The following is a 55,079-nucleotide window of genomic DNA, read 5'->3' on the forward strand; positions in this document are numbered from 1 at the left end:
GGACACCGCGGGCGCCGCGGCGGGCGCGACGCCGCCCGCGGACACGGCCCGCGCGGGCGGGCCCGTCGTGGAGCCCCCCGTCACCGAAGCGTCCCCCTCGGATCCCGCGGAAGCGCCGCTGGGCTCAGGGCCGCGGTCGCCCGGCGAGAAAGGCCGGGTGGTGCTCATCAGCGCTTCACCTCACCGATTCACCAGTTCAACGTTCACATGATTCACAGGTCAGTACGCGGAGTCAGTACGTCGTACATGATCCTTGCCCGAAATGCCGGTCTCAGTCCCCCACCCCCGGTGGCCGACGTCACGAACGACACGCTCAGGATGTCTCCTGCCCGACCGCGCCGGGGGAACACCCCTCACTTCGGGCCTCTTCGGGCCGGAGGGCGTGCCGTCCGACGCGCCGGGGCCCGAGGGCTCAGCCCGGCCCCGCGGACCCGTCCGCCAGGGCGTCGGCGAGCGAGTCGTGGACCGTGAAGACGGCCTCGGCCCCGGTGATCTCGAACACGCGCGCGACGACGGGCAGCATCCCCGCGAGATGCACCCCGCCCCCGGCGGCCTCCGCCTTGAGCCGCGCGCCGAGCAGCACGTTCAGGCCCGTGGAGTCGCAGAACTCCAGCCGTGAACAGTCGACGACAAGTCGGCTGAAGCCCTTCTCGAGGCAGTCCTCAAGCGGCTCACGCAACAGGTCGGCGGTGTGGTGATCCAGCTCACCGGCCGGGGTCACGACGGCACTGGAGCCCTCTTCCCGCACCTCGACAAGAAGTCGGCCAGACTGTGCGCTGCCGACCGTCCCGCGGTCCATGCCGTCTCTCACTCCCGACGTCGTGGCTGCTGACTGACGCTCCCGAACATTACGCCCTCCACCCGCCCTCTCCCACCCGAACATCCACCCATAAACGGACATTTCACAACAGAGCGCACTTGCGGTGGGCTCATGAAAGCGGGTAGGGCTAGTACAGACACGTAACCGACTCGGCCGGCTTCGGAGGCGCCGCACACCGTAGTGCACGTAAAGGCTTCGGCAGCCATATGCCGAGAACGATGGAGGACATCATGTCACCCCGGCTCGACGCATCGCATACCCAGAGCGCGACGTCGGCATCCCGACCGGCCGATCCGGCCCCCCTCGGGCGCGCGGGCGCCGCGATCCCCGAGCAGGACCCCGGTCAGGACGACGTACTCGCCGGGCTTCCGGACATCCCCCCGTTCGACGAGGTGGGACCGGTGGACGCGCGGGCCCTGTCCAAGACCCTCTTCGAGCGGCTGGAGTCGCTGGAGGAAGGCACCCACGAGTACTCCTACGTCCGCAACACACTCGTCGAACTGAATCTCGCCCTGGTCAAGTTCGCCGCCTCCCGCTTCCGCTCGCGCAGCGAGCCGATGGAGGACATCATCCAGGTCGGCACGATCGGCCTGATCAAGGCGATCGACCGCTTCGAGCTCAGCCGCGGGGTGGAGTTCCCCACCTTCGCGATGCCGACCATCATCGGCGAGATCAAGCGCTTCTTCCGCGACACCTCGTGGTCCGTGCGCGTGCCGCGCCGGCTCCAGGAGCTCCGGCTCGACCTCGCCAAGGCCGGGGACGAACTGGCCCAGAAGCTGGACCGCGCGCCGACGGTCGCGGAGCTGGCCGAGCGCCTGGGCCTGACCCGGGACGAGGTCGTCGAGGGCATGGCGGCGTCGAACGCGTACACCGCCTCGTCGCTGGACGCCCAGCCCGAGGAGGACGACTCCGAGGGCGCGCTGGCCGACCGGATCGGCTACGAGGACCACGGCATCGAGGGCATCGAGTACGTCGCCTCGCTCAAGCCGCTCATCGCCGAACTGCCGCCGCGGGACCGCAGGATCCTGTCCCTGCGCTTCGTCGCTGGCCTGACCCAGTCCGAGATCGGCGAGGAGCTCGGCATCTCGCAGATGCATGTCTCACGCCTGCTGTCGCGGACCCTGGTCCGGCTCAGAAAGGGCCTCACGGTCGAGGAGTGACCGCGCGGGAGCCCGCGCCGCTCCCGCCCCGCCCCGCAGTCGCGCGCTGTGCCCGGTGCCCCGCCGAAGCCGATCGGCCGGGCACCGGGCACAGTGCGTCGCGGCCCGTGCCCGCGTCCGCCGCTCAGACCGCGCGGACGCCGTCGCGCCAGACCGCGTGGACCAGGGGCACGCCCGGCCGGTAGGCCAGGTGGACATGGCTCGGGGCGTCGAGCAGGACCAGGTCCGCGCGGGCGCCCGGGGTGAGCCGGCCGACGTCGTCGCGGCGCAGGGCCGCGGCACCGCCCGCCGTGGCCGACCACAGCGCCTCGTCCGGGGTCATCCCCATGTCCCGCACCGCGAGGGCGACGCAGAACGGGACGGAGGAGGTGAACGACGACCCCGGGTTGCAGTCGGTGGACAGGGCGACGGTGACGCCCGCGTCGAGGAGGCGCCGGGCGTCGGGCCAGGCGGCGCGGGTGGAGAACTCGGCGCCCGGCAGCAGGGTGGCGACGGTGCGCCCGCTCGCCAGCGCGTCGACGTCGGCGTCCGTGAGGTGGGTGCAGTGGTCGGCGCTGGCGGCGTCGAGTTCGACGGCCAGCCGCACGCCGGGGCCGTAGGAGAGCTGGTTGGCGTGGATGCGCGGGTGCAGGCCCTTCGCCCTGCCCGCGGTGAGGATCGCGCGCGCCTGGTCGCCGTCGAAGGCGCCCTTCTCGCAGAACACGTCGATCCAGCGGGCGTGCGGGGCGCAGGCGTCGAGCATCTCGCCGGTGACGAGGGCGACATAGCCGGCCGGGTCGTCGGCGTGGTCCGGGGGGACGATGTGGGCGCCGAGGTAGGTGACCTCGTCGGTGTGGGCGGCGGCGATGCGCAGGGCGCGGGCCTCGTCCCCGACGGTGAGGCCGTAGCCGGACTTGGTCTCGAAGGTGGTGGTGCCCTGGCGCAGCGCCTCCGAGAGGTAGCGGGTGAGGTTGGCTTCGAGCGCCGCGTCGCTCGCGGCCCGGGTCGCGGCGACCGTGGTGCGGATGCCGCCCGCGCTGTAGGGCCGCCCGGACATCCGGGCGTTGAACTCCTCGGTGCGGTCGCCCGCGAAGACGAGGTGCGAGTGGGAGTCGACGAAGCCCGGGACCACCGCCCGGCCGCCGGCGTCGACCCGGTTGTCAGTGGCGGGTGCTTTGCTTTGGTCACCGGTCCACGCGACGCGGCCGCCCTCGATGACGAGGGCCGCGTCCCGGATCAGTCCGAGGGGTGAGTTGTCACCGAGGGAGGGGTCGTTGGTGACCAGGACGGCGATGTCGGTGATGAGCGTGCTGGCGGTGCTCGCGGAGTGGGCGGGGCTGACGGTCGTCGCGTTGCTCATGGCGTCCTCGGTTGCCTGGTCTGCGGTGGGGGCGGGCGCGGGGTCCGGGTCCGGGTCCGGCGTCATCCGCGCAGGGCTTCGACGGCGTCCGCGAGGGCCCGCGGCACCTCCGGCACGCGGGTGTGGACCCCGTCCCGCACGACGTGCCGGCCTGCCACGACCGTATGGGTCACGTCCGCTGCCGACGCGGCGAATACGGCCGTCTCGGCCCCGAGCCGTGGAAGCGGCCCTGCCGTCCTGACCGAGTCGAGGGCGATCGTCGTGAAGTCGGCGAGCGCCCCGGGCTCCAGGGTGCCCGCGTCGTCCCAGCCGAGCGCGGCGTGGCCGTCTGCCGAGGCCGCCCGCAGCAGGGCCGCCGCCGTCCAGTGGCCGCGGGTGCGGGTGCGCAGGCGCTCGTCGAGCTCCATCGCGCGCGCCTCCTCCAGCAGGTCGATCACGGCGTGGCTGTCGGAGCCGAGGCTGAGCGGGGAGCCCTCGTTCTGGAGGGCGGCGGCGGGGCCGATGCCGTCCGCGAGGTCCCGTTCGGTGGTGGGGCACATGCAGGTGCCGGTGCCGCTGCCGCCGATGAGGGAGATGTCCTCGGCGGTGAGGTGGGTGTTGTGCACGCCGGTGGTGCGCGGTCCGAGGACGCCGTGCCGGGCGAGCAGCTGGGTCGGGGTGCAGCCGTGGGCCTCCCGGCAGGCGTCGTTCTCGGCGGTCTGCTCGGAGAGGTGCACGTGCAGCGGGGCCCGCCGCTCCCCGGCCCAGCGCGCCACGGTCTCCAACTGCCCGGCGGGCACCGCCCGTACGGAGTGCACGGCGGCCCCGATCCGTGCGTGGTCCCGTTCCTTGAGAAGTGAAGAGCGTACGGCCCAGGCGTCCGCGTCGCCGTCGGAGAAGCGGAGCTGCTGGGCGGTGGGGGGCCGGCCGAAGCCGGCGGAGAGGTAGGCGGTGTCGAGGAGGGTGATGCGGATGCCGGCCTCGGCGGCGGCCGCGATCAGGGCCTCGCCCATCGCGTTGGGGTCCGCGTAGGGGGTGCCGCCGGGCGCGTGGTGGACGTAGTGGAACTCCCCGACGGCGGTGATGCCGGCGAGGGCCATCTCGGCGTACACCGCGCGGGCGAGGGCGTGGTAGGTGTCGGGGGTCAGCCGTTCGGCGACGGAGTACATGGTCTCGCGCCAGGTCCAGAAGGTGCCGGAGCCGACCTGGACGGTGCCGCGCAGGGCGCGGTGGAAGGCGTGGCTGTGGGCGTTGGCCAGGCCGGGCAGGGTCAGTCCGCGCAGCACCTCGGCGCCGGGGGGCGGGGCGGGCAGGCCGGTGCGGACGGCGCCGACGCGGCCCTCGCGCACGTCCAGGGCGACGCCCGGCTCGACGTGGGTGCCGAGCCAGGCGTGTTCCAGCCAGTAGGTCGTGGTGGTCACCTGCGGGCCAGCCCTTCCAGTACGTCGGCGAGCGCGAGGACCCCGGCCGCGCAGTCGTCCTCGGCGGCGTGCTCGGCCGGGGAGTGCGAGACGCCGGTGGGGTTGCGCACGAACAGCATGGCGGTCGGGATGCTCCCGGAGAGGATTCCGGCGTCGTGTCCCGCCCCCGTACCCAGCACGGGCACGGTGATGCCGGTGTCCGTGCCCAGGATGCGGCCCAGTTCGTCGCGCAGGGCGTGGTCGAACTCCACGACGGGTGTGAAGGACTCCCGTACGACGTCGAGGTCGACGCCGTGCGCCTCGGCGTGGCCGCGGGCCGCCTTCTCGATGCCGTCGACGACCGTGTCGAGGCTCGCCTGGTCCTCGGCCCGGGAGTCGAGCCAGCCGCGCACCAGGGAGGGGATGGCGTTGACGCCGTTGGGCTCGACGGAGATCTTGCCGAAGGTGGCGACGGCTCCGGCGAGCCGGGCCTCGCGCCGGGCGGCGAGGACCGTCTCGGCGTAGGTGAGCATGGGGTCGCGGCGGTCCACGAGCCGGGTGGTGCCCGCGTGGTTGGCCTCGCCCCGGAAGTCGAACCGCCAGCGGCCGTGCGGCCAGATGGCGCTGGCGATGCCGACCCGGTCGCCGGACAGGTCCAGCGCGCGGCCCTGTTCGACGTGCAGTTCCACGAAGGCGCCGATGCGGGCGAGCCGGTCAGGGTCGGCGCCGATGGCGTCCGGGTCGTGGCCGGCGGCCTCCATGGCGCGGGGCAGGCTGACGCCGTCGGCGTCGGTGAGCCGGTGGGCGTCGGCCGCGGTGAGCTGACCGGCGGTGAGCCGGGAGCCGACGCAGGCCAGTCCGAACCGGGCGCCCTCCTCGTCGCCGAAGTTGACGACGGCGAGGGGCCTGGCGAGGTCCGTGCCCCGGGCGCGCAGTTCGTCGAGCGCGGCGAAGGAGGAGACGACGCCGAGGGGCCCGTCGAAGGCACCGCCGTCCGGTACCGAGTCCAGGTGCGAGCCGGTGACGACCGCGTCCCCGGCCTCGGGGTCGCCGAGCCAGGCCCACTGGTTGCCGTTGCGGTCGACCTCGTAGGTGAGGCCCCGCGCGGCGGCCTGGTCCGCGAACCAGGCCCGGCAGTCGAGGTCGGCGCCGGTCCAGGCGTAGCGGCGGTAGCCGCGGGACGCGGCGTGCCGGCCGAGGGGCAGCAGTTCGCGCCACATCTCCAGGAAGGAGCCGCCGGCCGGTGCCGGGGCGGGCGGCTGCCCGTCGGGGGCGCGGCCGGGCCCGTCCGGTCGCCGCGTCACGCGTCGCCGCCCTCGCGCATCGGCACGCGCACGCCGCGCTCGTCGGCGACGCTCTCCGCGAGGTCGTAGCCCGCGTCCACGTGCCGGATGACGCCCATGCCGGGGTCGTTGGTGAGCACGCGGCGGATCTTCTCGCCGCCCAGCCTGGTGCCGTCGGCGACGGTGACCTGGCCGGCGTGCAGGGAGCGGCCCATGCCGACGCCGCCGCCGTGGTGCAGGGAGACCCAGGAGGCGCCGGAGGCGACGTTCACCATGGCGTTCAGCAGCGGCCAGTCGGCGATGGCGTCGGAGCCGTCGAGCATGGCCTCGGTCTCGCGGTAGGGGGAGGCCACCGAGCCGCAGTCCAGGTGGTCGCGGCCGATCGCCAGCGGCGCGGCCAGCTCGCCGCTCGCCACCATGTCGTTGAAGCGCTCGCCGGCCCTGTCGCGCTCGCCGTAGCCGAGCCAGCAGATCCGGGCGGGCAGGCCCTGGAAGTGGACGCGCTCACCGGCCAGTCTGATCCAGCGGGCCAGGGACTCGTTCTCCGGGAAGAGGTCCAGGATCGCCCGGTCCGTCTTGGCGATGTCGGCCGGGTCGCCGGACAGGGCCGCCCAGCGGAAGGGGCCCTTGCCCTCGCAGAACAGGGGGCGGATGTAGGCGGGGACGAAGCCGGGGAAGGCGAACGCCCTCTCGTATCCGGCGAGTCGGGCCTCGCCGCGGATGGAGTTGCCGTAGTCGAAGACCTCGGCTCCGGCGTCCATGAAGCCGACCATGGCCTCCACGTGGCGTGCCATGGACTCGCGGGCCCGGGTGGTGAAGCCGGCCGGGTCCTTGGCGGCGGCGTCGGCCATGTCCTCGAAGGCGGTGCCGACCGGCAGGTAGGCCAGCGGGTCGTGGGCCGAGGTCTGGTCGGTGACGATGTCGATCGGCGCGCCCATGGCGAGCAGTCGCGGCAGCAGTTCGGCGGCGTTGCCGAGGACGCCGATCGACAGCGGGCGGCGGGCGTCGCGGGCCTCGGTGGCGAGTTGGAGGGCGTGGTCGAGGGAGTCGGCCCGGACGTCGAGGTAGCGGTGCTCGATCCGGCGCTCGATGGCGCGCGGGTCGCAGTCGACGCAGATCGCGACGCCGTCGTTCATGGTGACGGCGAGCGGCTGGGCGCCGCCCATGCCGCCGAGCCCGGCGGTGAGGGTGATCGTGCCCGCGAGGGTGCCGCCGAACTTCTTCGCGGCGACGGCGGCGAAGGTCTCGTAGGTGCCCTGGAGGATGCCCTGGGTGCCGATGTAGATCCAGGAACCGGCGGTCATCTGGCCGTACATGGTGAGGCCGAGGGCCTCCAGGCGCCGGAACTCCTCCCAGTTCGCCCAGTCGCCGACCAGGTTGGAGTTGGCGATGAGGACGCGCGGGGCCCACTCGTGGGTCTGCATGACGCCGACGGGGCGGCCGGACTGGACGAGCATCGTCTCGTCCTGCTTGAGGCCCCTCAGCGTGCGCACCATGGCGTCGAAGGAGCGCCAGTCGCGGGCGGCCTTGCCGGTGCCGCCGTAGACGACGAGCTTGTCGGGGTGCTCGGCGACCTCCGGGTCGAGGTTGTTCTGGAGCATCCGCAGGGCGGCTTCCTGCTGCCATCCCAGGGCACTCAGTTCCGTACCGCGCGGTGCTCGGACGGGGCGGGGTCCTGACATGGTCTGCCTCCCAGCGGACGGTCACCACGGACTGTTGAGGTGGATATTCACATCCTGACTTCTTGAATAGAACTAGTCAATACCGGGGTGCGCCCGGCGAGGCCGCCCGCCGGATGTTTGGCTGGACGCATGGGCTCGTACGACGGCACGACGGGGGATGGCGTGGGCAGCGGAGCGGTTATCCCGGCACAGGACGCCGAGCGGGTGGCGCGGCGCGACGCGGCGGTGCGCGCCGCCGTGGAGCAGGGCCTGCTCGGCCCCGGCTCCCCCATCGTGGGCCTGCTGGACGTGGCGGGCATCAGGGAGTCGGCGGCGGCGCTGCGTGCCGCGTTCGACGCGGTGGCCGCGCCGGGCATGCCGGTGCTGCACGCCTTCGCCGTGAAGGCGACCCCCCTGGTACCGGTGCTGCGGCTGCTGCGCGACGAGGGCATCGGCGCGGAGGTGGCGAGCCCCGGCGAGCTGGCCCTCGCGCGGGCGGCGGGGCTGCGCCCGGAGCGGACGGTGCTGGACTCGCCGGCCAAGACGCCGGCCGAACTGCGCGAGGCGCTGGCCCTCGGCATCGCCGTCAACGCCGACAACCCGCAGGAGCTGGCCCGCATCGACGGCCTGATGGCGTCGGCCGCCACCCGCTCCCCGCTGGGGCTGCGGGTGAACCCCCAGCTCGGCGGCGGCTCCATCGGGGCGACCTCCACGGCGACGGCGACCTCGAAGTTCGGGGTGGCCCTGCGGGACGAGGGGGCGCGCGAGTGGATCGTGCGGGCCTGCCGGGACCGGCCGTGGCTGACCCGGCTGCACGCCCACACGGGCTCGCAGGGCATTCCGCTCTCCCTGATGGCGCAGGGCGTGGCGGAGGTGTACGCGCTCGCCGAGGAGATCAACCGGAGGCTGGGGCGGCGGCAGATCGACACGCTCGACATCGGCGGCGGGATGCCGGTGAACTTCTCCTCCGACGCCACGACGCCGGCCTTCGCGCAGTACGCCCGCCTGCTGAGCGAGGCGGTGCCCGGCCTGTTCGGCGGGGGCTACGGACTGGTGACGGAGTTCGGCCGGTCCCTGCTGGCCAAGCACGGCACGATCGTGGCCCGGGTCGAGTACGCCAAGAGCGCCGGAGGGCGGCCGGTGGCGGTGACGCACGCGGGCGTGCAGGTCGCCACCCGGACGGTGTACGCGCCGGGGAGCTGGCCGCTGCGGATCGCCGCCCACGACGCCAAGGGGCACCGCAAGGAGGGGCCGGCCGTGGTGCAGGACGTGGCGGGCCCCGCCTGCTTCTCGGGCGACCTGCTGGCCGAGGGGTGCGCCCTGCCGCTGCTGGAGGAGGGGGACCATGTGGCGGCGCTGGACACGGGCGCGTACTACTTCGCACACCACTACGCCTACAACTCCCTTGCCCGGCCGGGGGTGTACGGCTTCGGCCGGGACGAGACCGGGGGCGTCGCCTTCGCGACCGTGCGCGAGCGGCAGTCCGTCGAGGAGATCGTGGCCGAGTCCGGCGGCGCGCACGCGGACTCGCTCACCGACCCGGCCGCACCCGGGCAGCACTGAACCGCACCCCGGGCACCCGCGGTCAGGGGTGATCAACTGCGCCGCGGACGTGGTCAGTTGACCCACCCTAGCCACTTCACGCATGTTCCACCGGAAAATGCCCGAACGCTCACTCGCGGCACACACGTTGCGTAGCTTGGCGGTCACTCAGCCGGACCCCAGGCGGGAGGGGAGCGTACGGTGCCCGGAATCGACGAGTGCTTGCTGGAGACGATGCGGTTGCCCGGTGCGCGCGGCGCCGCGTTGGTCGACTGGACGAGCGGACTGGCGCTGGGCACCGTGGGCGAACCCCCGGGAGGCGACCACGAGACGGCGGCCGCGGAGGCCGCGGAGCTGGCCCGGCTGGCCGCCGAGCAGCGGGCCTTCGGACCCGAGGACGGGGCTGAGCCCGCCGATCCGCCGGTCGAGGACGTGATCCTCAGCAACCGCGACAGCTACCACGTGCTGCGGTTCGTGCCGACGTCCTTCGACAGCAGCGTGTTCCTGTACCTGTGGCTGGCGCGCTCGGACGGCAATCTCGCGCTCGCCCGCATCCGGCTGGGCGAGATGGCCGAACGGCTGGTGCTGGGATGACGGTCGTGGCGAGCACCCCGCCGCCGCGGCTGCCGGTGCGCGACCGGGCGGCGAGCCCGACCCGGGCGCCGGGCGTCTCACCGATGCTCACCCGGCTCGCCGAGGAACGGGCCACCGGTGTCCTGGAGCGCGAGCACGGCACGCTCCATCTGGCCGAGGGGCGGGTGGTGCACGCCGAGAGCCCGCTCGCGACCAGCCTCGCCACCCTGCTGACCCGCCACGGCGGCCTGGACGGCGCCGCCTGGCGGGAGGCGGAGGACCGGGCCGACGAGGGCCGGCTCCTGCGGCACGGCGTGACGCCGGGCGTGCTGGAACTGGCCCAGGCCAGCGCCCTGTACGACGCCGCCTACTTCGCGCTGGCGCCCAGCAGCACCCCCGGCCGCTTCCGGTACGGCGGCGCGCACTGGCTGGCCGGGGTGCATCCCGTACCGGTCGGCGCGCTGGAGCAGGAGACGCTGCGCCGGCGGGCGCTGCTGCCGCGGATATGGCCCGACCCGGCGACGGACGGCGCGCCGCTGGTGCGGGCCGACCCGGTCGCCGCGCCCGCGGTCCCCTCCCGGCAGGCCGCCGTGCTGGCACGGGTCGACGGCGTCCGCAGGGCCGTCGACATCGCGCGGGAGCTGGGCAGGCCCGCCTTCCACACGCTGGTGCACCTGCGGCGGCTGGCGGCGGCCGGGCTGGTCTCGCCGCGGCCGGCGCCCGCCCGGGACCGTCCGCCGGACACCGGCACCGATCCCTATGTCGCGCTGCTCAAGAGGGTCAGGGATGCGCTGGAGGCCCTTTGACCGCAAACCCTTCGAAGAAGAGGACCGCGAGCCGGCCGGGTTGCCGCGCCCGCCGCAGCGGTCCCGCGCCGAGAGGAGAAACCTGATGGCGGCAGAGGCCCCGATACTCGACGAGTTCCGCCGGCTCAGAGCCCGTGTGCCGCAGCTGACCGGGGCGCTGGCGGCCGGCGTGGACGGACTCGTCCTCGCGCACGACACCCCCGGTGTCGAACCCGACGGCCTCGCCGCCCTGACCGCCGCCGCGCTCGGCGTGGCGGTCCGGCTGACGGACGAGACCGCCCGCGGCGACTTCCGTGAACTGCTCATGCGGGGCACCTACGGCTATGTGGCGACCTATGCCGCGGGCCGTACGGCGGTGCTGACGCTGCTCGCCCAGGACGGCGTGAACGTCGGCCGGCTGCATCTGGAGGGCCGCCGCGCCGGCGCCCGGATCGGGGAGCTGGTCGACGCCGGGGCGGTACCCCTGCGGCGCACCCCCGCCCGCAGCTCCGCCAAGGAGCCCCGCACCCCCGCGCCCACCCGCAACAGAACCGCGCGCCCGGCCCGTACCGCGGCCAACACGCGCACCACCACAGAGAGTTGAGAGGAACCCAACCATGGCCAACACCGAGACCACGCTCAAGGAATGCCTCGCCTCCATCGAGGGCGCGACGGGAGTGGCCCTCGTCGACTACACGAGCGGCATGGCGCTGGGCACGCTCGGCGGCAGCAAGACCTTCGACCTCAACGTCGCCGCCGCGGGCAACACCGACGTGGTGCGCGCCAAGATGCGCACGATGGAGCACCTCGGCCTCAAGAGCGGCATCGAGGACATCCTGATCACGCTGACCGACCAGTACCACCTGATCCGGCTGCTGACCGGGCGCGGCGGGAACGGCCTCTTCCTGTACCTGGCGCTGGACGCCAAGCGCGCCAACCTGGCGATGGCCAGGCACCAGCTGAAGAGGATCGAGGAGGATCTGGAGGTCTGATCCGCCGCGCGGCGATCCGGCCTACACCGGCGCGGCGGTGCGGCGGCGGGCCCCTCCGGGGGCCGCGTCGCCCGCGGCGACACCCGTGCTGCGGTAGCCCCGTACGGCCTTGCCCGCGGGGCCGCCGCCGCGGCCGTCCAGCCAGTCGACGCGCACCCACAGCAGGGCGCCCCCGGCCCGCTCGCGCCGGCCCAGCCAGGCCGCCTTGAGCCACAGGCCGAGCCCGCACCCGGCGAGCACCAGGCCACCGGCGGCGGGTACGGCGAACGCGCTGCCGAACGCGGCGAGGAAGGCGAGGAGCAGCCACCAGCGGTGGCCCCGGCGCCAGCCGCGCACGGACACCGCCCGGTCCTGGAGCACGTCGTGCCGACCGGCACGGGAGGCCGAGCCGGTCAGGGCGGTGTAGCGCCCGCGGCGCACGCCCGCCACGACGGCCGCCGCGACGAGGAACGCCGCCGCCCCGGCCAGTACGCCGATCCGGCGCCCCGTCAGCCCCGCCGGCAGCAGGCCGGCGCCCGCCGCGCCCGCCCCGAGCCACATGAGCGGGGCGGCCCCGGCCCGGACGACGACGGCCACCCGGGCCAGTCCGTGTCCGCCGTGTCCTGCGTGTCCTTCTGGTCGTCCTGTGCGTGCCACGCCCGGCCTCCCGTCCGACGACTCCCCTTGCGCTGTCCGTGCTGTACGCGCTGCTGTGCTCCGTGCTGCACGCGCTGCTGTGCGGGGAGGTTAGCCAGCCAATGTGAGACGCGCCTTAAGAGCGCCCTCCCGCGGCACCCGGCCCGCGGCGCCGCTCTCCCGGGCGGCCGCTCACTCGGTGAACAGCCCCCGCGCCGCCGCCCGCGCGTCGAATTCCTCCAGGCGTGCCTGGGCGTCGGGAAGGTCGTCGCACATCGCCTCCAGCAGGACCCGCCCGAGCAGCATCGGCGCGCAGGCGGTGTCGAAGGCGAGGCCCGTGCCGACGGCCGCGGGCAGCAGCAGGTCGGAGACCTTGGCGACGGGCGCGAACGCGGAGTCGGCGACGGTCACGACGGTCAGCCCGGCCGCCTTGGCGAAGCCGAGGGTGTCCACGACCTCGCGCGGGTGGCGGGGCAGCGCGAAGCAGAGCAGGGCGGTGGCGCCCGCCCGGACGGCGGCGTCGATCCGGTCCTGGATCATCGTGCCGCCCTCGTGCAGCAGCCGTACGTCGGGGTGGACCTTGGCGGCGAAGTACGCGAAGCCGTACGCCTGGGAGGCGGCGGCGCGCAGGCCGAGGACGGGCAGCGGGCGCGAGGCCGCGAGCAGGCGCCCCGCGCGCTGCACGGGCCGGGGGTCGGCCAGCACCTCGGCGAGATGGCGCAGGTTCTCGATCTCGGCCTCGACGGCCTCCTGGTACTCGTTGTACGAGGCCGTGTCGGCCGCGGGTTCCGCGGGCGCGACCTCGCGCAGGTGCCTGCGCAGCGCCGGGTAGCCGTCGAAGCCGAGGGCGACGGCGAAGCGGGTCACGGAGGGCTGGCTGACCCCGGCGAGTTCGGCCAGCTCCACGCTGGACAGGAACGGCACGTCGGCGGCCCGGCGCACCATGCTGTGCGCGATGCGGCGCTGGGTCGGGGTGAGCCGGTGCCCCTCGAAGAGCGCCTGCAGCCGGGCGGCCGGGCTGTCCGTGCCGCTCGTGTTCCTGTCCGCGCTCATGCCGCGCTTCCCCTCCAGATCTCCGTGAACCGGTCCAGCAGTGCCGCCGCCGCCGTCACGTCGTCGGTGAGCGGGCGGTCGGCCGGGTCGCCGTCGAGCACCGACTCGGCCACGTCCAGCGCGCGGCCCACCGGAAGCCCGGGGTCGGGCCGCAGCCCGCGCTGGCGCAACGCCCGTACGGCGGCCACGAGTTCGCAGCCGACGACGAGACGGTACGCGCCGCACGCGCGCAGGGTCTGCCGGGCGGCGAGCGAGGCGAAGCTGGCCTGCTCCTCCACGCCCCGGGAGAGTACAGCGTGGCCGAGCGAGGCGGGGGCGGAGAACGCGCGCAGATCACCGAGGGCGGCGCCGGCGGCGTACTCCAGGATCATCACACCGGACGAGGCGGGCTCGTGGTCGGCGAGGAAGGGCTTCAGCCGGGTGTAGGCGGGCTCGTTCAGGGTCGAGAGCCGGGAGGTGGACAGCCGGGCCACCTGGGTCAGCGCCAGCCGGAAGTGGTCCAGGGCGAGGGCGAGTTGGGCCTGGTAGAAGCCGCCGTGGTGGTAGGCGGCCATGTCCTCGGGGGAGATGAGGGGGTTCTCGGCGGCGGCGTTGATCTCCACCGCGAGGACCGCCTCCAGGGCGTCGGCCGCGTCGTGCGCGGGACCGTGGATCTGGGGCAGGCAGCGGAAGCCGTACGGGTCCTGGATGCGCCCGAGCGGCGGGGTGGGCCGGTCCTCGGCGCCGATCAACGCCCGCATCCTGCGCGCGACTTCGATGCTCCCGCGGTGCGGCCGGGCGGTGTGCACGGGGGCCGCGTAGGGCTCGTGGGAACCGTCGACGGCGAGCAGGGACAGCGCGGCGACCACCTGGGTGGCGGCCACGAGTCCGCGCAGTTCGGCGAGGGCGAGGGCGGCCTGGCCGAGGGTGAGGGCGTTGCTGCTGATGAACGCGAGGGCGTCGTTGTTGTCGAGGGCCTGCGGTTCGGGGGCGCCGGTGCCGCGCCAGGGGTGCTCGCCGGCCAGCGCGAGGCCGGCCTGCGCCAGGGCCGCGATGTCGCCGGTGCCGACCGAGCCGAACTCGTTCACGACCGGGTGGGCCCCGCCCTCCAGGGCCTCGCAGAGCGCGGTGACGACGCTCGGGCGCAGGCCGGCGCCGCCGGCCAGCAGCTGGTTGGCGCGTACGGCGAGCATGGCGCGCACCTGGCGGGCGGGCAGTTCCGCGCCGACGGCGCCGGCGTGGCTGCGCAGCAGGCGCAGGCCGTGCTCGGCGGCGGCCTCGGTGGGCACGTCCTCGTTCCGGTTGGCGCCGACGCCGGTCGAGCGGCCGTAGACGCGGCCGGTCGCGGCGATCAGCCGGGCGGCGTCCCAGGACTCCTCGGCGCGCTTCATCGCCTGGCTCGCGGCGACCGGCCGCGCGGTCCCGTCGGCGAGCCGCACGACGTCGTCGACGCCGAGTCCGATCCCGTCGAGGACGACGAGGCCGGTATGCGAGGACGGCACAGCCTCCGGCATGTCCACGATCCGAGACGACATCAAGCCCAAACTCCCCTCAACCCGGACACCGGGTCTTGCCCGCCGGTCTTCCGTTACTTCGGATTTACACCAACCCGTTGACAACCTATTCAGCTACCAAGAACTCTGCATGAGGTTATACAGCCGGGCAAGGGACATCTCATGATCCAGTTCGACGCGGTCCACAAGCGCTTCGCCAACGGCACGACAGCAGTCCACGACCTCTCCCTGCGGGTTCCGGAGGGAGGCGTCACCGTCCTGGTCGGATCCTCCGGTTGCGGCAAGACGACCACCCTGCGGATGATCAACCGGATGGTGGAGCCGACCTCCGGCACCATCCGGGTCGGCGGCAAGGACGTCACCGAACAGGACGCGGCCGAGCTGCGCCGCTCCATCGGGTACGTCATCCAGCAGGCGGGCCTGTTCCCGCACCGCACGGTCCTCGACAACGTCGCCACCGTGCCCCTGCTGCTCGGCTGGAGCCGCCGCCGGGCGCGCTCGCGGGCGGCCGAGCTGCTGGAGACCGTCGGACTCGCCCCCGACGCCGCGCGGCGGTACCCGCACCAGCTCTCGGGCGGCCAGCAGCAGCGTGTCGGTGTGGCCCGCGCGCTCGCCGCCGACCCGCCCGTCCTGCTGATGGACGAGCCCTTCGGCGCGGTCGACCCGGTGGTCCGCACCCAGCTCCAGGACGAACTGCTCAGGCTTCAGAAGGAGTTGAGCAAGACCATCGTCTTCGTCACCCACGACGTCGACGAGGCGGTGCGGCTCGGCGACCAGATAGCGATCTTCCGCACCGGCGGCCACCTGGTGCAGTGCGCCCCGCCCGCCGAACTGCTCGCCCGCCCCGCCGACGACTTCGTGGCCGGCTTCCTCGGCGCCGAACGCGGCCTGAAGCTGCTGTCGCTGCGCACCCTGGCGGACGTTCCGCAGGCTCCGGCCCCGCAGGGCGGCACCTGGACCCTCGTCCTCGACGAGGCCGGCCGCCCTCTGCACTGGGCCACGCGCGACACCGAGGTCCCGCTGCGGCCCCTGCGGGACGGCGACTCCCTGCTGGCCGCCCTCGACGAGTCGGTCGCCTCCCCCACCGGACTGACCGCCAGGGTCGACGCCGACGGCGTCCTCACCGGCGTCACCTCCCGCGACGACATCCTCCGGCACGCCGGACGGGCCCACACCGAGGCGCGGGTGAGCGCGTGAACATCGACTGGTCCTGGATCGGCGACCACACCGACGACCTCACCACCCTGACGCTCTCCCACCTCCAGGCGGCGCTCACCGCGGTCCTCCTCGGCGTGCTGATCTCCCTGCCGCTCGCGGTGCTCGCCCACCGGATACGCCCCCTGCGCGGCTTCCTGCTCGGGCTGTCCAACGTGCTCTTCACGATCCCCTCGATCGCGATCTTCGTCCTGCTGCTCCCGGTGTCGGGCCTGACCCGCACCACCACCGTCATCGGCCTGACCGTCTACACCCTGGTCGTCCTGCTGCGGAACACCGTGGAGGGACTGGACTCGGTCCCGGTCAAGGTGAAGGAGGCGGCGAAGGCGATGGGCACGCGCCCGCTGCGCACGCTCCTGACCGTCGAGCTCCCGCTCGCCCTGCCCGTGATCATGGCCGGGGTCCGCATCGCGACGGTCATGTCGATCTCCCTGGTCTCCGTCGCGACCTACATCGGCGACGGCGGACTCGGCCAGCTCTTCACCGACGGATTCCAGCGCAACTTCCCCACGCCGGTGATCGTCGGCGTGGTCCTGACCCTGCTGCTGGCGGTGGCCGCCGACGCCCTGCTGGTCGCCCTTCAGTACGTCCTGACCCCCTGGCGGAGGCGGCGAGCCTGACATGTACGAACTCCTCGAGAACCTCGGCGCGTGGCTGGCCGGCGGCGAGCAGTGGTCCGGCTCCGACGGCATCGCCACCCGCCTCGCCGAGCACCTCCAGTACTCCCTGCTCGCCACGCTCATCGCGGCCGCCATCGGCCTCCCCCTCGGCCTGCTGATCGGCCACACCGGCAAGGGCGCCTTCGTCGCGATCAACCTCGCCTCCTTCGGGCGCGCCCTGCCGACCGTCGGCCTGGTCGTGCTGGTCTTCCTGGCAGGCGGGCTGTCGATGCTGCCGGTCTACGTCGCCCTGGTCGCCCTCGCCGTCCCGGCGATCGTCACCAACACCTACGCCGGGATGACGGCCGTCGACCCGGACGTGAAGGACGCGGCGCGCGGCCAGGGGATGCGCGGTCACCAGGTCCTCCGCCAGGTGGAACTGCCCCTCGCCCTCCCGCTGATCATGACGGGCCTGCGCCTGGCGCTGATCCAGGTGGTGGCCACGGCCACCATCGCCGCCTACGTCTCCTTCGGGGGCCTCGGCCGCTACGTCTTCGACGGCCTCGCCCAGCGCGACCTCGTGCAGGTCCTCGGCGGCGCGGTGCTGGTCGCCGTCGTCGCCGTGGCCCTGGACCTCGTCCTCTCCGGCCTCCAGCGCCTCCTCTTCCGCCACCGCACCGCCTAGGGACCCTGCGATGAACCTCCCGACGAACCGACGCGCGCTCCTCGGCGGCCTCCTCGCGGCCGCCTCCGTCCCCGCCCTCGCCGCCTGCTCCGGCGGCATCACCTCCCTGGAGGGCCAGGGCACGGCCTCCGGCGGAGGCGGCTCCAGCGAGGGCGGCCTGACCATCGGCACCGCCAACTTCACCGAGAACCAGGTGCTCGGCTACCTGTACGCCGCCGTGCTGAAGGCGGCAGGCGTCGAGGTCACCGTCCGCCCCAACCTCGGCACCCGCGAGATCCTGATCCCGGCCCTCAAGGGCGGCGACATCGACCTGCTCCCGGAGTACCAGGGCGCCCTGCTGCACTACGTCGCGCCCAAGGCGAAGGCCACCGAGGAGGGCGAGATGCAGAACGCCCTCGCCATGGCCCTGCCCGCCGGCCTCCAGGTGCTGCCGTACGGCAAGGCCGAGGACTCCGACGCCTTCGTCGTCACCCGCGAGACGGCCCGCAAGTACGGTCTCGTCTCCCTCGCGGACCTGCGCAGGCAGAACGGCCGACTGGTCATCGGCGCGGCCCCCGAGGTGAAGAAGCGCGAGGTCGGGGCCGTGGGCCTGAAGAGCGTCTACGGCGTGGAGTTCAAGGAGTTCAAGTCCCTGGACTCCTCCGGTCCGCTGGTCAAGGGCGCCCTGAAGAAGGGCGACGTGGACGTGGCGAACCTCTTCACCACGGACACCGACATCCAGGCCAACGACTGGGTGGTGCTGACCGATCCGAAGAACCTCATCCCCGGCCAGCACGTCGTCCCGCTGATCGCCGACCGCAAGGCCGACTCGACCGTGCGCAAGGCCCTCGCCCGGCTCGGCAACGCCCTGACCACGGCCCAGCTCACCGAGCTGAACCGGCAGGTGGACAAGGACAAGAAGGACCCCGAGGACGTGGCGAACGCCTACGCCGAGCGCAGGGGCCTGCTGAAGTGACCCGCCCCTGCCGTGTCCCCCCGGGCGGACACGGGGGTTAGCCCCAGTGCGGCCGGACACGGCCCTGCCTACCGTGGGCGTATGACGGCAACGGACGCGCGGGACACCGAGCTCAAGAAGGAACTCGCCGCTTCCCTGCAGGCCCGCAGGGAGCTCGGCGAGGAGTACGAGAGCGCGCTGGTCGACTCGTTCCTGGAGAAGGTCGACCAGCGGATCGACGGCGCCGTCGAGCGCCGGCTGCGGCGGCAGTTCGCCGAGCAGGAGATGACGGCGGCCCGCGGCGCGCGCTCGCCGAAGCCGACGGACTCCTTCGGGGAGCGCTTCGGCTTCGGCATCGTCTCGCTGGTGCTGGCGGTCCCGCTGTCCGCGATAGGCGTCGGCGCGGCGCATCTGCCCGGCCTGATCGTCAGCTGGTTCGGCATCGTCGGGGTCAACGTCGTACAGGCCGCCCGCACCAACCCCGGCCTGTTCCGCGGACCGCGCCGGGGACGCGCCCGCGACGACGACACATGGCGGGACTGAGGCCCGGGGCCGTGACCCCGGCGGGGCGCCCGGAAAAGTCGTGCGCGGGGACCGCCGCACCCCCGTTGCCGGGGGGCGGGACGACGGCGGTCCCCGCGAGGGACGCGGGCCGGGTCAGGGCCGGGCTTGCGCGTCCATGGCGTCTGTGGAGGTCCGGGAGCCGCTCCGGAGGTCCGTGACGCCGTTCGGCGCCGGCTGGGGCGGGGAGCCGCTCCCGCCCCTTGCCGACACCTCCAATGTGCCGGACTCGTGTTAAGCGGGTGCTGCGCGGACGTGACACGTGCGTTCCACTTCCGCAAAGACCTCTGGCCACCGCTTTTCCCGCGGCACCGCCCGTTCACCGCGGGTTCGCCGCTACTTCCCGCCCTTGGCCAGGAAAGCCAGCAGATCCTGACGGCTGATCACCCCGGTGGGCTTGCCCTCGACGAGCACGATCGCCGCGTCCGCCGCGCCCAGCACCGTCATCAGGTCCGCGACCGGCTCACCGGAGCCGACCTGCGGCAGCGGAGCCGACATGTGCGTCTCCAGCGGGTCGTCGAGCGAGGCCCGCTTGGTGAACAGGGCGTCCAGCAGCTCCCGTTCGACGACCGAGCCGACGACCTCCGCCGCCATGACGTCGGGGTGGCCGGCGCCCGGCTTGACGATCGGCATCTGCGAGACGCCGTACTCGCGCAGCACCTCGATGGCCTCGCCGACCGTCTCGTCCGGGTGCATGTGGACGAGCGAGGGGATGGCGCCGTGTTCCTTGTCGCTCAGCACGTCACCGACCCGCGCGCTGGGGCCCTCGTCCTCCAGAAAGCCGTAATCGGCCATCCACTCGTCGTTGAAGATCTTGCTGAGGTAGCCGCGTCCGCTGTCCGGCAGCAGGACCACCACGACGTCGTCCTCACCGAGCCGTCCGGCGACCTCCAGCGCCGCCACGACCGCCATGCCGCAGGAGCCGCCGACGAGCAGGCCCTCCTCGCGGGCGAGGCGGCGGGTCATCTGGAAGGAGTCCTTGTCGGAGACCGCGACGATCTCGTCGGCGACGGTCCGGTCGTAGGCGGTCGGCCAGAAGTCCTCACCGACGCCCTCGACGAGGTACGGCCGCCCGGAGCCGCCCGAGTACACCGAGCCCTCCGGGTCGGCGCCGACCACCTTCACCCGGCCGTCGCTGACGTCCTTCAGATAGCGGCCGGTGCCGGAGATGGTGCCGCCCGTGCCCACGCCCGCCACGAAGTGCGTGATCCTGCCCTCGGTCTGCTCCCACAGCTCGGGGCCCGTGGAGTGGTAGTGCGACAGGGGGTTGTTCGGGTTGGAGTACTGGTCGGGCTTCCACGCGCCCGGCGTCTCGCGCACCAGCCGGTCGGAGACGTTGTAGTAGGAGTCCGGGTGCCCGGGGTCCACGGCGGTGGGGCAGACGACCACCTCGGCCCCGTACGCGCGCAGCACGTTGATCTTGTCCGTGGAGACCTTGTCGGGGCACACGAAGATGCACCTGTACCCCTTCTGCTGCGCCACGATGGCGAGCCCGACACCGGTGTTGCCGCTGGTGGGCTCGACGATGGTGCCCCCGGGCAGCAGCGCTCCGCTCTGCTCGGCCGCCTCGATCATGCGCAGCGCGATGCGGTCCTTCACGGAACCGCCCGGGTTGAAGTACTCGACCTTGGCCAGGACGGTCGCCCGGATGCCCTTGGTCACGTTGTTGAGCCTCACCAGCGGGGTGTTGCCGACGAGGTCGATCATCGAGTCGTGGAATTGCACCGTTGTCTCCGGATGCCGCAAAAGGTCTGGTCGTGGTGGTGACGCCAGCCTAGAGCCTGTGCCGGGCACGAGTCCGTGACGGTCGTTCACTCCTCGTTGGGATTGGGCCACGGTCCGTGCGGGGCAAGCAGTTGATGGACGGCTACGAGGAGGTGGCGGCTACGCATGACGAGCATGTCGAGGGCGAGAGTGGCCCGGCGGATCGCGGCGGGCGCCGCGTACGGCGGAGGCGGCATCGGACTGGCCGGCGCGGCGGCGGTGGGCGTGTTCCTGGCCGAGGTGCGGCTCGCCAGGCGCGCCGTGGGCGGCGGCAGCGATCCGCACGTCCCGAACGCCGACGGCCGGTACGGACATCTGTACGACACCCCGGGCGAGCCACCGCTGCGGCTCACACTGCTGGGTGACTCCACGGCGGCGGGCCAGGGCGTGCACCGGGCCGGGCAGACACCGGGCGCGCTGCTGGCCTCGGGGCTGGCGGCGGTGGCGGAGCGCCCGGTGATGCTGCGCAACGTGGCACTGCCGGGGGCCCGCTCCGACGACCTGGACCGCCAGGTGGCCCTGGTGCTGGCGGACCAGTCGCTGGCACCGGACATCTGTGTGATCATGGTCGGCGCCAACGACGTCACCCACCGGATGCCCCCGACCCGCTCGGTGCGCCATCTCTCCTCGGCGGTACGGCGGCTGCGCACGGCCGGCGCGGAGGTGGTGGTCGGCACCTGTCCCGACCTGGGGACGATCGAACCGGTGCAGCAGCCGCTGCGCTGGCTGGCCCGGCGGACCTCGCGCCAGCTGGCGGCCGCGCAGACGATCGGGGCGGTGGAGCAGGGCGGCCGCACGGTGTCGCTGGGCGACCTGCTGGGCCCGGAGTTCGAGGCGAACCCGCGGGAGCTGTTCGGCCCCGACAACTACCACCCCTCGGCGGAGGGGTACGCCACGGCGGCGATGGCGGTCCTGCCGACGGTCTGCGCCGCGCTCGGCCTGTGGCCGGCGGAGGAGGAGCGTCCCGACGCCTCCCGGCGCGAGGGCTTCCTCCCGGTGGCCCGTGCGGCGGCCGAGGCCGCCTCGGAGGCGGGCACCGAGGTCACCGCGGCCATGCCGACCGGCCCCAAGGGCCCCTGGGCCCTCCTCAAGCGGCGCCGCAGGCGCCGGGTCCCCGAACCCACCCACGCCCCGGTCACCCCGTGACCCGGCGGGGCCGACCCGCCCGCCCTCCCCCGGGCACCTCCCGGGCGCCGGACGCCATCCAGCCCGTCCGGCGCCTGAGGACAGGGCCCCTTCAGGGCCGAAGCGGGGGCCGGGGGCGCCAGCCCCGCCACACCACCCACCACCCACCACCCACCACCCACGGCCCACGGCCCACGGCGCCGAACCCCCTGCCCCCAGCCCCGGCGCCGCCCCCGCCCCGGCCCCCGGCCCCCAGTCCCCGCCCCCGGCCCCGGCCCCGGCCCCGGCCCCGGCCCCGGCACAGAACGCCAACCGCCGGAGGCGCAAAGCAAGCGCTTAGAAAATTGCGGCCAGTGTCACACCGCCCTCCCCGTGACCTCGCCCTTACGGCCGGGTAACTTCCCCCACAGCCCTGCCCTCCCCGTACGCCACTGGAGCCGTGATGCCCGAAGCCGTGATCGTCTCGACCGCCCGCTCCCCCATCGGCCGCGCCTTCAAGGGCTCCCTGACCGCCCTGCGCCCCGACGACATCACCGCCACGATCATCCAGGCCGCCCTCGCCAAGGTCCCCGAGCTGGACCCGCGCGACATCGACGACCTGATGCTCGGCTGCGGCCTGCCCGGCGGCGAGCAGGGCAACAACCTCGGCCGGATCGTGGCCGTGCAGATGGGCATGGACCACCTCCCGGGCTGCACCGTCACCCGCTACTGCTCCTCCTCGCTCCAGACCTCCCGCATGGCCCTGCACGCCATCAGGGCCGGCGAGGGCGACGTCTTCGTCTCGGCGGGCGTGGAGATGGTCTCCCGCTTCACCAAGGGCAACTCCGACAGCCTCCCGGACACGCACAACCCGCTCTTCGCCGAGGCCGAGGCCCGCACCGCCGAGGTCGCCCAGCAGGAGGGCACGACCTGGCACGACCCGCGCGAGGACGGCCTCGTACCGGACGCCTACATCGCCATGGGCCAGACCGCCGAGAACCTGGCCCGCTCCAAGGGCGTCACCCGCCAGGAGATGGACGAGTTCGGCGTGCGCTCCCAGAACCTCGCCGAGGAGGCCATCAAGAACGGCTTCTGGGAGCGGGAGATCACCCCCGTGACGCTCCCGGACGGCACGGTCGTAGCGAAGGACGACGGCCCCCGTGCCGGTGTCACCCTGGAGGGCGTCCAGGGCCTGAAGCCCGTCTTCCGCCCCGACGGCCTCGTGACCGCCGGCAACTGCTGCCCGCTGAACGACGGCGCCGCCGCGGTCGTGATCATGTCCGACACCAAGGCCCGCGAGCTCGGCCTCACCCCGCTCGCCCGCATCGTCTCCACCGGCGTCTCGGGCCTGTCCCCCGAGATCATGGGCCTCGGCCCGGTCGAGGCGTCGCGGCAGGCCCTGCGCCGCGCCGGTCTGACCGTCGGCGACATCGACCTGGTCGAGATCAACGAGGCGTTCGCCGCCCAGGTGATCCCCTCCTACCGCGAACTCGGCATCGACCTCGACAAGGTGAACGTCAACGGCGGCGCCATCGCCGTCGGCCACCCCTTCGGCATGACGGGCGCCCGCATCACCGGCACGCTGATCAACTCCCTCCAGTGGCACGACAAGCAGTTCGGTCTGGAGACGATGTGCGTCGGCGGCGGCCAGGGCATGGCGATGGTCGTCGAGCGCCTCAGCTGACCGCAAGGATCAAGCCATTCCGTAGTCGCCCCACGACCCTGTGTGAGGCAACGGCCCAGAACCTGGGAACCCCCAAGGTTCTGGGCCGTTTTGTGATCCAATCTCCCCCAGGATGTGACCTATCTCCCTCCGTTGAGGGATCCACGCAGGTCAGCGCGGCTTCACCGGCAAACCCCGGACCCAAAACCCTGTCCGTTTCGTGACGTTACGCACTGACAGCTCGATAGTCCGCCCTTCAAGCTGATGTAGGAAGTCGGGGGTCGACTTTGAACCGGGAGTACGTCAGTGAGCGCCATGCCGATCGCCCTGCTGCTCACCACGGCCGCCACCGCCGCCGTGGGCGTCGCCGTCCTGCGCACCCTCATGGTGCTGCGCCGACAGGTCGCGGCCCTGCACACCGAGCTGGCGCAGAGCAATGCCGACGCGGCCCGCGGCCTCGTTCCGCAGGCCCGCGCCTCCGCCGACGCGGACGAGATACGCGCCGCCGTGGCCGAGGCGCTCGCCGAGGAGCGCGAGCGCGAGCTGGCCGAGGCGCGCGCCTTCTGGGCCGCCCAGGAGGCGCGTGACGCCTCCGACGCGCCGACGCTGCTCGGCCTGTCCGACAGCGAGCTCTTCCTGCCCCGGCAGGCCGACTTCGCGGGGATGGAGCATCTGGAGCCGGTGGCCGAGCCCGCCGAGGCCGACGAGTTCTCCTCGAAGGACTTCGTCCAGGGCGGCACCCCGAGCGAGTCGCCCGAGCTGGCGGCGGCCCGCCGCAGGCACCCCTCCCACCCGGACTTCGTGCCGGTGTCCTCACCGGTCGTCAACGACCACGAGCGCACCGTGGCCACCCTGGAGGACCTGGCGGCCTCGGCCGTCGCGCTCACCGACGTGCGCCCCGGCCCGCTGGGCACCCTGGACGTCTACGTCTTCGCCGACGGCACCACGCTGTGCATGACCCCCGGCCACCGCGAGACGGCGGAGCGGCTGGCGGCGGCCCTGCGCGCGGGCGAGACGCCGGTGCTGCTGGGCGGTTCGGGAGTGTCGGGCGCGTACACGCTGACCTTCGCCTGCGGCGGGGAGAACGTCTACATCCTGGCCGACCGGGTCATCGCGTCCCTCTGACGGGCCCGGGTGCCCCGGGAGGCGTCCCCGGTCCCGGGGCACCCGGGTCAGACACCCGCGCGCTTCTGCGCCTCCCGCACCAGCCGGACCGCGTCCTCGACCTCACCGTCCTCGGTCAGCACGAGCGCCAAGTCGTGCACGGCGACGGTGATCTGGTCGGCCGCGGCGAACATCCCGGCGTCGGGCATCTCGCGGGGCTCCGCGTCCGGGGCCTCCAGCCGCTGCGCCCACCGGGTCAACTCCCGCGCCAGGGCGAGCGCTTCGGGGGCACCTCCCCGCTGGAGGCGGCTCTGGGGCGCGGCCCGCAGCCGGTCGGCGAAGTGATCAACGGCACGGGTCAGGGGCGTCGTATCAACCACGCCCCCAACCTACGCGTCGCACCGCGACTGTTGCCAACGGGCGAACGCTCAGGCACGGTGACCTGAAGGACCGGCCTACATCCCCTGCGTCCGGAGGCGCCGATGTCCCAAGTCTTCTCCGAGGAGACCCATCGCAATCTGCTCGCCCGCATCCCTCACTGCACCGGTCGTGAGATCTCCGACTGGCTGCGCGCCGTCGACGACGGCCCCGCTCTCTTCAACTTCGAGGAGAAGGTCAGCTGGCTCCGCCACGAGCACAACCTGGCGTACGGCCACGCGAAGGCGATCATCCATGAGTACGACTTGAGGAGGGCCGCGCGCAAACTGCTCTAGGCGCGCACCGGACATGGCGAAGGGCCCCGGACCGAGAAGTCCGGGGCCCTTCGCCGCGACCCGCCCGCCGGGGCGGGTCGCTCAGCTGCGCGGTGATCAGTCGCTGCTGTTGAGGATCGCGATGATCCGCAGGAACTCCATGTAGATCCAGACCAGCGTCAGCGTGAGACCGAAGGCGGCGAGCCATGCCTCCTCGCGCGGGGCGCCGTAGGCGATGCCGTCCTCGACCTGCTTGAAGTCCAGGGCGAGGAAGCAGGCGCCGAGCAGGATGCCGATGACGCCGAACAGGATGCCGAGCGGGCCGCTGCGGAAGCCGAGGCCGTCACCGCCGCCGAAGACCGCGAACAGCAGGTTGATCGCCATCAGCGCGATGAAGCCGAGCGCGGCCGCCATCACGAAGCCGACGAAGCGGCGGTTCACGCGGATCCAGCCGGCCTTGTAGGAGACCAGTACCGCGAGGAAGACCGCGATGGTGCCGAGCACCGCCTGCATGGCGGCACCGCTGGCGATGCGGTTGTCGACGACGCTGGAGACCACGCCGAGGAACACGCCCTCGAACGCGGCGTACGCCAGGATCAGCGCGGGCGCCGCCTTGCGCTTGAAGGACTGCACCAGCGCCAGGACCATGCCGATCAGTCCGGCGCCGATCGCGATGCCGTAGGACCGGCCGATGTTCGCGTCGTCCACGGGCAGCGTCGCCCAGGCGAGCGCGGCCGTGACGATCAGGACACCGAGCGTGGTGCCGGTGCGCAGGAGGACGTCGTCCAACGTCATGCGGCCGGCGGCGGGCGGGGCCTGCGGCGGTGCGCCGTGCTGCAGGTCCTGCTGTGCGTAGGGGTTCTGCGCGTAAGGGTTGCCGGCCTGCGGCTGGGCGTACGGATTGCCCTGCGTGCCGACAGCGGCGCCCCCGGCCTGCGGCGCGGCGTTGAAGCCCGCGTAGCCGTTGTCGCGGCTGAACCCCCGTCGCGAGAAGACCGGGTTGCTGCTCCTCATTGCACTCCTCCATGGCCACCGTGCGCGGCCTTGGCTCAAGAGTAATAGGTTGGCAAAGGATTGACCCTCGTACTTGGGGAGGATCTTTCCCTCTTCGTGCTCGCCAACACGCTACGCGACCGGGTGATTCCCGGCCATGACCGGCCCCTTTCATGACCAACCTGCGACCTGCCCGGAACCGGCCGGAGATCATACGTGATCTGCGTCACTCGAAGGCGAACCCCGTGTACGCCTCCGCGAGGTCGGTCTCCGCGGCCCGCGAACCCGCGATCCGCTCCAGCCGCGCGAGCTGGAGCCGGTCCTCGAAGGGGGTTGCGCCGGACGGGCGGTGCAGCAGCGTCGTCAGGTCGTACGAGAACCGCTCGGCCTGCCAGACCCGGCGCAGACAGGTGTCGGAGTAGGCGTCGAGCAGCCGGGCGGACCCCGTACGGCGCCGGTGCGCCAGCGCCCGCGCGAAGGTGACGACTCGCCGACGGCCAGATTCAGCCCCTTCGCACCCGTCGGCGGCACGATGTGCGCCGCGTCCCCGGCGAGGAAGAGCCGGCCGTGGCGCATGGGCTCGTGGACGTAGGACCGCATGGGGGTGACCGACTTCCGGGTGACGGGGCCGCGCTCCAGCCGCCAGTCGTCGTCCGTCTCGAAGCGGCGCTCCAGTTCCGCCCAGATCTCCGCGTCCGGCCACGCCTCGGCGTCGGTGCCGGGCGGCACCTGGAGGTAGAGGCGGGAGACGGCCAGGGAGCGCATGGAGAGCAGGGCGAAGCCCCGGTCGTGGCGGGCGTAGACCAGCTCGTCGTGGGAGGGGGCGACGTCGGCGAGGACGCCGAGCCAGCTGAAGGGGTACGTCCGTTCGAAGACGCGGCCCAGTCCGGCGGGGACCGCCTCGCGGGAGACGCCCCGGAAGCCGTCGCACCCGACGACGTAGTCGCACCGCAGCACGTCCTCGCGGCCCGCCTGGCGGAAGCGCACGCTCGGGCTGTCGGTGCCGGCGCCCTCGACCGCGAGGGCCCGCGCCCCGAACAGCAGCGGCCCGCCGTCCTGGAGCTGGAGGGCGATGAGGTCCTTGCAGACCTCGGTCTGGGCGTAGACCATCACCGACCGGCCGCCGGTCAGGGCGGCGAGGTCGACCCGGTGCCGGCGCCGCGCGAACCGCAGTTCGATGCCGTCGTGCGGCAGGCCCTCGCGGTCCATCCGCTCCCCGGCACCGGCCGCGCGCAGCACGTCCACCGTGCCCTGCTCCAGGATTCCGGCCCGCTGGCGCTGTTCGGCGTAGGCGCGGTCGCGGCTCTCCAGGACGACCGAGTCGATGCCGGCGTGGTGCAGCAGCCGGGCGAGGAGCAGCCCGGCCGGGCCCGCTCCGACGATGCCGACGGTGGTACGCACCGGCCGCTCCCCTTCCCCGGGCCCGCTCAGCCGCCGTTCGCCCAGTGAAGTCCCCTGCGCCCGACGCCCGCGAGTCTCGGCCACCCACCAGATGCTGTCAATGGGGGCGTGGTGAACCACTGAAGAGCGGTCAACTCTTACGGATCGTTCCGCACTCGCGCGCGCCCTTCCGTCTCACCCCCCATCAGATGCGCCAGTGGCGCACGCTCTGGAGCACGTTCTGACAGCCTGCCGGATGCGCGCGCCAGGCCCCTCACCCGCTCCTCGGACAGATGGAAAGCGATCTTGGCGAGTTCAGTGCCGTCGGTCGCGTCCGGAGCGTGCTCGACCCTGGAGCATCATCTGACCTGCGGAAAAGCCGCACCCTCGAAAGCTCTCCCGGACTTTCCCGCATCGCCACGCATCCCATGACCGGATTGTCTGCCTCGCTGGCGGCTGCCCGTACCCGCGTCGCCGGTGACGCCTGCTCGCTCTGCGCCGTTGCACTCAGTTGCCCGCTTCGCGCCCCCGGTCGCCGAACCTCTCGGGCTTCGGCGTGCGGGACATGAGCGCATCAACGACGTCCGTCGGATTCTGGCCGTTGTGGATGATGTCGACGACCGCCGCGGTGATCGGCAGCTCCACTCCGTACCGCTCGCCGAGCGCGCTCACCGCCTTGCTGGAGGCAACGCCCTCGGCGGTCTGCGTGGTCGCCTTCTTCGCCTCCTCGACCGTCAGGCCCTCGCCGAGCCGGTATCCGAAGGAGTGGTTGCGCGACAGGGTCGAGGAACAGGTGGCCACCAGGTCGCCCATCCCGGCCAGGCCGGCGAACGTCAGCGGGTCCGCGCCCATCGCGACCCCGAGCCGCGTCGCCTCGGCGAGTCCGCGGGTGACCAGGGCGGCCTTCGCATTGTCGCCGAGGCCCATGCCGTCGGTGACGCCGACCGCCAGGGCGATGACGTTCTTCACGGCGCCGCCGAGTTCGCAGCCGACGATGTCGCTGTTCGTGTACGGGCGGAAGTACGCCGTGTGGCAGGCCGTCTGGACTCGCTCGGCCGTGTTGTGGTCGGCGCACGCGACGACGCTCGCGGCCGGCTTGCGCTGGACGATCTCGCGGGCGAGGTTCGGGCCGGACAGGACCGTGACCCGGTCCGGGCCCGCGCCGGTCGTCTCGGCGATCACCTGGCTCATCAGCCGGTTGGTGCCCAGCTCGACGCCTTTCATCAGTGACACGAACACCGTGCTCGGCGACCACAGGGGCCGCCATTCCTCCAGCAGCGGGCGCGCGTGCTGGGCGGACACCGCCAGGACGGCGATGTCCGCTTCGCGCGCGGCCACGGCCGGGTCGGCGGTCGCCCGCACGCTGTCGGGGAGCTGCACGCCCGGCAGGTAGTCGCCGTTCACGCCGGTGGCGTTGATCGCGTCGACCAGCTCGGGGCGGCGCCCCCACAGCGTCACCTCACGTCCGGCATCGGCAAGAACAAGGGAGAACGCCGTCCCCCACGATCCGGCTCCGTAGACGGCAACACGACTGGACATGCGGGGTCTCTCCTCGCAGCGGGGGATGCATCGTTGAGCGGGCGCCTCAATGTAACGACCAGCGCCTGCCGGTTGCCGAGCATCGGCGCATGCGCGCGCGCCTCGTGGAGCATGCTGTCGGTCTGCTCGTCGCCCAGTTCCCGGCGCAGTTCGGCCTCGTGCCGGATCCACAGCCCGTAGAGCCGGCTCCACATCTGCGGCTCGTGGGGGCGCTCGTAGCCGGCCTCCAGGACCAGCCCGGCCTGGGCGGCGTCTTCCTGCCACGTCGGCGCCCGGACCGTCCGAGAGCGGCTGGAGGTGAGGACCGCGCGGCCCCCGGGCTTCAGGACGCGCCGGATCTCCGCGAGCACCGCGGGTCTCTGCACCCTCTTGCCGAGGGCGTCGACGCACACGAGGCCGTGGGCGTACTGGTCCGGCAGCCCGGTGGCCGTCCTCAAGCCGACGGCGAACTCGGCACGGGTGTCGGGGATCTGGAAGGCCGGAGCGCGGTCGGCGGCCAGTCGCAGTGCGAGCGCCGAGATGTCGATGCCCGTCATCGCGACGCCGAGGGCTCGGGCAAGCCACAGACCCACGCCGCCGCTGCCGCACCCGAGGTCGACGAGCTGCTGGTTCGGGTGCATGCGCAGAGCGCCGACCATCGAGCCCATCAGCGGCCAGTCCGCCGAGCCGGCCGGGTCGACGTCCCACGGGTAGAGGTCCCCCATGGCTTGGGCGTACAGGTTGCGGACGATCCCACTGGCCGCGCGGGCCGAGTACATGGCGTCGAAGACCCGGGCGTACGCCTCGTCGGTCTCGCCGAGGACGACGTCAGGCACGGCGGCCCCCCGGGCGGGGGACGGACCGGGTGATGCGCATCTCCAGGCCGGGACTGATGACCTTCACGGCCGCGTACGCCTGCGCGTCGTGCAGCGTGAAGGCAACCGGCTCGTGGCCCGTGGTCTCGGCGATGCCGGCCGCCACCGAGGCGAGGTGCACGTCCAGGTCGCCGCGCTGCGGAAACCGGATGCGCGTCAGATTGTTCCAGTCGCCGGTCGGCAGGTGGGCCGGGACCGGCCGGGCCGGGTCGGCCGCGAAGGCGTCCTCGTGCGAGTCGAGATCGTCGCGGGTTCCGGAGATGCACGTCAACCGGGACTGCGCAGCCTCGGTGAGCGCTCGCGACAGCGCGATCCGCGGGTCGAAGTGGCAGCCGGACCCGGCGAAGACGATCGGGTAGTCCTCGGACCAGATGTAGGCGGCGCACACGGGCACGCCGTAGGCGTTGTCCACCCACGCCATCTCCAGCCACATCCCGGCCTTGAGGAAGCGGTCGACCAGGTCCCGGCAGTACGGGTCGGTCACCGTGTCCGGGACGAGGAGGATCCGGTGCCTGCCGTCGGCCACGTAGTCGCGGTGCAGGACGTCGCGCTCCACGACCTCCAGCAGCGCGTGCAGCGTGGCCTCCGTCAGCGTGTTGCCGCACGCCAAGCCGTTGGACGTCACGTAGAACGCCTCGGGCTGTCCGCCGCGGTGCTGCCGGCGCCGTACGACGTCGGCCGGGATCAGGGTGGGCGCGCCGCTGATGACGCCCCGGCCGGTCACCCAGTCCATCGGCAGGTCGGTGAGCGCCGGGTCGTCGGCCTTCGTCGGCAGGGCCCGCAAGGGATACGGCACGTCGAGGTCGCGGTGAGCGCCGCTCACATCCGCTTCCAGCGGCTGCTCGGCGTGCCACAGCTCGGCGGACTCCAGGACGGCCGAGATCTTCGCGAGGGTGTCGCTGGCGCCCTTGCCCTGCGAGGTGACCAGTGTCCGGGCGTGCGGGCGTACTGCCGTCCACACGGGGATGCCCAGGTGGTCCAGGCCGGTGAGGCGGGCGACGCGGCTGATGCCGAGGCGGCCGAGCTGGGGGCCGAGCGCGCTCCACGTCTCCTCGGCGGTGCGTGCCCGGACGGTCCCGGTCAGGGCGATCGGCGTCATCGCGCGGCCTCCTGGTCTCGGAGGAAGCCGAGGACGAAGGGACGGGCGGCGTCGACGGCTTCGCGTACGCCGTGCAGTCCGCGTAGCCACGCCTCCTCCTCCAGCCCGACCTGTCCGGTGCGCCAGACGGCGGCCAGCATGTCCCTCACCACGCCTTCCTTGATCGCCTCCGGGAAGAACTGATCGTTCGCCCGGCGGGCCTCGTCGTTGACGCACGCGTACTGGCCGACGCTCGCCCGGTCTTCCGCCGTCTCGTGCGCGAGGAGGCGGGCCGCGGTCTTCTCGTCGGTCAGGTCGGTACGCGGGTTGATCACCTTGCAGGCCAGCGGACGGGGCAGGTCGCCGGCGCCGACGCCGGCCAGGTAGTCCCACCAGACGTCCTTGAAGTCCGGGTCGAAAACCTGCTGGTAGCTGACCCGGGTCAGGGTCGGGAGGCGGCCGTGGTCGGTGTCCTGCGCGGCGAAGCGGTTGGCCCACTGCCGGAAGCAGCGCGTCGACCAGTGCAGGTCGTCGACCGGCTCGACCGGGGCGTCCGCCAGGCCGTGGGCCAACTTGAGGGCCTCCAGGGCGTCTTCGCGCTTGGTGTCGCCGAAGTGCCGGTCGCCGTCCAGCATCGTGACGAGCCACGCGGAGAAGACGGCCAAGCCCTCCCGGCGGGCGACGTGCATGACCGCGTCCAGTGTCCGGTGCGCGTAGTACACGTCGGCGAGGGCCTGGATCAGTCGGGCGGCCTGGTACCGGTCGAGGAGCCCCGTCACGACCGCAGCGCGGACGGTACGGCGCACACGCACCAACGGCCATGTGCACGACGCCAGGTCACCTTCGGTGGACTGGGCGACAGCCACTTCGTCGTCGCCGTCGAGGACGCCGGACAGGTAGGCGGACCAGATGGTGCCGATGCCGAGCATGCCGCAGTCGCTCAGCTCGGCCGCCCGTAGTGCGCCGATGCTGGACGCGCCGATGACGCGGATGCCGCGCCCGAGCGTCCAGATGATCTCCTTGTGCCGGAGGGCCGGCCGGTGGTGGTACGCGCCGTCGAGGATCACGACCGTGTCGCCGGGCGTGATCTGCGGGTCGAACAGGTCACCGTGCAGGATCGGCGGCAGCACGCGCACGGACTCGTGGTGCAGGACGGGATCGTCCGGGCTCAGCGTGGGCCCGGTGAAGACGTGGATCACGTGGATTCTCCAAAGTCGGCGGGCGCCCGGCACCGTGGTGGCCGGGCGCCCTTCGAGCCCGGGGGTCAGAAGGTGTAGCACTCCTCCTGCTCGACGTCCTCGGAGCGGACGACGGCCGCGGTGTCGACCAGGGCGGCGGCGTCGTCCGGGTCGGCGACGGCCACGGTGGTCTGCGCCGCCTGCTGAGCCTTGGACATGTGTCCTCCAGAGATTCATCGGTGGTGTTGCCGACGTCGGCGGTCACCGCGTCGGGGTACGGGCCGCCCCTGCCGACCACCTGAGATCGGTGGAGCGGCCCGTGCTCCGGCCCGGGAGACCTGAACAGGCCGGAGAGCTCGGGGCCGTGTCAGCGCGGGACCGCGCCGGCACAGATGGCGGCACCTGCAGTGACGAGCATCAGGACGTAGACGATCTGGGCGCGCACGGTGGTGAACATGGGCACCTCGGGCGCGGGCACCTCGCACTCGGACGGGACAGCGATGTCGGCCCACACGCGCTTGCCCCATCGGTACGGTTCGGTGCCCCACTGCTGCGACAGGGCCTCGATGAGGAGCAGGCCCCGTCCGTTCTCCCAGTCGTCGTCGGCCGTGACCACCTCGGGCAGGGTGCGGCTCAGGTCGATGACCGAGAGCTGCACCCGGTCGTCGTCGAGCTGACGGCAGATCACCCGGAAGCTGCCGCGCCGGGCGTGCACCACGGCGTTGGTGGCGAGTTCCGAGGTGATCGAGTCGGCCAGGTCGGCAAGGCCCGGCATGCCCCACTCCTGCACGGCTGCCCGCACGAGGGCGCGCGCCGCCGGGACTGACGCAGCCTCCCGGGGAAACGTCGTGCTGACCACGGGCCGACCGCCCTCGGCGGCCGGTCGACGGCCCATCACGACGGCACCCATGGGCCCGGTTCGCCGTGCGGAGGCAGGCGAAGGTCACCAGTGCGCCCGGGAAGGGGTGCGCGCCCGGCGTCGGACCGCCGGCGCGACCGCATGTGCAGCCTCCCCTGGGCGGGTACCGGTGGCCCAAGCGCTATTGGCCACCGCAACGCGAGGTGCGCCCTCGCTGATGCGGCCGGATCGCGAGCGTTGATCGGCTCCAACGCCGACACCCCCTGGTGATCACTCAAGTACGAATCGTGACCACTTCAGGATTGCGTGCCAGCTGGGAGCCGCCCCTGAGTTTTTCTCAGGGGCGCTTTCCAACTCGCCTGCGCCCCCTAACTGTTGCCCACAAGCTCCATGTTGCGGATGAGGCCGGAGAGAGCGGAAGCCTGCGAAGGCACCCCTGCGCGGGCCATGTCGGCGACGAGCGCGCGGGCCATCGGGTCGGCGTACACGTAGTACGGAGCCCCGCCCGCGGCTTCCCGTAGCTTCACCACGGCCGAGGAGCTGCGGCCCATACGGTGCAACGCCCTGGCTTTGTCGATCGCGAAGTGCGTCCGCCTCTCCTTGCTGGGCACCTCGTTGACGTCCGCGTTCGGCACCCGCTTCAAGCCGGTGTCGGGCTGTTCGACCTCAACGCCGGCTTCGGCCGCGTGAACTGCAACGGTTCCCCGGCCGAACACCGTCTGCTGCTCCACGTCGTACCAGCCCTCACCAAGGCGGTCGGCGTCCTCAAGCGCAGCGTCGATTCGCGCCCAGGCGTCGTCGGCGCGACCACCGCGCGCATGTCCGATGGCCGCCCGCAGATGCAGGGCCCCTCGCAGCGAGACCACTCTGTCGTCGGCTCTGCTGTGTGCGACCAGTGGCTCCAGGTCCCGCAGCGCGGCGTCCGCGACCGCGACGGCTTCCCGAAGTGTGGCCTGGTGCAGCAGGGCACCGCACCGGTCCCACGCGACCGCCGCCATCACGACCGGGTCCCCCAACTGGGTGGCGGCCCCCGCCGCGACCTCTGCCGAGGACCATGCCAGGTCGGGGTAGCCGAGTTGGTTGAGGCACATGCGGCCAGTACGGGCGGCGTCCGCCAGGAGACGAAGTGCCTCTTCGCGTTCTTCTCCCTCGGCGACCAGGAGAGCGGTGTTCAGATCCTCCACGAGCGGCGGCAGGAGAGTGGCGACCTGCGGCAGATTCGCAGCCTGGCGCGCGGCGTTCGCCTTGGCGGAGCGGCGCCGAAGTACCGGAAGATCGACGCGCGCACCAGAAGGGTCCAGCCCCGGATGCCCGGACAGGATGAGATTGGAGCGGCGCAGCCCGGTGCGCAGGGCCGGAATGTAGGCGTGAGCCAGGGAGCCTCCGGTGCGCTGGAGTCGATAGGGCTGACCGAGGAGCCAGACCACGTCGACGTCGCACCGCTCCGCGATCGCGGTGATGACAGAAAATCGGTCCAATGCGAGTCGGCCGTTCTCGATGCCGGCGACCCAGTCCATCGACTTACCGACAAAGTCAGCCAGCTCGACTTGTGTCATACCCGCCGCATTGCGCGCGATTCGGACACGAGTACCGATGTGCTCGTCAATACTGCGAGGCATACTGGTCTCCGTTCTGACCTCGACACTCAGGACGCTACTCCGAGTCTGCGCCCCGGGCGGCCGAGCCCGTGGGGGTGCCCGGCCTTCTCCGTTCGACCGCGCCTCGTACCCGGTCAGGCGTTGCAACCCTTCCGTCTCACGCCGGCCCCCGATACGGCGCGTCCGGGGAAGCGGGACCAGCGGGTCGGCGCAGGCACCGCACTTCTTGCACTTCAGGGGATGACTCGTGATGCGCCGCGGCGTTCTGCATCCGCTTCACCGAGGGCACGACGGCAAGCGAGCGGTACCGTGCACCGTCGGCACGAACGAGCGACCGCACAATCCGGCCTTCATCAGCTCGCTGCGAGCGGGTTGGTGCCCAGAGCCGGACTTGAACCGGCACGCCCGCGAAGGGGCAGCGAGGTTTAAGCTCGCCGTGTCTGCTTTCCACCATCTGGGCAGGCCATGGGCTCCGCATCGAGATTCCGAGCCTATCGGGACGCATCCTCCGAACATCGGGCGGGCAGCCCGATGTTGTCTTATTTTATTGACGTCTGAGGGTGCATCAGCCCGCGGAACAAGCCATCCGCACTTGCCAATAGCCTTACGTGCGGTGGCCAACGGCGTACGCGGAATGACGGAATTTCACCGCCCGAACAAGGACGCTCCACCTGTTCTCGACACGAACGGCCGTCGGAGGTCCTCGTCATCCTCAGGTATGACATGACCGCTTCCAGTCCATCCGCAGGCTGTCTTCGGAACCGGAGCAGCGGCTGACTACACGGCGCCGCCCGGCAAGGACGATGGATGACGTTCCCTCCGCACACCGTCATCCCCCGAGGAGTGTTCCTTCGTGACCACCGCATCCATCGCCGGCCGTGCCACCGCCGTGGCCGCGCGCGCCACGGATCTGTCGAAGATCTACGGACAGGGCGAGACCCAGGTGGTCGCCCTGGACCGGGTCACCGTCGAGTTCCGGCAGGCCGAGTTCACGGCGATCATGGGCCCCTCCGGCTCCGGGAAGTCCACGCTGATGCACTGCGTGGCCGGTCTGGACACCTTCTCCTCCGGGTCGGTGCGCATCGGCGACACCGAGCTGGGCTCCCTGAAGGACAAGCAGCTCACCAAGTTGCGCCGGGACAAGATCGGCTTCATCTTCCAGGCGTTCAACCTGCTGCCGACGCTGACCGCGCTGGAGAACATCACCCTCCCCATGGACATCGCGGGCCGCAAGCCCGACAAGCAGTGGGTGGACTCGGTGATCCGCATGATCGGTCTCGCCGACCGGCTCGGCCACCGCCCCGCCCAGCTCTCCGGCGGCCAGCAGCAGCGGGTGGCCGTGGCCCGCGCGCTCGCCTCCCGGCCCGAGATCATCTTCGGTGACGAGCCCACCGGCAACCTCGACTCGCGCTCGGGCGCCGAGGTGCTCGGCTTCCTGCGCAACTCCGTGCGGGAGATGGGCCAGACGGTCGTCATGGTGACGCACGACCCGGTGGCCGCCGCCTACGCGGACCGGGTCGTCTTCCTCGCCGACGGACGGATCGTCGACGAGATGTTCCAGCCGACCGCCGACTCCGTCCTCGACTTCATGAAGCAGTTCGACGCGAAGGGCCGGACCAGCTGATGTTCCGCACCGCCCTGCGCAACGTACTGGCGCACAAGGCCCGGCTGCTGATGACCGTGCTCGCCGTGATGCTCGGCGTCGCGTTCGTCTCCGGCACCCTGGTCTTCGCCGACACCCTCTCCAACGCCTTCCGCAACCAGTCGGCGAAGAGCTACGACGACGTCGCCGTCGCCGTCACCTCCTACGCCGACTCCGAGGACCCCAAGGCCGAGCCGGGCGTGTCCCGCAAGACCCTGGACGAGATCGCCGCGCTGGACGGCGTCGCCGCCGCCTACGGCCGGGTCGCCGGCTTCGCCGGGGTCGCCGACCCCGGCGGGAAGCTGATCGGCGTCGGCTGGTCCAACAAGGGCTCCAACTTCGCCCCCGGCAAGGACGGCAAGGACCCCGCCTACGCCTTCACCAAGGGTTCCGGCCCGGTGCGCGACGACCAGGTCGCCCTGGACGTGGACTCCGCGGCCAAGGGCGAGTACCAGGTCGGCGACCGGGTCCGGGTGGCCACGAACGGACCGGTGAAGGAGTACACCCTCAGCGGCGTGTTCACCACCGAGGACGGCGCGGTGAACGCCGGCGGCAGCCTCGTCCTCTTCGACACCGCGGTCGCCCAGAAGCAGTACCTCGCGCCCGGCTACTTCCAGGACGTCACCGTCACCGCCGCCCCCGGCGCGTCCGACACGAAGATCCTCGACGCGGTCAAGCCGCTGCTGCCGGAGTCCGCCGAGGCCGAGACCGGCCAGGCGCTCGCCGACAAGCAGGCCAAGCAGATCGAAGAGGGGCTGGGCAGCCTCAAGCAGGTCCTGCTCGGCTTCGCCGGCATCGCGCTCTTCGTGGGGATCTTCCTGATCTCCAACACCTTCACGATGCTCGTCGCCCAGCGCACCAAGGAGATCGCCCTGATGCGGGCCGTCGGCGCCTCGCGCCGGCAGGTCACCCGCTCGGTGCTGGCCGAGGCCGCGCTGGTGGGCCTGGTCGCCTCCTTGGTCGGCTTCGCCCTCGGGGTCGCTCTCGCGGTCGGACTGCGCTCCGGGATGGCCGCGTTCGACATGAAGATCCCGGACGGCCCGCTGATCCTGTCCGCCACGCCCGTCGTGGCCGCGGTCGCCGTCGGTGTGCTGATCACGATGTTCGCCGCCTGGCTGCCCGGCCGCCGGGCCGCGAAGATCCCGCCGGTGGCGGCGATGAACAGCGTCCACGCGGCGGCCACCACCAAGTCGCTGGTGCTGCGCAACTCCGTCGGCTCGGCCGTCACCGCGCTCGGCGCGGCGGGGATCGTGCTCGGTGCCTCGACGGGCGGCAGCGGCGGCCGCATGTACATCGGCGCGGGCGCCTTCTTCGCCCTGATCGGCGTGATCATCCTGATCCCGCTGCTGTCCCGGCCGGTGATCGCGCTCGTCCGTCCGCTGCTCGTCGGCCCCTTCGGGGTGGCCGGCAAGCTGGCCGGGCAGAACGCGGTCCGCAACCCCCGCCGTACCGGCGCCACCGCCTCGGCGCTGGCGATCGGGCTGACGCTGGTGACCGGGCTCTCGGTGCTGGGCGTCACGGTCGGCACGGCCATCGACAAGATGACCACGGACAACATCAAGGCCGACTACATGGTCTCGATGGCCAACGGCGGGGACCTCGACCAGTCCGCGCTCAGGGCGCTGGAGAAGGCCGACGGCGTCTCGGCGGTCTCGCCGCAGCAGAACGCCTACTTCCAGCTCGCCGGCGACGACTTCGTGTCCGTCTCGGCGGTCACACCGGGCGACATCACCAAGGTCCTGAACGTCGACGTGGTCGCCGGCGACATCGCCGCCCTCGCCAAGGGCCAGATCGCCGTCGCCGAGAAGACCGCCAAGAAGAAGGGCTGGAAGCCGGGCGACAGCGTCGCCGTCACCTTCAGCGACAAGAAGAAGGGCGCCCTGAAGGTCGGGGCCGTCTACCAGAACAGCGAGTTCCTCTCCCCCGTCCTCGTCGACACGAAGGTCGTGAACGCGCACGAGGCCAAGCCGTCCATCCAGCAGATCTTCGTGAAGACGGACGGCGGCCAGTCAGCGGCCGGCGAGAAGGCCCTGATCAACGCCCTGGGCGACAACCCGGCGATGACGGTCATGGACCGCCAGGACATCCGCAACGAGTTCGGCGGGGCCATCAACACCCTGCTGAACATCATGTACGGCCTGCTGGCGATGGCCCTGATCATCGCGGTCCTCGGGGTGGTCAACACCCTCGCGATGTCGGTCTTCGAACGGCAGCAGGAGATCGGCATGCTGCGCGCGATCGGTCTCGACCGGCGCCGCGTGAAGCGGATGGTCCGGCTGGAGGCCGTGGTCATCTCGGTGTTCGGCGCGCTGGTAGGCATCGGTCTCGGCGCGTTCCTCGGCTGGGCCATCGGCAAGACCCTCGCGGACCAGATCCCGGGCTACACGCTGGTCCTGCCCTGGGACCGGATCGGGATCTTCCTGGTGCTGGCCGGTCTGGTCGGTGTGCTGGCCGCGCTGTGGCCGGCCCGCAACGCCGCCCGGCTGAACATGCTGAACGCGATCAAGACCGAGTAGGCGGCACGGTACGACGGCCAGGGGCCGGGTCTCCCGACACGGGAGCCCGGCCCCTGGCGCGTGCCCCGGTCAACCGCCCTCGCGCTCGGCCCACTTGCGTGCCCGCAGCGGCATCCCCGACGCCCCGGACCCGGCCGGGCGCACCGCCAGCACCTGGTTGACGCCGATGCGGTTGCGCTCGAAGGACAGCGCGGAGGCCGCCATGTAGAGCAGCCAGACCCGCGCCCGTCCGGCGCCGGCGAGCCCGGTGGCGCGGGACCAGCCGTCCTCCAGGTTGGCGACCCAGGTGCGCAGCGTCAGCGCGTAGTGCTCGCGGATCGACTCCACGTCCCGCACCTCGAACCCGGCGCGTTCGAGCTGTCCGACGGTGGTCCCGACGGGCTGGAGCTCGCCGTCGGGGAAGACGTAGGCGTCGATGAACGGGTCGACCCGGTAGGTCGACTCGTCGCGCTGGGGGCGCCGTCCGATCTGGTGGTTGAGCAGCCGGCCGCCGGGCCGCAGCAGCCGGTGCAGCACGTCCGCGTACTCCAGGTAGCGCTCGGCGCCGACGTGTTCGGCCATGCCGATGGAGGAGACGGCGTCGTACGGCCCGTCGTGGACGTCGCGGTAGTCCTGGACGCGGATCTCCACCTTGTCGGTCAGGCCCTCGTCGGCCACGCGCTTGCGGGCGTACGCCGCCTGCTCCCGGGAGAGGGTGACGCCGACGACGTGGACGCCGTACTCGCGGGCGGCGTGCACGGCCAGGGAGCCCCAGCCGCAGCCGACGTCGAGCAGCCGCAGGCCGGGCCGCAGGTCCAGCTTGCGGCACACGAGATCCAGCTTGTCGCGCTGGGCGTCCTCCAGGGAGCCCCGCGGGGGCGGGGCGGGCCAGTAGGCGCAGGAGTACACCATCGAGGGGCCGAGGACGATCTCGTAGAAGTCGTTGCCGACGTCGTAGTGGTGGCTGACGGCGCGCCGGTCGGTGCCCCTGGTGTGCAGATGGCGGGCCCGGCGCACCTCCTCGGGGGGCGGGGCGGGCGGCAGCGGGCTCCCGGCGAGCCGGAGGAGTCCGCGCACCGCGGCCCGCACCTGCGGGTCGCGCAGCGCCTGAGCGGTGCCGCGGGCGTCCTCGTCCCGCTCCCAGACCAGCCCGGCGAGCAGGCCGAGGGCGGTGTAGAGGTCGCCGTCGACGTCGAGGTCGCCGGCGACCCAGGCGCGGGCGAGGCCCAGTTCCCCGGGCTTCCACAGCAGCCGCCGGACGGCGCGGCGACGGCGGACGACGAGGGCGGGTGCGTCGGGCGGCCCCGCCTCGGAACCGTCCCAGGCGCGGATGCGCACCGGGAGCGGTACTCCCAGCAACTGTTCGAGAAGGCCCTTCAGCCGCGCCGCGGCGTCTGCCATGGCACACACCTCCGTGATAACGGATCCCGGAATCTCCGACACCACGTAAACACCCGCGGGGCCCCTCGGCAGTCCCCCACGCGCGTCACGGCCGGGCAAAAAGGTGCAGGAGCCACCCAGTTGGGCCCGCGCCGGGCCGGACGAGCGGCGCGACCGGGGGCGCGGCCGGGGCGGGACCGGGGCGCGGCCGGGGCGGGACCGGGGCGGGAACGCCGAAGGACCTCCCGCACCACGGATGGCGGGAGGTCCTTCGTCCGGCCCGGAGGGGGCCGGGGAGCGTCAGGAGGCCTTGGCCTTCTCGCCCTTGTCGGCGGCGCTCGCGGCGGCGACCGGCGCCGGCTTGGCGGCCTCGTAGAACTCCTCGCGGGGGGTCTCCAGGGCGCCGAGCGCCACGACCTCGCGCTTGAGGAACATGGCGAGCGTCCAGTCGGCGAAGACGCGGATCTTGCGGTTCCAGGTCGGCATCGCCAGACCGTGGTAGCCGCGGTGCATGTACCAGGCGAGACGGCCCTTGAGCTTGATCTTCATCTTGCCCATGACGATCATCGCCACGCCCTTGTGGAGGCCGAGGCCCGCCACCGCGCCCTTGTTGGCGTGCGCGTAGTCCTTCTGCGGGAAGCCCCGCATACCGGAGATCACGTTGTCGCCGAGGACCCGGGCCTGGCGCAGCGCGTGCTGGGCGTTCGGCGGGCACCAGGCGTTGGGGTTGCCGGCCTTGCGGCCGACGAGGTCCGGGACCTGGGCGTTGTCGCCGGCGGCCCAGACGTGGTCGGTGCCCGTGACCTGGAGGGTCGGCGCGCAATCGACGTGGCCGCGCGGGCCGAGGGGCAGGCCGAAGCGGGAGAGCGCCGGGTTGGGCTTGACGCCGGCCGTCCACACGATGGTGTGGGAGTCGACCTCCAGGCCGTTCTTCAGCACCACGTGGCCGTCGACGCAGGAGTCCATGGAGGTGGAGAGGTAGACCTCGACCCCGCGGGCCTCCAGGTGCTCGCGGCCGTACTGGCCGAGCTTGGGGCCGACCTCGGGGAGGATCTTGTCGGCGGCGTCGACGAGGATGAACCGCATGTCCTCGCGGGTGACGCCGGTGTAGTACTTGGCCGCGTCGCGGGCCATGTCCTCGACCTCACCGATGGTCTCCGCGCCGGCGAAGCCGCCGCCGACGAAGACGAAGGTGAGTGCCTTGCGGCGGATCTCCTCGTCCGTGGTGGAGTCGGCCTTGTCCAGCTGCTCCAGCACGTGGTTGCGCAGGCCGATGGCCTCCTCGATGCCCTTCATGCCGATGCCCTGCTCGGCGAGGCCGGGGATCGGGAAGGTGCGGGAGACCGCGCCCATCGCGATGACCAGGTAGTCGAAGGGCAGCTCGTACGCCTCGCCGACCAGCGGGGCGACCGTGGCGACCTTGCGGTCCTGGTCGATGGTGGTGACCCGGCCGGTGAGGACCTCCGCCTTGGGCAGCACGCGTCGCAGCGGGACGACGACGTGGCGCGGGGAGATGCTGCCGGCGGCGGCTTCGGGGAGGAAGGGCTGGTAGGTCATGTACGACCGGGGGTCGACGACCGTGACGGTCGCCTCTCCGTAGCGCATCTTCTTGAGGATGCGCCGAGCTGCGTACAGGCCTACGTACCCACCGCCTACTACGAGGATCCTGGGACGCTCCGTGGTGCTCATGCCATCGAGTATCCACCTGCCCCAGGGGGGTCGCTCGTGCGCCCCTTCACAAGCTCTTCCCGCCCCTGTGCTACCATCCCCGGCCCGCGTGACGCAGGTCATGGTCATGAAGGGGAACCCTCACCCGACATGACCCGTTGCCAATGCCGCGTGAGCTGCCTCTCTGCCCGGCGAGACCCCCTGTGAGCGGTCCGGAACAGCCTTGCGCGCCGGTCCGCGGAGGCCCCCGTACACCGCCCATCTGAACATGTTCAAGGCCCTGTTCACCCCTCGGAAGGGCCAACCGGGCCACATCCGTGCCCCGACAGGGCCGAATTCCTTGTGAAGAACTTCACGAACTTTCTCCGGGCGGCCCCTCCCGCGTGTCGCCGAGGACCCCGAACGGGCCTCCCACAGGCGCTCATACGCCGGGCGACCTGCTCAGCCGACGACTCCGTACGAGCCCGGACGAACCCCCGGCCGACCGCCGGGACGCCCCCGCGAGGCGGCGCGGACCACCGCCCCGGAGGGCCGTCACCCGGTCGGCACGCCCGGCGCGAAAATGATCAGAAGCACACATAGCGTGCAGCCATGATCACTTCACAGAAGGCCCTCCTGAAGGCCACCTCCCGAATAGTCACGGTCGGCGCCGCCCTGGGCATCGCCCTCGCGGCGGGGGCGGCCACCGCCTCCGCGGCCACGGCGGCCCCCGCCCAGCCCGCCGCCGTCCAGGCCCACGGCGGCGGGGACGACGGCGACTGCAGCGGCGTCATCGTCCTGCTCTGCAACTGACGGACGACCCGCGAGGGTTGACCGCCGCACCGCGGCCCCGGCTCCTGACGAGGACCCGGGGCCGCCGCACGTCCCCTCTCACCTCAACGCCCCTCGCCGGCCCTCCGCGGCGCGCGCCGCACCCGCGCGGCGCGGCGGCGGCTCCGAGCCGTCGACCGGCCCGCCGCCATGGGCGTCCCGGCCGCGCCGACCGCACCGGGCGGCGATCCGCACCGCGAGGACGCCGGCATCAGGAAACCCGCCGGGCCGTCGGGCCCGCATCGGCTCCGGGCCGGCGGCTGCCGGGTCGAGGACGGCGATCTCGTGATCCTCGCCGTCGAGGTCGGTGACCGGCGCGGCAGGCACCGCGGCATCCGGGAGCAGGCGGCCCGGAGCACGGGGACTGCGGGCCGCGTCCCCGGCCGGCGGGTCACCCGCCGGCGAGTGCGGCGTGCCAGGCGATGCCGTCGAGGATGTCGTGCTCGCTGACGACGACCTCCTCGGCGCCGGTGCGTTCCATGATCGACAGCAGCACCAGCGCTCCCGCGGCGATGACGTCGACGCGGCCCGGGTGCATGGACGGTACGGCCGCGCGCTCCGCGTGTGTGGAGCGCAGCAGCCACTCGGTGATCTCCCGCACCCGGTCCCGGCCGACCCGGGAGTGGTGGATGCGCGCGGAGTCGTACCCGGGCAGGTCCTGGGCGATCGCCGAGACCGTGGTGACCGAGCCGGCCAGTCCGACCAGCGTGCGCGCCTCGCGCAGCGGCACGGTCTCCTCCGCGAGGTCGAGCGCCGCCTCGATGTCGGCCCGCATCGCCGCGATCTGCCCGGCGGAGGGCGGGTCGCCGACGGCGCCGTCGCGCACCAGGTGCCGCTCGGTCATGCGCACACAGCCGACGTCCACGGAACGGGCCGCGCGCACCTGCTCCTCGCCGACCACGAACTCGGTCGAGCCGCCGCCGATGTCCACCACGAGATACGGCCGCCCCAGGTCCGGGCGGCCGGTCAGTTCCCGGGTCGCGCCGGTGAAGGAGAACCCGGCCTCCTGGTCCCCGCTGACGACCTCGGGCTCGACGCCGAGGATGTCGAGCACCCCGCTGACGAACGCGTCGCGGTTCTCCGCGTCCCGGGAGGCGGAGGTGGCGACGAAGCGCACCCGCTCGGCGCCGTGCTCCTTGATGACGGCCGCGTAGTCCCGGCAGGCGGCGAAGGTCCGCTCCAGTGCCTCGGGCGCGAGCCGTCCGGTGCGGTCCACGCCCTGGCCCAGCCGCACGACGGTCATCCGGCGGTCCAGGTCGACGAGGGTGCCCGCGGCCGGGTCGACGTCGGCGACGAGGAGCCGGATGGAGTTGGTGCCGCAGTCGACGGCGGCGACGCGGGTCATCGCCCGTCCTCGGCCGGTGCCGCCGGCAGCGTCACGCAGGCGCCCCTGCGCCACCACTGCGGCAGCATCGCGATCGCCTCGTCGCCCAGCGGATTGACGCCGGGCCCGGCCGCGAGCGAGTGCGCGACCAGCACGTGCAGGCACTTCACCCGGTCCGGCATGCCGCCCGCGCTCGGGAAGCCCGCGAGCTCCTCGATCTCGTCGCGGCGGCGCACGTAGTCCTCGTGCGCGGCGCGGTAGGCGGCGGCCAGGTCCTCGTCGCTCTCCAGGCGCGCGGTCATGTCCTTCATCACGCCGTTGGCCTCCAGCGTGCCGATCGCCGACGCCGCCTTGGGGCAGGTCAGGTAGTACAGCGTCGGGAAGGGCGTGCCGTCGGGCAGGCGGGGGGCCGTCTCGACCACGTCCGGCTGCCCGCAGGGGCAGCGGTGCGCGATCGCGCGCAGCCCGCGCGGGGGGCGGCCGAGCTGCTGCTTGAATGCCTCGACGTCCGCGTCGGTGGGCTCGGTGCGCGGGGTGGTCGGCGGGGGCGTTTCCATGCCTGTCTTTCTGTCGGTGCCCGCGTGCGGCCGGGCTCCCGGCGCGGGCGAGGGGTTCTCAGCGGTCGGCGGCGTCGGCCTTGTCGACCCCGTCCCAGAGGTTGGCGTACCAGGGGCGGGCGGCAGCGCCGCGGTCGGTGCGCGACTGCTTGGCGGCGTCCGGGTCGATGACGACGTAGCCGGTCTCGCCGGGCAGCACGTAGTGCAGCCGCTGCCGGATCTGCTGCTGCGCGTACGCGTCGTCCTGCCAGCGCGCCTTGAGGTCGCGCAGCTCCTCGACGCGCTGGGCGGCCTCCTGCTTCTGGCGCCGGAGGTCGGCGATCTCCGCGCGCTGGGAGACGTACTGCCTTATCGGGTAGGCCATCGCCACGACGAGCGAGCAGACGACCAGCGCCAGCAGCGCCGCCCGTCCGGTGAGCCTGGAGCGCCGGGCCTGCCGCTTGGTCTGGGAGCGGTAGACGCGGGCCGCGGTCTGCTCCCCGAGCAACCGGATTCTGGTCGCGGTGGAGAACCGGTCCCGGTCCTTCACGGCCATGTCCGCCTCCGTCTCCACGCGCGTACGTCCCCGCACACGGTACGGGACCGAGTACGGGGACGTACGTACGACGGGCTCAGCCTGACCCGGGTGGGGTCAGCCGTCAGCCCTTGAAGCGCGGGAAGGCGCTGCGGCCGGCGTAGACCGCGGCGTCGTCGAGGATCTCCTCGATGCGCAGCAGCTGGTTGTACTTGGCGACGCGCTCGGAGCGGGCCGGGGCGCCGGTCTTGATCTGGCCGCAGTTGGTGGCGACGGCCAGGTCGGCGATGGTGACGTCCTCGGTCTCGCCGGAGCGGTGGGACATCATGCACTTGAAGCCGTTGCGCTGGGCCAGCTCCACGGCGTCCAGGGTCTCGGTGAGCGAGCCGATCTGGTTCACCTTCACGAGGAGCGCGTTGGCGGCGCCGTCGTCGATGCCGCGGGCCAGGCGCTCGGGGTTGGTGACGAAGAGGTCGTCGCCGACGATCTGGACCTTGTCGCCCAGCTTGTCGGTGAGGACCTTCCAGCCGGCCCAGTCGTCCTCGAACAGCGGGTCCTCGACGGAGACCAGCGGGTAGGCCGCGACCAGCTCCTCGTAGTACTCCGTCATCTCGGCGGCGGAGCGCTCCTTGCCCTCGAAGAGGTACTTGCCGTCCTTGTAGAACTCGGAGGCGGCGACGTCGAGGGCGAGGGCGATCTGCTCGCCGGGCGCGTAGCCGGCTTCCTTGATCGCTTCGAGGATGAGGTCGAGGGCCTCGCGGTTGGAGCCGAGGTTCGGGGCGAAGCCGCCCTCGTCGCCGAGGCCGGTGGACAGGCCGCGGCCCTTCAGCACCTTCTTGAGGGTGTGGTAGACCTCGGTGCCCCAGCGCAGCGCCTCGGAGAAGGACTCCGCGCCGATGGGCGCGATCATGAACTCCTGGATGTCCACGTTGGAGTCGGCGTGCGAGCCGCCGTTGAGGATGTTCATCATCGGGACGGGCAGCAGGTGCGCGTTCGGGCCGCCGAGGTAGCGGAACAGCGGCAGGTCGCTGGCCTCGGAGGCGGCGTGGGCGACGGCGAGGGAGACGCCGAGGATCGCGTTGGCGCCGAGGGAGCCCTTGTTGTCGGTGGCGTCCAGGTCGAACATGGCCTGGTCGATCAGGCGCTGCTCGGTGGCGTCGTAGCCGACCAGCTCGGGGCCGATCTGCTCGATGACGGCGAGGACGGCCTTCTCGACGCCCTTGCCCTGGTAGCGGTTGGGGTCACCGTCGCGCAGCTCGATGGCCTCGAAGGCGCCCGTGGAGGCGCCGGACGGGACGGCGGCACGACCCGTGCTGCCGTCGTCGAGGCCGACCTCGACCTCGACCGTGGGATTGCCTCGGGAGTCCAGGATTTCCCGGGCTACGACGACGTCGATGGACGGCACGAGCATCTCCTTCTGGGATGTGAAGCAGGTACGCAGACCGCGGTGGGTGCTGCGGGACGAGCCTAACCGCCCCGGGGGGTCCGGCCGGTGGCGGACCGCCCCGTGGACAGAACCGAGAGCGAATTGTTTCCCAACGGAACAAAAACGCGGCCCAAAAGAAACCCCGCTCCGGCGCGTACGGGGGAAAGACGCGCCGGAGCGGGGAGCCCGCGGGGACGGCGGGGTGCCCTCACGAGGACTTCGCGAAGAGGTCCACGGACGCGAGGGCACCGGGGTTCAGCCGCCGGCCGGGATCACTTCAGGTGCAGCTGCTGACCGGGGTAGATCAGGTCGGCGTCCTGGACGACGTCCTTGTTCAGCTTGAACAGCTTCTGCCAGCCGCCCTTGACGCCCTCCTCGGCGGCGATGGAGCTGAGGGTGTCGCCCTTGGCCACCTTGTACTCGCCGTCGCCCTTCTTGACCTTCTTGCCGGTCGGGGTGGTGACGGTCTTGGTGCTCTTCTTGGCGACCGGACGCTCGCCGGAGCGCGAGGCGGGCTGCTCGGTGGCGCGCTCGGTGCGCTGCGAGGACCCGCTCGCCGGGGAACCGCCCGCGGCGGCGCCGTCGTAGGCGGCGCTCGACAGGCCGGTGCCGCAGTTCGGCCAGGCACCCTTGCCCTGGCCCGCGAGGACCTTCTCGGCTATCGCGATCTGCTGGGACTTGCCGGCCTGGTCGGCGCTGGAGGCGTACTGGGTGCCACCGTAGGCGGCCCAGGTGGAGGCCGAGAACTGCAGGCCGCCGTAGTAGCCGTTGCCGGTGTTGATCGACCAGTTGCCGCCGGACTCGCACTGCGCGACGGTGTCCCACTCGGAGGCGGTGGCGGCGGAGGCGCTGCCGGCCGCCATCAGCGGGGCGGCGACGGCGGCGGCACCCGTGACGCCGACGACGGCGACGGCGCGGGCGGCCTTGGACGGACGGCGGTGCTTGCCCTTGCTGGAGAACAGCATGGATGGATCCCCTCACCGACGCCTGCGAGGTGAGCTGTCGGGTTCGGGCCGGTTGAGTTGCCCGGTCGCGCACCGCTGACGCTGATGCGCGACTCCACCCCAAGCCGGTTCCGGCCGTGCGGCCCCGAAGGGCCTCAACCGCCGGACCCGGCGCTTACCTTGGGTCCCCCGCTCCTGCCTACGGCGCATGACGCGACGACTGTTCCCGTTGGGCCGCCGGCAGGATTCGGCGTGACGGCTCTCGGGGCCCGCACTGGAGGCGAGCGGTCATGACCGTAGACACGCGTTTCACGGAATTTCAAAGACGATCAGGGCTTCTGAGATCTATCTCTCACCGTTAGCGAAACGGACATTCAGCGCGAAGCAGGGCGCGAACTCGTGGTGGTCTTCGCCCTGTTCGGCACCTATTCGACGGGGACGTCCAGCGTCTGACCGGGCGCGATGTCGTTGGCGTTGCCGCCGATGCCCCGCTTGTTCGCTTCGTACAGCGCGCGCCATCCGCCGTCGACGTCGAGGGAGTCGGCGATGGAGGCGAGGGTGTCCCCGGGGCGGACGAGGTACGAGGCGTGGCGGCCCGCGGACTTGGGGTCGTTCGCGGCCGGCTTCTCGTCGGCGCTGGGTCCGCGATGACGGCCGGAGGCGGCCGGTCCGGACTCGACGGCCGAGGTGTCGACGAGGCTCCAGGAGCCCGCATCCTGCACCCAGTTGTCCTTGACGTCCCCTTCGGGGCTCTCGACGGGCGAGCTGTCCGGCGACGCGGAGGTCCCGGCGCCGGACGACTTTCCGGGCTTACCGGAGTTGTCGGACTTCGACGGCGAGGAGGGCGACGAGGTGGCACCCTCGGACTTGCCGGACGATTCGGGCGAACCACTCGGCGAGACGGAGGGGCCGTCCGACGGGCTCGCCGAGGTGCCGGAGGGGCTCGACGCGCCGGAGGGCCGGGACGCGTCGGACCCGGAGGAACCCGACGAACCCACCGAATCCAGCAGGCCGGACGATCCGGACACCGCGGAGGGGGAGTCCTCCGTCACCCCGGTGTCGAGGTCGAGCGCCCCGGACTTCTGGGTCAGCCCGCTGAGCACACCGCAGGTGCGCCAGGCGCCGACACCCTGGTCCGCGAGGACGGCCTGCGCCACGGTGATCTGCTGCGAGCGGCTGGCCAGCTCGGGGCTGGTGGCGTAGTCGAGGCCGCCGTACTTCTCCCAGTCGGCCTGGGTCAACTGCAGGCCGCCGAAACGCCCGTTGCCGGTGTCGGCGCTCCAGGAGCCGCCGCTCGCACAGTCGGCCACCTTGTCCCAGACGGTGCCGTCGGCGGCGCTCGCGCCGGAGGCGCCGAGGAGCGGGATGGCGATGGCGGAGCCGGTGACGCCGGCCGCGACGAGCAGGGCGGGCGCCTGACGGGGGCGACGGTGACGACCGTTCCCGGAGAGCATGCGATGGCCTTTCAGGAGACAGCGGTGGCCGCGGCGCGTGAAACCTGGCGCCGCCATTGAACCGTGAACGTATAGGCATTCGATCACTTGTCACAAGTTAATGCCGCGCAGATCACGTGAAGATCACAGACATGAGCGCGTGTCATGTTTGCGGAGCGGGACAGAATCACCTGTTCGGGGTGAACTCCACCGGAAGCGTGCGCAGTCCCCGCATGATGAGGCCGCCGCGCCACCGCAACTCGGCGGGCTCCACGGCGAGTTGGAGGTCGGGGAGGCGGGTGAGGAGGGTGGCGAGGGCGGTCTGGCCCTCCAGGCGGGCGAGCGGGGCCCCGAGGCAGTAGTGGATGCCGTGGCCGTAGCCGAGGTGCTGGTTGTCGCGGCGGCCGAGGTCGAGGACGTCCGGGTCGGCGAACCGTTCGGGGTCGCGGTCGGCTGCGGCCAGGACCACCAGGACGGGGTCGCCCGCGGCGATGCGCTGCCCGCCGATCGTGACCGGCTCCGTGGCGAAGCGCCAGGTGGCCAGCTCCACGGGGCCGTCGTAGCGCAGGAGTTCCTCGACGCCCGTCGCCAGCAGGGCGCTCTCGCCGGCGGCGAGGGAGCGCTGGAGGCGGGCGCGCTGAGCGGGGTGGGTCAGCAGGGCGTGGGTGCCGTTGCCGATCAGGTTGACGGTCGTCTCGAAACCGGCGAAGAGAAGGATGAACGCCATCGCGGCGGCCTCGTTCTCGGTGAGGTGCTCGCCGTGGTCGGAGGCCCGGATGAGCCCGGAGATGAGGTCCTCGCCGGGGGCGGGGTCCGGCGGGAGGGCCGCGCGCTTGCGGTGGATGAGGTCGGCGAGATAGCCGCGCATCTTCTTGACCGAGCGGGCGACCCCGCCGCGCGGCCCGCCCTGGTGACGGATCATCATGCCCGCCCAGTCCCGGAAGTCGTCCTGGTCCTCGCGGGGGACGCCCAGCAGGTCGCAGATGGCGTAGATGGGCAGCGGGAAGGCGAACTCGTGGATAAGGTCGGCGCCGCCCCGGTCCGCGAACCCGTCGATGAGCCGGTCGGTCAGCTCCTGCACGCGGGGCGCGAACTCCGCGACCCGGCGGGGCGTGAACGCCTTGCTGACCAGCCGGCGCAGCCGGGTGTGGTCCGGCGGGTCGATGTTGAGCAGATGCGTCATCAGCTCGGCCTTGCGCTCGCCCGGGATGCCCGTCCGGCCCCTGGCGTGCGCGGGCCCGTCGTGGTGGGCGGGGTTCTTGGACAGCCGCTGGTCGGCGAGGGTCTGCTTGGCGTCGGCGTACCGCGTGACCAGCCATGCCTCCACCCCGCTGGGCAGCCGCGTCCGGTGCACGGGCGCGTGCTCGCGCAGCCAGGCGTAGGCGGGGTACGGGTCGGTGGCGAACTCCCAGGTGAACAGCGCGGGAGGCGCGGGGGCGGAGGGGCCGGGGGCGGAGGAGTCGGGGACGGAGGGGCCGGGGACGGAGGGGCCTGGCTGGTCGGTCACGCCCCGACGGTATCCGCCGGGTCCGCCGGACCGGAGGGAGGGCGGGCACGCGCACCGGTCCGGCCGCGCCGCCGCGGAGGGTGCCGGTGGTCGGCCGGGGGCCTCGGCGGGCGTACGCCCCGCCGGGGGCCGCCGGTGGCGCGGCGCGTGCCCTCCGGGTGGCCGCGACCCGGTGGGTCCGGTCGCTCCCCGGCACGGGGCGGGGTCAGCCGGACAGTCCCTCGGCCGTCCGTACCGCGTCCCGGTAGGCGCGGGCCGCGGCGCGCAGGGCCGCCTCCGGGTCGACGCCGGCCGCCTCCGCGCGGACCGCGAGCGCGAGCAGGTCGTAGCCGGGGCCCTCGCCCTGCGGCGGCGGCACCCGCAGGCCCGCCGTGCGGACGCGGGACGCCAGCTTCGCCGCGAGGGCGAGGCCCGGCTGGCCCAGCGGGATGCCGTCCGTCACCGACTCACGGCGCTTCTCCACCGCCTTGGTGCGCAGCCAGTGCTCCTTGACCTCCTCCGGGGTGGTCGCGGTCGCGTCGCCGAAGACGTGCGGGTGGCGGTGGATGAGCTTGGTGACGATGCCCGCGGCGACGTCGTCCACGGAGAACGGGGCGTCCGGGTCCTCCTCGGCGATCCGCGCGTGGAAGACGACCTGGAGCAGTACGTCGCCCAGTTCCTCGCGCAGTTCGTCGCGGTCGCCGTCCTCGATCGCCTCGACCAGCTCGTACGCCTCCTCGATGCCGTACTTGGCCAGGCCCTCGTGCGTCTGCCGCGAGGACCAGGGGCATACGGCGCGGATCCGGTCCATGACCTGGACGAGGTCGAGGAGGCGGGCGCCGGGCAGGTCGTAGGAGGCGGGCAGCAGTTCCAGCTCCGGCAGCCGTGTGCGGCCGCCGCCGGCCAGGCGGGCCAGGCCGTCGGTGAGCGCCGGTTCGCCCTCGGCGGTGGCCACGACCACGACCGTGCGCCCGCCCGCGCAGGACTCGACGAGCTGCCGGGCCGCCGGCGCGGCCTCGTCGACCGCGACCCCCGCCTCGCGCAGATACGGCAGCTGCGGGTGCGCGCCGTCCGCGCACAGCACGCGGTCGGCCGCGTGCAGCGCCTGCCAGGCGGGCCAGGACAGCAGGCCGGGCGCCACCCGGTGGCTGGTGGTGAGCAGGACGATACGGCCGGGGGCGGCCTCGGGGCTGGTTGCGTTCACGGTCCGAACGTAACCCACGCCTCCGACGCCGCCCCGGGTTGTCCACAGGCGGTGCGGGTCCGGTGCCCGGGAGGCTCCCCGGGGGCGCCCCGCGTCCCGGTCAGGCCGGCTGCCGGGCCGCCGCCGTCACCTCGCGCACCCACGGCGTCCGGACGTCGGCGCGGCCCCTCTTCTGCATGTCCCAGGTGCCGTAGCGCGGGTTGAGCCGGACGTCGAGCTTCTTGGACGCCGCGGCGAGCGCGTCCCAGAAGGCGGGCTTGCCGGCGTCGGTGCCGAGCGCGGTGCCGAGCTTCTGCGCCTCCAGCTGGAGGCGGAGGTTCTCGTCGAGGCGCTGCGGCGGCACACCGTACTGCTGGAGCCAGGCCGTCCGGAGCGCCTCGGCACCGCCGACCTGCTTCTCCAGGCCGCCGCGCATCTGCTGGACCTCCTTGCGGGTGACGCTCACTCCCGCGTCCTGGGCGGCCCGGCGCAGCACCCGGTCGAGGACCATGTTCCCGAGGACGTCCCGGGAGAGGGTGCCGGACTTGGCGACGACCTGGGCGTACTGGGCGTCGTCGGAGACGGCCGCGCGCTGTGCCGAGCGGACCTCGCCCACCCTGTTCTCCAGCTGCGCGACCGTGATCCGCTGGTCGCCGACGACGGCCGCGGCGCCGGGACGCGCGTCGCCTCCGCAGGCGGTGAGCAGGGGGGCCGCGACGATCGCGGCGGAGAGGAGGAGCGCGGTGCGACGGCGGCGGTGCAAGGAGACCTCCCGAGGAGAGCTTGTGCGGCGGTGCACAAAGTCTTGCGGTGATCGATGGTAGGCAGTGGGCAAGCTCTGGCCAACCCATTGGACCAACGATTCACCAGGACTTCGGGCACCGCCGCACCCCCGTACGGCCCTCTTGTCAGCCGCGCACCTGCCCCAGCCACTGGAGGGTGCGCCGGACCTCGCCCGCCATCGGGTGGCCGGGGCCGCGCAGCCGCTCCACGTCGATCAGCAGGCGGGCCAGCGTGTCGTGGGCCGCGGGGCGGTCGCCGAGGGCGAGCAGCAGATGGCCCATGCGGCGGCGGACGTCGTGGGCGAGTTCGGGGTCGCCGGAGACGTACTGGTTCTCGTAGTAGGGCAGCAGGGCGCGGTACTCGGCGAGGGCGGCGGCGGGCTCACCGAGCTGTTCCAGGCACTGGGCGACGTCGTAGCGGAAGCGCAGCGCCTGCGGGTCGGCGCGGCCCGCCTCGGTGGCGCGCTCGTCGGCGAGGCGGCGCAGTTCGGGCAGCGCGCGCCGGTACTGGCCGTCGTCCATGAGCGTGGCCGCGTACTGCTTGCGCAGGCTGCGGACGACCGGGGAGTGCTCGCCGTGCTGCTGGGCGGCGGTGGGCAGGATCGCGCCGAGGATGTCGACGGCCTGGGTGATGCGGCCCTCGCCGAGCAGCCGCTTGACCTCGTCGACGGCGCGCGCCACGTCGGCCTTCTCGTCGGCGGGCGGGGCGGGGGCGGCGGGGGCCGGCTGGGGCGCGGGGGTGCGGGCACGGTCCGGCCAGGGCGCGTGCGGGCGCAGGAAGGGGCGCGTGGGGTCCAGGGGCTCTCCGGTGGTCGTCCCGCGCGCGGGCAGCATCGGTGCCAGCTCCTGGTACACCTCCTGCGCGGAGGCGGGCCGGTGCTGGGGGTCCTTCGCGAGCAGCCGCAGCACGAGGGCTTCGAGTGCCTCGGGGACCTCGGGGCGGGTGCGGCGCACGGGCAGCGGCGGCTCGTACAGGTGCCGGTGGAGCACGCCGAGCGCGGTGGAGCCGGAGAACGGCACGTCGCCGCTGAGGAGTTCGTGCAGCAGCACACCGAGCGCGTACAGGTCGGTGTACGGGCCGACCGCGCCGCCCATCGCCTGCTCGGGGGCCATGTAGGCCGGCGAGCCGATGGGCGAGCCGGTGTGGGTGAGACGGGTGGTGTCGGTGTCCATGACGGAGGCGACGCCGAGGTCGAGCACGGTGACCGTGCCGTCCTGCTTCACCATCACGTTGCGCGGCTTGAGGTCGCGGTGGACGATCGGCACGGCGTGCACGGCGCTGAGCACGGCGCACAGCTGCGCGGCGACCGCCACCGCCGCCTGCCAGGGGTAGGGGTCCCGCCCGGCGAGGTGGGCGGCGAGGTCGACCCCGTCGACGTACTGCATGACGAGGAACAGCTCCTCGCCCTCGCTGCCCGCGTCGTGCACGGTGACCAGGCCGGGGTGGTCGACCTGCGCGGTCACCCGGCACTCGCGCACGAACCGGCGGCGCAGTTCGTCGGCCTCCTGGCCCGCGACCTTGTCGGGGCGCAGCAGCTTCACCGCCACGCGCCGGTCGAGCCGCTGGTCGTAGGCCGTCCAGACCTGTCCCATGCCGCCCTGGCCGATGAGCGTGGACAGCTCGTAGCGGTCGGCGACGACGCGTCCTGCCGGCACGGTCACCGTCCGCTCTCGGGGCTGCCGTCCTGGCGGCCGTCGTGCTGGCGCAGGTAGTCACTGAGCTCGTCGAGCTCGGCCCGGACCTGGTCGATGCGCGCGGGCGCGGGGCGCTGCGGGGGCGGCGGGCTGTTCGGGACGGGGGTCTGCGGCACCGGCCGCTGGGGTGTCGGCGGGGTCTGCGAGAGGGTCGTGCCGGTGTACGGCGTCTGCGGCGGCTGGGGATAGCCGTACGCCGGGGCCGGTCCCGTGCCGTAGCCCGTGAGGCGGACCCGCCGGAAGTGGCGGATGTCCGCGACGAGGTAGTACACGGTGAACCCGGCGATGCCGCCGAAAAGCAGGACGAAACCCGTCCAGCCGCCCGCGGTGGTGATCTCGTTGCCCGGCTCGGAGCCGAGCAGGACCAGGCCGACGAACTCCACCACGATCGCGACGCCCAGCAGCGCCCAGTCGAGCATCCGGCGGGTGACGACGGCGAGCCGCAGCATCATGACCCACATCAGCAGACCGAAGCTCAGCACCGACACCACGGCGAAGAGCACGCGCAGGAAGACCAGCAGCCCGGTGGCAGGTGGCCGGTTCACCGGCTGCGTGTAGCCGTGGCCTTGCATGGCTGCTCCTGTTGCCTTGAGTGAACGAACGAGGCCGACCGGTCCTGCCCGGTGCGGGGCAACCTCGGTCGTACGATTGTCGCTTCGAGCGTATAGGCCGACGCCGACATACGGTCACCGGTTGTACCGAACCGTTGTCGTGCCGATCACTTCGCCCGACGGCGCTGGTCGCGCGGAGGCCCGGCATCCGGGGCGGGCGCGGGGGTCGTTGGGGCGGGCCGCCGGGGTCGGCGGGCCGTGGGCGCGGGCGCGGCGGGTGGTGCCGTGGGCGCGTGCGTGGCGCCGTGGGCGCGGTGGGCCGTGGGCGCGTGCGCGGTTCAGCCGCCGCACTGCGCCAGCATCGCGCCTACAGCACCGACGTCATGCTCTGCTGCCGCTTCCTCCACGAGTCCCGGGGCGGCAATCCATCTGGGACACGGACGGCGCCGACCTGCGCGCGTACAAGGCACGTCGACAAGACCGTGGTGTCGCCGCAGGGGCCGAAGCGTGTACGGGTCAACGCCGACGCCGAGCCCGAGGTGCCCCGGCAGCCGATCCGGTTCCTGTCGCACGAGGACTTCATGCTCTGGCGGGACGTCGGCCTGCGCGGGCTGCTGCCTGTCAGGACTCCCGTGTCCCCGTCTCACCCGGGCACTCGCCGCCGCTCTCGCCGAAGTCGTCAGCGCTCCCGGCA

At 72.7% G+C, this 55,079-nt stretch carries 50 protein-coding genes, 1 tRNA gene, 3 pseudogenes and 1 riboswitch; of the genes and pseudogenes, 19 read left to right on the forward strand and 35 right to left on the reverse strand.

Annotated features, from left to right (window positions below; translation table 11 throughout):
* Together SZN_RS43480 and SZN_RS12910 are read right to left on the reverse strand one after the other, a co-directional pair.
* A pseudogene (locus SZN_RS43480) lies at positions 1–168 on the reverse strand (ATP-binding protein); the annotation flags it as partial.
* Between the two features lie 244 nt (positions 169–412).
* Positions 413–799 (reverse strand): STAS domain-containing protein, encoded by a 387-nt coding sequence (locus tag SZN_RS12910; protein ID WP_043730337.1) that lies wholly within the window; start codon positions 797–799, stop codon positions 413–415.
* A gap of 251 nt (positions 800–1,050) precedes the next feature.
* Between SZN_RS12910 and SZN_RS12915 the strand changes: the two genes are divergently transcribed.
* The gene (locus tag SZN_RS12915) at positions 1,051–1,980 is read left to right on the forward strand and encodes an RNA polymerase sigma factor SigF (RefSeq protein WP_425274431.1); all 930 of its coding nucleotides are present in this window, start codon (positions 1,051–1,053) and stop codon (positions 1,978–1,980) included.
* A gap of 124 nt (positions 1,981–2,104) precedes the next feature.
* On the opposite strand, the gene hutI is transcribed toward SZN_RS12915, so the two are convergent.
* From hutI to hutU, 4 genes are all read right to left on the reverse strand, one after another.
* The gene (gene hutI, locus SZN_RS12920) at positions 2,105–3,385 is read right to left on the reverse strand and encodes an imidazolonepropionase (protein ID WP_007495016.1); all 1,281 of its coding nucleotides are present in this window, start codon (positions 3,383–3,385) and stop codon (positions 2,105–2,107) included.
* Positions 3,382–4,719, reverse strand: a complete 1,338-nt coding sequence (locus SZN_RS12925; protein WP_007495018.1) for a formimidoylglutamate deiminase — start codon at positions 4,717–4,719, stop codon at positions 3,382–3,384. Before SZN_RS12925 ends, hutI begins: the two co-directional genes overlap by 4 nt.
* Positions 4,716–5,918 carry an allantoate amidohydrolase gene (locus tag SZN_RS12930; protein WP_043730359.1) on the reverse strand — a complete coding sequence of 401 codons (1,203 nt, stop codon included), beginning with the start codon at positions 5,916–5,918 and terminating at the stop codon, positions 4,716–4,718. The genes SZN_RS12925 and SZN_RS12930 overlap by 4 nt, the downstream gene beginning before the upstream one ends.
* A gap of 80 nt (positions 5,919–5,998) precedes the next feature.
* On the reverse strand, positions 5,999–7,663 hold the full coding sequence (gene hutU, locus SZN_RS12935) for a urocanate hydratase (protein WP_007495022.1): 1,665 nt from the start codon (positions 7,661–7,663) through the stop codon (positions 5,999–6,001).
* A 129-nt stretch (positions 7,664–7,792) separates the two neighbouring features.
* Here hutU and SZN_RS12940 point away from each other — a divergent pair, with 129 nt between their 5' ends.
* The 5 genes from SZN_RS12940 (at position 7,793) to SZN_RS12960 (ending at position 11,534) form a co-directional block, all read left to right on the forward strand.
* Positions 7,793–9,205: a type III PLP-dependent enzyme domain-containing protein gene (locus SZN_RS12940; RefSeq protein ID WP_007495024.1), complete on the forward strand. Its 1,413-nt coding sequence runs from the start codon at positions 7,793–7,795 to the stop codon at positions 9,203–9,205.
* 180 nt (positions 9,206–9,385) lie between these two features.
* Positions 9,386–9,778, forward strand: a complete 393-nt coding sequence (locus tag SZN_RS12945) for a hypothetical protein (protein ID WP_007495026.1) — start codon at positions 9,386–9,388, stop codon at positions 9,776–9,778.
* Positions 9,775–10,563, forward strand: a complete 789-nt coding sequence (locus SZN_RS12950) for a hypothetical protein (RefSeq protein ID WP_007495028.1) — start codon at positions 9,775–9,777, stop codon at positions 10,561–10,563. Before SZN_RS12945 ends, SZN_RS12950 begins: the two co-directional genes overlap by 4 nt.
* Positions 10,564–10,648: 85 nt before the next feature.
* Complete coding sequence (locus tag SZN_RS12955; RefSeq protein WP_007495030.1) at positions 10,649–11,146, forward strand: roadblock/LC7 domain-containing protein; 498 nt, start codon at positions 10,649–10,651, stop codon at positions 11,144–11,146.
* A 13-nt stretch (positions 11,147–11,159) separates the two neighbouring features.
* The gene (locus SZN_RS12960) at positions 11,160–11,534 is read left to right on the forward strand and encodes a roadblock/LC7 domain-containing protein (RefSeq protein WP_007495032.1); all 375 of its coding nucleotides are present in this window, start codon (positions 11,160–11,162) and stop codon (positions 11,532–11,534) included.
* 21 nt (positions 11,535–11,555) lie between these two features.
* Here the strand turns inward: SZN_RS12960 and SZN_RS12965 are convergent, their stop codons facing one another.
* The 3 genes from SZN_RS12965 to SZN_RS12975 all read right to left on the reverse strand — a co-directional run bounded on the left by SZN_RS12965 (position 11,556) and on the right by SZN_RS12975 (position 14,716).
* Complete coding sequence (locus tag SZN_RS12965; RefSeq protein WP_244313343.1) at positions 11,556–12,074, reverse strand: hypothetical protein; 519 nt, start codon at positions 12,072–12,074, stop codon at positions 11,556–11,558.
* 267 nt (positions 12,075–12,341) lie between these two features.
* Positions 12,342–13,202: a MurR/RpiR family transcriptional regulator gene (locus tag SZN_RS12970; RefSeq protein ID WP_007495036.1), complete on the reverse strand. Its 861-nt coding sequence runs from the start codon at positions 13,200–13,202 to the stop codon at positions 12,342–12,344.
* Positions 13,199–14,716, reverse strand: coding sequence for an aromatic amino acid ammonia-lyase (locus SZN_RS12975; RefSeq protein WP_007495038.1), 1,518 nt, complete (start codon positions 14,714–14,716; stop codon positions 13,199–13,201). Before SZN_RS12975 ends, SZN_RS12970 begins: the two co-directional genes overlap by 4 nt.
* A gap of 141 nt (positions 14,717–14,857) precedes the next feature.
* Between SZN_RS12975 and SZN_RS12980 the strand changes: the two genes are divergently transcribed.
* The 5 genes from SZN_RS12980 (at position 14,858) to SZN_RS13000 (ending at position 18,671) form a co-directional block, all read left to right on the forward strand.
* Positions 14,858–15,892, forward strand: coding sequence for an ABC transporter ATP-binding protein (locus SZN_RS12980; protein WP_007495040.1), 1,035 nt, complete (start codon positions 14,858–14,860; stop codon positions 15,890–15,892).
* Positions 15,889–16,530 carry an ABC transporter permease gene (locus SZN_RS12985; protein ID WP_007495042.1) on the forward strand — a complete coding sequence of 214 codons (642 nt, stop codon included), beginning with the start codon at positions 15,889–15,891 and terminating at the stop codon, positions 16,528–16,530. Before SZN_RS12980 ends, SZN_RS12985 begins: the two co-directional genes overlap by 4 nt.
* A gap of 1 nt (position 16,531) precedes the next feature.
* Positions 16,532–17,194: an ABC transporter permease gene (locus SZN_RS12990; protein WP_007495044.1), complete on the forward strand. Its 663-nt coding sequence runs from the start codon at positions 16,532–16,534 to the stop codon at positions 17,192–17,194.
* Positions 17,195–17,204: 10 nt separating this feature from the next.
* Positions 17,205–18,149: an ABC transporter substrate-binding protein gene (locus SZN_RS12995; protein ID WP_007495045.1), complete on the forward strand. Its 945-nt coding sequence runs from the start codon at positions 17,205–17,207 to the stop codon at positions 18,147–18,149.
* Positions 18,150–18,230: 81 nt separating this feature from the next.
* Positions 18,231–18,671, forward strand: a complete 441-nt coding sequence (locus tag SZN_RS13000) for a hypothetical protein (RefSeq protein ID WP_007495046.1) — start codon at positions 18,231–18,233, stop codon at positions 18,669–18,671.
* A gap of 354 nt (positions 18,672–19,025) precedes the next feature.
* Here SZN_RS13000 and SZN_RS13005 read toward each other — a convergent pair whose 3' ends face one another.
* A complete protein-coding gene (locus SZN_RS13005; protein ID WP_007495047.1) occupies positions 19,026–20,414 on the reverse strand; it encodes a cystathionine beta-synthase in 1,389 nt (462 codons plus the stop codon).
* Positions 20,415–20,579: 165 nt separating this feature from the next.
* On the opposite strand from SZN_RS13005, the gene SZN_RS13010 reads away from it, so the two are divergent.
* The 3 genes from SZN_RS13010 (at position 20,580) to SZN_RS13025 (ending at position 24,345) form a co-directional block, all read left to right on the forward strand.
* Entirely contained in the window at positions 20,580–21,599 is a 1,020-nt protein-coding gene (locus tag SZN_RS13010; protein WP_078508557.1) for an SGNH/GDSL hydrolase family protein, read from the forward strand.
* Positions 21,600–22,020: 421 nt separating this feature from the next.
* Positions 22,021–23,241, forward strand: coding sequence for an acetyl-CoA C-acetyltransferase (locus tag SZN_RS13020; RefSeq protein WP_007495049.1), 1,221 nt, complete (start codon positions 22,021–22,023; stop codon positions 23,239–23,241).
* Positions 23,242–23,526: 285 nt separating this feature from the next.
* Positions 23,527–24,345 carry a hypothetical protein gene (locus SZN_RS13025; RefSeq protein WP_043730349.1) on the forward strand — a complete coding sequence of 273 codons (819 nt, stop codon included), beginning with the start codon at positions 23,527–23,529 and terminating at the stop codon, positions 24,343–24,345.
* 47 nt (positions 24,346–24,392) lie between these two features.
* Here SZN_RS13025 and SZN_RS13030 read toward each other — a convergent pair whose 3' ends face one another.
* The gene (locus SZN_RS13030; RefSeq protein WP_007495051.1) at positions 24,393–24,704 is read right to left on the reverse strand and encodes a hypothetical protein; all 312 of its coding nucleotides are present in this window, start codon (positions 24,702–24,704) and stop codon (positions 24,393–24,395) included.
* Positions 24,705–24,806: 102 nt separating this feature from the next.
* Here SZN_RS13030 and SZN_RS13035 point away from each other — a divergent pair, with 102 nt between their 5' ends.
* Positions 24,807–25,037, forward strand: a complete 231-nt coding sequence (locus tag SZN_RS13035) for a DUF4287 domain-containing protein (protein ID WP_007495052.1) — start codon at positions 24,807–24,809, stop codon at positions 25,035–25,037.
* A 96-nt stretch (positions 25,038–25,133) separates the two neighbouring features.
* On the opposite strand, the gene SZN_RS13040 is transcribed toward SZN_RS13035, so the two are convergent.
* From SZN_RS13040 to SZN_RS13080, 10 genes and pseudogenes are all read right to left on the reverse strand, one after another.
* Positions 25,134–26,030: a Bax inhibitor-1/YccA family protein gene (locus SZN_RS13040; RefSeq protein ID WP_007495053.1), complete on the reverse strand. Its 897-nt coding sequence runs from the start codon at positions 26,028–26,030 to the stop codon at positions 25,134–25,136.
* Between the two features lie 205 nt (positions 26,031–26,235).
* Positions 26,236–27,410: pseudogene (locus SZN_RS13045) on the reverse strand (4-hydroxybenzoate 3-monooxygenase).
* Between the two features lie 486 nt (positions 27,411–27,896).
* Positions 27,897–28,928, reverse strand: a complete 1,032-nt coding sequence (locus SZN_RS13050; protein ID WP_043730351.1) for an NAD(P)H-dependent glycerol-3-phosphate dehydrogenase — start codon at positions 28,926–28,928, stop codon at positions 27,897–27,899.
* Entirely contained in the window at positions 28,844–29,743 is a 900-nt protein-coding gene (locus SZN_RS13055; RefSeq protein WP_007495059.1) for a class I SAM-dependent methyltransferase, read from the reverse strand. Before SZN_RS13055 ends, SZN_RS13050 begins: the two co-directional genes overlap by 85 nt.
* Positions 29,736–30,881: a YcaO-like family protein gene (locus tag SZN_RS13060; RefSeq protein WP_007495061.1), complete on the reverse strand. Its 1,146-nt coding sequence runs from the start codon at positions 30,879–30,881 to the stop codon at positions 29,736–29,738. Before SZN_RS13060 ends, SZN_RS13055 begins: the two co-directional genes overlap by 8 nt.
* Positions 30,878–32,059, reverse strand: coding sequence for a TfuA domain-containing protein (locus SZN_RS13065; RefSeq protein ID WP_007495063.1), 1,182 nt, complete (start codon positions 32,057–32,059; stop codon positions 30,878–30,880). The genes SZN_RS13060 and SZN_RS13065 overlap by 4 nt, the downstream gene beginning before the upstream one ends.
* 65 nt (positions 32,060–32,124) lie before the next feature.
* The gene (locus SZN_RS43165) at positions 32,125–32,256 is read right to left on the reverse strand and encodes a hypothetical protein (RefSeq protein ID WP_007495065.1); all 132 of its coding nucleotides are present in this window, start codon (positions 32,254–32,256) and stop codon (positions 32,125–32,127) included.
* A gap of 149 nt (positions 32,257–32,405) precedes the next feature.
* Positions 32,406–32,948: an ATP-binding protein gene (locus SZN_RS13070; protein WP_341865576.1), complete on the reverse strand. Its 543-nt coding sequence runs from the start codon at positions 32,946–32,948 to the stop codon at positions 32,406–32,408.
* 317 nt (positions 32,949–33,265) lie between these two features.
* Entirely contained in the window at positions 33,266–34,516 is a 1,251-nt protein-coding gene (locus SZN_RS13075; RefSeq protein WP_078508558.1) for a helix-turn-helix domain-containing protein, read from the reverse strand.
* Between the two features lie 352 nt (positions 34,517–34,868).
* Positions 34,869–34,955: transfer RNA gene (locus SZN_RS13080), tRNA-Leu, on the reverse strand.
* 393 nt (positions 34,956–35,348) lie between these two features.
* Between SZN_RS13080 and SZN_RS13085 the strand changes: the two genes are divergently transcribed.
* Positions 35,349–36,119, forward strand: coding sequence for an ABC transporter ATP-binding protein (locus tag SZN_RS13085; protein ID WP_007495071.1), 771 nt, complete (start codon positions 35,349–35,351; stop codon positions 36,117–36,119).
* Complete coding sequence (locus SZN_RS13090; RefSeq protein ID WP_007495073.1) at positions 36,119–38,653, forward strand: ABC transporter permease; 2,535 nt, start codon at positions 36,119–36,121, stop codon at positions 38,651–38,653. Before SZN_RS13085 ends, SZN_RS13090 begins: the two co-directional genes overlap by 1 nt.
* 69 nt (positions 38,654–38,722) lie before the next feature.
* On the opposite strand, the gene SZN_RS13095 is transcribed toward SZN_RS13090, so the two are convergent.
* A complete protein-coding gene (locus SZN_RS13095; protein WP_007495075.1) occupies positions 38,723–40,033 on the reverse strand; it encodes a class I SAM-dependent methyltransferase in 1,311 nt (436 codons plus the stop codon).
* A 279-nt stretch (positions 40,034–40,312) separates the two neighbouring features.
* Positions 40,313–41,701, reverse strand: coding sequence for an NAD(P)/FAD-dependent oxidoreductase (locus SZN_RS13100; RefSeq protein WP_078508559.1), 1,389 nt, complete (start codon positions 41,699–41,701; stop codon positions 40,313–40,315).
* A gap of 570 nt (positions 41,702–42,271) precedes the next feature.
* Between SZN_RS13100 and SZN_RS13105 the strand changes: the two genes are divergently transcribed.
* Positions 42,272–42,472 (forward strand): hypothetical protein, encoded by a 201-nt coding sequence (locus SZN_RS13105; RefSeq protein ID WP_007495079.1) that lies wholly within the window; start codon positions 42,272–42,274, stop codon positions 42,470–42,472.
* A 78-nt stretch (positions 42,473–42,550) separates the two neighbouring features.
* Here the strand turns inward: SZN_RS13105 and SZN_RS43355 are convergent, their stop codons facing one another.
* The 12 genes from SZN_RS43355 to SZN_RS13165 all read right to left on the reverse strand — a co-directional run bounded on the left by SZN_RS43355 (position 42,551) and on the right by SZN_RS13165 (position 54,406).
* Positions 42,551–42,817 (reverse strand): hypothetical protein, encoded by a 267-nt coding sequence (locus SZN_RS43355; protein ID WP_007495080.1) that lies wholly within the window; start codon positions 42,815–42,817, stop codon positions 42,551–42,553.
* Between the two features lie 64 nt (positions 42,818–42,881).
* Entirely contained in the window at positions 42,882–43,835 is a 954-nt protein-coding gene (locus SZN_RS13115) for a Ppx/GppA phosphatase family protein (RefSeq protein ID WP_007495082.1), read from the reverse strand.
* The gene (locus SZN_RS13120) at positions 43,832–44,371 is read right to left on the reverse strand and encodes a DUF501 domain-containing protein (RefSeq protein WP_007495084.1); all 540 of its coding nucleotides are present in this window, start codon (positions 44,369–44,371) and stop codon (positions 43,832–43,834) included. Before SZN_RS13120 ends, SZN_RS13115 begins: the two co-directional genes overlap by 4 nt.
* Before the next feature lie 58 nt (positions 44,372–44,429).
* Complete coding sequence (locus SZN_RS13125; protein ID WP_043730375.1) at positions 44,430–44,906, reverse strand: FtsB family cell division protein; 477 nt, start codon at positions 44,904–44,906, stop codon at positions 44,430–44,432.
* Positions 44,907–45,009: 103 nt separating this feature from the next.
* Positions 45,010–46,296 carry a phosphopyruvate hydratase gene (eno, locus tag SZN_RS13130; protein ID WP_043730356.1) on the reverse strand — a complete coding sequence of 429 codons (1,287 nt, stop codon included), beginning with the start codon at positions 46,294–46,296 and terminating at the stop codon, positions 45,010–45,012.
* Positions 46,297–46,583: 287 nt separating this feature from the next.
* Positions 46,584–47,276 (reverse strand): transglycosylase family protein, encoded by a 693-nt coding sequence (locus SZN_RS13135; RefSeq protein WP_007495089.1) that lies wholly within the window; start codon positions 47,274–47,276, stop codon positions 46,584–46,586.
* A gap of 4 nt (positions 47,277–47,280) precedes the next feature.
* Positions 47,281–47,472: riboswitch (cyclic di-AMP (ydaO/yuaA leader) on the reverse strand.
* A 208-nt stretch (positions 47,473–47,680) separates the two neighbouring features.
* On the reverse strand, positions 47,681–48,709 hold the full coding sequence (locus SZN_RS13140; RefSeq protein ID WP_007495091.1) for a LysM peptidoglycan-binding domain-containing protein: 1,029 nt from the start codon (positions 48,707–48,709) through the stop codon (positions 47,681–47,683).
* A 166-nt stretch (positions 48,710–48,875) separates the two neighbouring features.
* Positions 48,876–50,195 (reverse strand): cytochrome P450 family protein, encoded by a 1,320-nt coding sequence (locus SZN_RS13145; RefSeq protein ID WP_007495094.1) that lies wholly within the window; start codon positions 50,193–50,195, stop codon positions 48,876–48,878.
* A gap of 205 nt (positions 50,196–50,400) precedes the next feature.
* A complete protein-coding gene (locus SZN_RS13150) occupies positions 50,401–51,378 on the reverse strand; it encodes a nucleoside triphosphate pyrophosphohydrolase (protein WP_007495096.1) in 978 nt (325 codons plus the stop codon).
* A gap of 100 nt (positions 51,379–51,478) precedes the next feature.
* Entirely contained in the window at positions 51,479–52,120 is a 642-nt protein-coding gene (locus tag SZN_RS13155) for a SurA N-terminal domain-containing protein (RefSeq protein ID WP_007495098.1), read from the reverse strand.
* Positions 52,121–52,265: 145 nt separating this feature from the next.
* On the reverse strand, positions 52,266–53,759 hold the full coding sequence (locus tag SZN_RS13160) for a serine/threonine-protein kinase (protein WP_279627017.1): 1,494 nt from the start codon (positions 53,757–53,759) through the stop codon (positions 52,266–52,268).
* Between the two features lie 38 nt (positions 53,760–53,797).
* A complete protein-coding gene (locus SZN_RS13165) occupies positions 53,798–54,406 on the reverse strand; it encodes a hypothetical protein (RefSeq protein ID WP_007495101.1) in 609 nt (202 codons plus the stop codon).
* Between the two features lie 308 nt (positions 54,407–54,714).
* Here SZN_RS13165 and SZN_RS41930 point away from each other — a divergent pair.
* Positions 54,715–55,079: pseudogene (locus SZN_RS41930) on the forward strand (hypothetical protein); the annotation flags it as partial.

The sequence above is a fragment of the Streptomyces zinciresistens K42 genome (assembly GCF_000225525.1).
Taxonomy (GTDB): Bacteria; Actinomycetota; Actinomycetes; order Streptomycetales; family Streptomycetaceae; genus Streptomyces; species Streptomyces zinciresistens.

What these genes read in the sequence shown, in the direction of transcription:
- SZN_RS12995 (WP_007495045.1), top strand. Translation starts at nt 17,205, where the DNA reads ATGAACCTCCCGACGAACCGACGCGCGCTCCTCGGCGGCCTCCTCGCG.
- SZN_RS43165 (WP_007495065.1), bottom strand. Translation starts at nt 32,256, where the DNA reads ATGTCCAAGGCTCAGCAGGCGGCGCAGACCACCGTGGCCGTCGCCGAC.
- SZN_RS13135 (WP_007495089.1), bottom strand. Translation starts at nt 47,276, where the DNA reads ATGCTGTTCTCCAGCAAGGGCAAGCACCGCCGTCCGTCCAAGGCCGCC.
- SZN_RS13020 (WP_007495049.1), top strand. Translation starts at nt 22,021, where the DNA reads ATGCCCGAAGCCGTGATCGTCTCGACCGCCCGCTCCCCCATCGGCCGC.
- SZN_RS12930 (WP_043730359.1), bottom strand. Translation starts at nt 5,918, where the DNA reads ATGTGGCGCGAACTGCTGCCCCTCGGCCGGCACGCCGCGTCCCGCGGC.
- SZN_RS13070 (WP_341865576.1), bottom strand. Translation starts at nt 32,948, where the DNA reads ATGGGTGCCGTCGTGATGGGCCGTCGACCGGCCGCCGAGGGCGGTCGG.
- SZN_RS12980 (WP_007495040.1), top strand. Translation starts at nt 14,858, where the DNA reads ATGATCCAGTTCGACGCGGTCCACAAGCGCTTCGCCAACGGCACGACA.
- SZN_RS12975 (WP_007495038.1), bottom strand. Translation starts at nt 14,716, where the DNA reads ATGTCGTCTCGGATCGTGGACATGCCGGAGGCTGTGCCGTCCTCGCAT.
- SZN_RS12915 (WP_425274431.1), top strand. Translation starts at nt 1,051, where the DNA reads ATGTCACCCCGGCTCGACGCATCGCATACCCAGAGCGCGACGTCGGCA.
- SZN_RS13090 (WP_007495073.1), top strand. Translation starts at nt 36,119, where the DNA reads ATGTTCCGCACCGCCCTGCGCAACGTACTGGCGCACAAGGCCCGGCTG.
- SZN_RS13095 (WP_007495075.1), bottom strand. Translation starts at nt 40,033, where the DNA reads ATGGCAGACGCCGCGGCGCGGCTGAAGGGCCTTCTCGAACAGTTGCTG.
- SZN_RS12955 (WP_007495030.1), top strand. Translation starts at nt 10,649, where the DNA reads ATGGCGGCAGAGGCCCCGATACTCGACGAGTTCCGCCGGCTCAGAGCC.
- SZN_RS13060 (WP_007495061.1), bottom strand. Translation starts at nt 30,881, where the DNA reads ATGACGCCGATCGCCCTGACCGGGACCGTCCGGGCACGCACCGCCGAG.
- SZN_RS12990 (WP_007495044.1), top strand. Translation starts at nt 16,532, where the DNA reads ATGTACGAACTCCTCGAGAACCTCGGCGCGTGGCTGGCCGGCGGCGAG.
- SZN_RS13125 (WP_043730375.1), bottom strand. Translation starts at nt 44,906, where the DNA reads ATGGCCGTGAAGGACCGGGACCGGTTCTCCACCGCGACCAGAATCCGG.
- SZN_RS13000 (WP_007495046.1), top strand. Translation starts at nt 18,231, where the DNA reads ATGACGGCAACGGACGCGCGGGACACCGAGCTCAAGAAGGAACTCGCC.
- eno (WP_043730356.1), bottom strand. Translation starts at nt 46,296, where the DNA reads ATGCTCGTGCCGTCCATCGACGTCGTCGTAGCCCGGGAAATCCTGGAC.
- SZN_RS13165 (WP_007495101.1), bottom strand. Translation starts at nt 54,406, where the DNA reads ATGCAAGGCCACGGCTACACGCAGCCGGTGAACCGGCCACCTGCCACC.
- SZN_RS13035 (WP_007495052.1), top strand. Translation starts at nt 24,807, where the DNA reads ATGTCCCAAGTCTTCTCCGAGGAGACCCATCGCAATCTGCTCGCCCGC.
- SZN_RS13120 (WP_007495084.1), bottom strand. Translation starts at nt 44,371, where the DNA reads ATGGAAACGCCCCCGCCGACCACCCCGCGCACCGAGCCCACCGACGCG.
- SZN_RS12940 (WP_007495024.1), top strand. Translation starts at nt 7,793, where the DNA reads ATGGGCTCGTACGACGGCACGACGGGGGATGGCGTGGGCAGCGGAGCG.
- SZN_RS13140 (WP_007495091.1), bottom strand. Translation starts at nt 48,709, where the DNA reads ATGCTCTCCGGGAACGGTCGTCACCGTCGCCCCCGTCAGGCGCCCGCC.
- SZN_RS13010 (WP_078508557.1), top strand. Translation starts at nt 20,580, where the DNA reads ATGACGAGCATGTCGAGGGCGAGAGTGGCCCGGCGGATCGCGGCGGGC.
- SZN_RS13105 (WP_007495079.1), top strand. Translation starts at nt 42,272, where the DNA reads ATGATCACTTCACAGAAGGCCCTCCTGAAGGCCACCTCCCGAATAGTC.
- SZN_RS12965 (WP_244313343.1), bottom strand. Translation starts at nt 12,074, where the DNA reads ATGTGGCTCGGGGCGGGCGCGGCGGGCGCCGGCCTGCTGCCGGCGGGG.
- hutI (WP_007495016.1), bottom strand. Translation starts at nt 3,385, where the DNA reads ATGACGCCGGACCCGGACCCGGACCCCGCGCCCGCCCCCACCGCAGAC.
- SZN_RS13075 (WP_078508558.1), bottom strand. Translation starts at nt 34,516, where the DNA reads ATGCCTCGCAGTATTGACGAGCACATCGGTACTCGTGTCCGAATCGCG.
- SZN_RS12970 (WP_007495036.1), bottom strand. Translation starts at nt 13,202, where the DNA reads ATGAGCGCGGACAGGAACACGAGCGGCACGGACAGCCCGGCCGCCCGG.
- hutU (WP_007495022.1), bottom strand. Translation starts at nt 7,663, where the DNA reads ATGTCAGGACCCCGCCCCGTCCGAGCACCGCGCGGTACGGAACTGAGT.
- SZN_RS12960 (WP_007495032.1), top strand. Translation starts at nt 11,160, where the DNA reads ATGGCCAACACCGAGACCACGCTCAAGGAATGCCTCGCCTCCATCGAG.
- SZN_RS13100 (WP_078508559.1), bottom strand. Translation starts at nt 41,701, where the DNA reads ATGAGCACCACGGAGCGTCCCAGGATCCTCGTAGTAGGCGGTGGGTAC.
- SZN_RS13040 (WP_007495053.1), bottom strand. Translation starts at nt 26,030, where the DNA reads ATGAGGAGCAGCAACCCGGTCTTCTCGCGACGGGGGTTCAGCCGCGAC.
- SZN_RS12910 (WP_043730337.1), bottom strand. Translation starts at nt 799, where the DNA reads ATGGACCGCGGGACGGTCGGCAGCGCACAGTCTGGCCGACTTCTTGTC.
- SZN_RS12950 (WP_007495028.1), top strand. Translation starts at nt 9,775, where the DNA reads ATGACGGTCGTGGCGAGCACCCCGCCGCCGCGGCTGCCGGTGCGCGAC.
- SZN_RS13115 (WP_007495082.1), bottom strand. Translation starts at nt 43,835, where the DNA reads ATGACCCGCGTCGCCGCCGTCGACTGCGGCACCAACTCCATCCGGCTC.
- SZN_RS13050 (WP_043730351.1), bottom strand. Translation starts at nt 28,928, where the DNA reads ATGTCCAGTCGTGTTGCCGTCTACGGAGCCGGATCGTGGGGGACGGCG.